This window comes from Roseicella sp. DB1501, assembly GCF_013112485.1.
GTDB lineage: Bacteria > Pseudomonadota > Alphaproteobacteria > Acetobacterales > Acetobacteraceae > Paracraurococcus.
In genome coordinates, this window is the sequence record NZ_JABFHG010000018.1 from 1 (window position 1) to 53,221 (window position 53,221).

Sequence of the window (53,221 nt, forward strand, 5' to 3'; positions counted from 1 at the left end):
TCGTGCCCTTCCGACCGTCATAAGAACCCGCTCCGAGCGGTTCCGCCACGTCAGCTTCGTCCGTCATGCCCGCTATCTCGGCAGGCAAGCCCGGGCATCTCAAGGCCACTGATGGCTGACGCTTACGGAGCGGACGCCGAGATCGCGATAGGTCGCTCGCTCGATGCGGCGCGAGGAGAAGATGCCGTTGGCGTAAGCGTAGACCAGCAGCGCCAGCATCAGGCGCGGGTGGTACTGCGCCTTACCGCCCGGGATCGGGCGAACGGCGAAGGCACCGAGCGGCACCCGATCCACCGCCGCCACCACAAAGTGCGCCACGTCATCCGCCGGCAGCCAGTCCTTCGCGTCAGGCGGCAGCAGGAAGGCCTGATCGCGGCTGAACGGTATGAACCCTGTCATGCCGAACAGATTTGCCAATCTCAGGCCCGTTGGGAATCCGACAGGCTGCTAGCCTGTTGTTTTCAGAGCATCTTCACGCGTTCGGATGGAAACACTCGAACGGGATCTGCTCTAGCCGTTGAGCTCCGCCGCCATGGCCCGGCCGACCGCGGCAAGGCTGGCATTGCGCCGCTCCATCGGGGCCTCGGTCCCGGTGAGGAAGGCGGCGAAGAGCACCGGCGGCCGCCCCGGCGGCCAGAAGATGCCGACATCGTTGGCGGTGCCCCGCTCGCCCGAGCCGGTCTTGTCGCCGAAGCGCCAGCCCGCCGGCAGGCCGGCCCGGATGCGGCTGTCCCCGGTGCGGCTGCCGAGCATCCAGCCGGTCAGCCGCCGGCGCCCGGCCCGCGAGAGCGCGTCGCGCAGCAGCAGCGCCCGCAGAGTCGCCAGCATCGCCATGGGCGAGGTGGTGTCGCGCGGATCGTCCGGCAGCGCCTCGTTGAGCTCCGGCTCGATCCGGTCGAGTCGCGTCACCTTATCGCCGAGGCCGCGGGCGAAGGCCGTCAGCCCCGCCGGGCCGCCGATCGCCTCCAGCAGCAGGTTGCCGGCGGTGTTGTCGCTGTAGCCGATGGCCGCGGCGCAGAGCGCCGCGAGCGTCATGCCCTCGCCGCCGGCCTGCGGCTCGGTCACCGGGGAATAGGGGGCCAGGGCCTCGCGGCCGAAGCGGATCAGCCGGTCCAGCCGCTCACGCCGGGCATCGACGCGGCTGAGCACGGCACCGGCCGCCAGCAGCTTGAAAGTGCTGCACATCGGGAAGCGCTCGGTCGCGCGATGCGACACGCCGCCGCCCGAGCTGGAATCGAGCATGGCGACGCCGAGCCGGCCGCCGCTCTCCCGCTCGATCCGCCGCATCGCCGCCGGCCAGGATTCGGGGCGCCGCGTCCTGGCCAGGACCGGCGAGGGGGCCAAGGCCAGGGAAAGGGGCAGCGCGGCCATCGCCAGCGCCGCGCCGGCCAGGGCGCGGCGGCCAGGCATCGGTCTTCCAGGGGGCATCCCCTTCGGCCCGGTCAGGACGCGGCCTCCGGCAGGGCCAGATGGGCGATGTCGCGGCGGCAGAAGCCCTCCGGCCAGTCGATCTCCGCCACCGCCGCATAGGCGGCATCCCGCGCCGCCCGCAGCGTCGCGCCGCTCGCCGCGATGCCGAGCACCCGGCCGCCATTCGCCACCACCGCGCCATCCGCCCGCCGCGCCGTGCCGGCATGGAAGACCTGCACCCCCGGCACCGCCGCGGCGCGCTCCAGGCCACGGATCTCCGTGCCCTTGGCATAGGCGCCGGGATAGCCCCGCGCCGCCATCACCACGACGAGGCTCGGCCGCGGGTCCCAGCGCAGGTCGAAATCCCGCAGCTCGCCGTCGCAGGCGGCGAGCTGCGCCGCCAGCAGGTCGCTGCGCAGCCGCAGCATCAGCGCCTGGCATTCCGGGTCGCCGAAGCGGACGTTGAACTCGATGAGCTTCGGCCCCGTCGCGGTCAGCATCAGCCCGGCGAAGAGCACGCCGCGGAAGGGCGTGCCGCGGCGCGCCATCTCGGCGAGGGTCGGGCGGACCACCTCGGCCATCACCCGGTCCTGCAGCGCCGCGGTGAAGACGGGCGGCGGCGAATAGGCGCCCATGCCGCCGGTGTTCGGCCCGGTATCGCCGTCGCCGACCCGCTTGTGGTCCTGCGCCGCGCCGAGGGGCAGCGCCGTCTCGCCGTCGCAGAGGGCGAAGAAGGAGACCTCCTGGCCGACCAGGCATTCCTCGATGACGACGCTCGCCCCGGCGGCGCCATGCACGCGGCCCTCCATGATGTCGGCGATGGCCGCCTCGGCCTCGGCCAGCGTCCCGGCCACCACCACGCCCTTGCCGGCGGCGAGGCCATCGGCCTTGACGACGATCGGGGCGCCCCGCTCGCGGAGGTAGCGGCGCGCCGCCGCCGGGTCCTCGAAGCGGGCCCAGGCGGCGGTCGGCACGCCCGCCGCATCGGCCACCGCCTTGGTGAAGCTCTTGCTGCCCTCGAGTTGCGCCGCCGCCGCCGAGGGGCCGAAGCAGCGCAGCCCGGCCGCGGCGCAGGCATCGGCGAGCCCCAGGGTGAGCGGCGCCTCCGGCCCGGCCACGACCAGGTCGACCGCCTGCGCCCGGGCGAAATCGACCAGGGCCGGCACCGCCTCGGCGCCGATCGGCACGCAGTCCGCGACCTCGGCGATGCCGGCGTTGCCCGGCGCGCACCAGAGCTTCGTCAGCAGCGGGGAGCCGGAGAGCGCCCAGCACAGCGCATGTTCCCGCCCGCCGCCGCCGACCACGAGGACCTTCATGCCGCCATGCCTCCTGCCGCCCGTCCGGCGGCCGTGCCGCCTGCGGAACCGGGTGGGGATCGCCGCCCCACGGGCTCCCCGCGGGCGGCCCCCTAGCATATCCTGCGGCGATGGACACGACCGCGCCCCGCGCCGGCGCCGCCAAGGCCGCGCCGAACATCCCGGAATTCGCCGTCTCGGAGATCGCCGGCGCCATCCGCCGCACCCTCGAGGACGCCTTCGGCCGGGTGCGCGTGCGCGGCGAGATCACCGAGCTCAAGCGCTATCCCTCCGGCCACATCTACCTCTCGCTGAAGGACGAGAACGCCAAGATCGAGTCGGTGATCTGGAAGACCTTCGTGCCGCGGCTGGCGATCAAGCCGGAGAACGGCGTCGAGGTCATCGCCACCGGCAAGATCGGCACCTATGCCGACCGCTCGAAATACCAGCTCGTCATCGACCGGCTCGAATATGCTGGCGAGGGCGCGCTGCTCGCCCGCATCGAGACGCTGCGGCTGCGCCTGCTCGGGGAAGGGCTCTTCGCACCGGAGCGCAAGCGGGCGCTGCCGGTGCTGCCGCGGGTGATCGGCGTCGTCACCTCCGAGCGCGGCGCTGTCATCCAGGACATCCGCACCACCATCGCCCGGCGCTTCCCGCGCCACCTCCTGCTCTGGCCGGTGCCGGTGCAGGGCCAGGGCGCGGCGGAGCAGATCGCCGCCGCCATCCGCGGCTTCGGCGCCATCCCGCCGGACGGGCCGGTGCCGCGCCCGGACGTGCTGATCGTCGCCCGCGGCGGCGGCAGCCTCGAGGACCTGATGGCCTTCAACGAGGAGATCGTCGTCCGCGCCGCCGCCGAGAGCCCGATCCCGCTGATCAGCGCGGTCGGGCACGAGACGGACACGACCTTGATCGACTTCGCCGCCGACCGCCGCGCCCCGACGCCGACGGCGGCCGCCGAGATGGCCATCCCGGCCCGCGCCGACCTGCTCGCCGACCTCGCCCAGACCGAGGCGCGGCTGCTGCAATCCGGCCGCGCCCTGCTCGACCGCGCCCGCCGCCGGCTGATGCTGGCTGAGCGCGGGTTGCCCGACCTGCCGAACCTGCTCGGCGCCCTGCGGCAGCGGCTGGAGGATCGCGGCGAGCGGCTGGCCGTCGCCCTGCCGGCGCTGGTCGAGCGCAAGCGCGGGGTGCTCGCCCGCATCGCGCCGCGCCTGCCGCATCCGCGCGAGGGCATCGCCGCCCGCCGCGCCGCGCTCGGCCTGCTCGGCCAGCGCGCCGAGGGTGCGATGCGGCGCCAGCTCGCCCGCGGCGCGGCGGCGCCGGCGCTCGCCCGCTTCTCGGCGACGCCGGTCGCGGCCCTGGCGCGGGAGAAGCGGGCCCGGCTGGAGGGGCTGGTGGCGCGGCTGGAGGGCGTCTCCTACCAGGCGGTGCTGGCGCGCGGCTTCGCCTTCGTCGCCGATGCCGAGGGCACACCGCTGGCCAGCGCCGCCGCGGTGCCGCCCGGGGAGCGGCTGGTGCTGACCTTCGCCGATGGCCAGGTGCGGGCGACCGCCGAGGGAGCGAAGGCAACGCGCCGCAAGCGCGAGGATGGCGAGCAGGATCAGGGAGCCTTGCTGTGAGGAAATGGGGCATGCGGATCGGCGCGGATAGCCAGCGGACCGGCCGGGGCCTCGCCGCCCCGCCCCTCGCCCGCCGCCGGCTGCTCGCCCTGCCGCTGCTGGCCGTCCTCCCCGCCGAGGGACTTACCCAGGGACTTACCCAGGGACTTACCCAGGGCGGCCTGGTCATTGGCCGCGTCGCCCCTGGCACGCGCCTCGCCCTGGATGGCCGGGCGCTGCGGGTCGGGCCCGGCGGCGAATACGCCTTCGGCCTCGGCCGCGACCATGGGCCGGAGGCGGTGCTGACGGTAACCCCACCCAGCGGCCGGCCGGAGGCGCAGCGCCTGGAGGTGGCGAAGCGCGACTGGCCGGTGCAGTCGATCACCGGTCTGCCGCCGAAGCAGGTCACGCCCGATGCCACGGCGCTGCGGCGCATCAAGCTGGAGCGCGAACGCCTCGCCACGGCGCGGGCGACGGACAGCGCGCTCACCGATTTCGCCGCCGGCTTCGTGCTGCCGACGCATGGCCGGGTCAGCGGCGTCTTCGGCAGCCAGCGCATCCTGAACGGCGAGCCGCGGCAGCCGCATTACGGCTTCGACATCGCGGCGCCGGCCGGCACGCCGATCGTCGCGGCCTGCGACGGCACGGTGACGCTCGCCGCCGAATTCTTCTTCTTCGGCCGGCTGATCGTGCTCGATCACGGGCATGGCGTGAACACGCTCTACGCCCATTGCTCGGCGATCGGGGTGCGGGAGGGGCAGCGCGTCGAGGCCGGGCAGCACATCGGCGCGGTCGGCGCGACCGGCCGGGTCACCGGGCCGCACCTGCATTTCGGCCTGTCCTGGTTCGCCACCTGGCTGGATGCGCAGCCGGTGCTGCCGTCGGTCACGGGCTAGATCCTTCCCCACAACACCGCTTCGCGGCGTTGTGGGGGCCCCGTGGAATCCCCACGAAGCCGCTGCGCGTCTTCGCGGGGGCCTCGTGATCGCCTCAGGCCTGAGTGGCGTCACAGCCTGCCGTGGCGAAGCCGCGGCAGGGCAACAGGTGGCGACGGGCGATGAAGGGCGTTTCCAGTGCCTGGGAGGGACATGATCATGCCGGAGGAATTCGCCCGCTATCCGAGCCTCGCCGGCCGCGGCGTGCTCGTCACCGGCGGGGCGAGCGGCATCGGCGCCAGCATCGTCGCGCATTTCGCGGCGCAGGGGGCGCGCACCGCCTTCCTCGATATCGACGAGGCGAATGGCCGGCAGGTGGCGGCGGAGACCGGCGCCTGCTTCCTGCCCTGCGACCTGCGCGACATCGCCGCGCTGCGGGCGGCGGTGGCCGAGGCCGCGCGGCAGGTCGGGCCGATCACCGTGCTGGTCAACAACGCCGCCCGCGATGACCGACATGGCTGGGAGACGGTGGAGCCCGACTACTGGGACGAGCGGCTGCAGACCAACCTGCGGCACGCCTTCTTCTGCAGCCAGGCGGTGGCGCCGATGATGCGCGAGGCGCGGCAGGGCTCCATCGTCTTCTTCGGCAGCGTCTCCTGGATGATGGGCCAGGGCGGCATGCCGGCCTACACCGCGGCCAAGGCCGCCTCGCACGGTCTGGCGCGCGGCTTGGCCCGCGATCTCGGCCCCTTCGGCATCCGCTGCAACATCCTGGTGCCGGGCTGGATCTTCACCGAGCGTCAGGAGCGGCTCTGGGCGACGCCCGAAGCGGTGGCGCGGCATCTCGAGCGGCAATGCCTGAAGGAGAAGCTGCGCGCGCCGGACATCGCCCGCATGGTGCTCTGGCTCGCCGCCGATGACAGCCGGATGGTCACGGGCCAGAGCTTCGTGGTGGATGGCGGCGCGACCTGACATCTCCCCACGCCGGCGCGGGCGCCGGCCTCAGCGCAGCGGCAGGGCGTAGAGCAGGCCGCCGCGGGTCCAGATCTCGTTCGGGCCGCGGACCAGGCCGACCGCCGTGTCCGGCCCCATGCTGCGGTCGTACATCTCGCCGTAATTCCCCATGGCCTTGATGACGTTGAAGGCCCAGGACCGGTCGAGGCGGATCGATTCGCCGAGCTCCGGCGTCACGCCGAGCAGGCGGCGGGTGTTCGGGTTGGTCGAGGTCTTCCGCATCTCCTCGACATTGGCCCGGGTGATGCCCTGCTCCTCCGCCTCGATCAGCGCATAGGTGTACCAGCGCACCACGTCGAGCCATTGCTGGTCGTCGCGGCGGATATAGGCGCCATAGGGCTCCTTGCTAAACCGCTCGGCCAGGATGATCCAGTCTTTCGGACTGGGCAGCGTCGCCCGCGCCCCGGCGAGCTGCGAGGCATCGGTGCCGAAGGCGTCGCAGCGCCCGGCCTGCAGCGCCGCCACCGCCTGGTCGGTCCGCTCGAAGACCAGCGGCTTGAAGGGCGTGTTGATGCTGCGGAAGTAGTCCGCCGTCACCTGCTCGTTGGTCGTGCCCTGGATCAGGCAGATGGTGGCGTCGCGCAGCTCGGCCGCCTTCTGCACGCCGGAGGCGCGGGGCACCATGAAGCCGTGGCCGTCATAGAAGTAGGTCACGGCATGGCGCAGGCCGAGCGTGGTGTCGCGCAGCATGGTCTGGGTGCTGGTGCGGAACAGCACGTCCAGCTCGCCAGTGCCGAGCGCGGTGAAGCGGGTGGAGGAGGAGACCGGCACCAGCCGCAGCTTCGCCGGGTCGTTGAAGATGGCGACGGCGAGGCCGCGGCAGAGATCGACGTCGAGCCCCTGCCAGACGCCCTTGCTGTCCGGCAGGGCGAAGCCGGCGATGCCGGTATGGATGCCGCAGATGAGCTGCCCGCGCGCCTTGATCGCCTCCAGCGTCTGCTGCGCGGAGGCGGCGCCGGCGGTGAACAGCGCGCAGGCGAGCGATGCCGCGGCGAGAAAACCACGTCCCAACATGAATTTCCGGATCCTCGTCGATGGTCGTGAGCACCGAGGATCCTTGCCCATCATCAGAGCTGTCAACGCCACCGCAGCCCGAAAAGCAGCCACCTGGCCACACCATGCACTGATATTGGGCAGAAACAGCCTATTCCGGAAGCGATCTCATGCCCAGTGCCGCGGCAGGCCGGATCGGATCAGGGCATGGCCAGGGCGAAGGCGCTGCGCAAGCCGGCATAGAGCGCCGAGGCATGGTCCAGCACGACGCCGGCGAGGACGCCGCCGAGCAGCACCGAGAACAGCGGCGCCCGCGCCGCGCGCAGCAGCCGGCACAGACCGCCGGTGGGAGATGGTGCCTCCGGCGGCCCCTCCGACGGCGCGGTGATCGCCGCGGCCTCGCCGGTCAGTTCCGGGGCCCAGGGCAGGAGACCCGCCGCGGGCAAGGTTGCCTCCGCCATCCGGGCGGCATCGCCTGGACCGGTCATTCGATGCGCGTCCCGGACAGCAGCGAAGGGTCGAGCGTCGCGGCGAATTCGGCCTCGTCCAGCATGTCGCGCGATAGCAGCGCCGCCTCGCCGGGGTCGCCGCAGCCGAAGAACTGCGTGATGGCGCCGAGCATCCGCGGCGCTTCCGGATGCGCCTGGGTGGCGGCGATCGCGGCGCCGGCCAGCAGCAGGATGGCGCCGGCGGCGGCGAGGGATGTCAGCAGGCGCATGGGGACGGCTCCAGCAGGCGGGCAAGGGCGGCATGCATGGCCTGGCGCTCCTGCTCGGTGGGCACGTAGAGACCGAAGAGCCGGGCCATGAAGATCCCATCGCCGGCCGCCATGATCGCATGGCCATGGCCCGGCGGCAGGCCATCCGCCGCCACGGCCTCGCGCATCCGCGCGACCACGGCGCGGATCGGGCCGAGCAGGGCGGGGTCGTGGTGGAAGGCGGCGAGGAAGACCGCGGCGGCGCGGTCGCAGCGTTCATGCACCCGCTCGGGCGTCAGCGCGAAGGCCCAGGCCATCATGGCCCGGGCGACGCGGCCCGGCCCGGCGGGCTGGCTGGCGACCGTCGCCTCGAAATCCTGCTGGATCCATTCCGCCACGCGGCCGAGCAGCCCGGTCAGCAAGGCCTCCTTGGAGGCGAAGTGATAGAGCAGCCCGCCCTTGGAGACGCCGGCGCCGCGCGCCGCCGCGTCGAGCGTCAGCCCGCTGACGCCGCGGGCGCGGACGATCGCCTCCGCGGCGTCGAGGATGCGGGTGCGGGAATCGGCGTTGGGGAGGCCATCGGGCATGGCGGGACACTATACCGGCCGGACGGTCTGTCAACCGTCCAGCCGGTACAGTCAGCAGGCCGCGGCTACCAGCGCGGGGCGTGGCGGTGCGGCGGCGGAGCGTAGCGGACGGGCGGCGGTGGCATCCGGTAGCGGTGATGCCAAGCGCGCTCATGCGCCCGGGCGGCCGCGATCCGGGCGCGATGCGCCTCGGCCGCCCGCCAGTCATGGCCCGGCCCGCCACTCCAGCCACCATGGGCGGAAGCGGCGCCGGCGAGCAGCGGCAGGGAAGCGAGGGCGGCGAGAAGGGCGGTACGGAACCGCATGCTGGTCTCCTCCAGGAGAGGTGGCGACAGCAGCGATCTTGGCCGGGCGGCAGGGCGGCGGAAGGGCGCGGATATGGCGGCCCGGGGCAATCCGGTGGCGAATTGCGGCAGGCGATGCCGCGACGCAAAGGCGTGCCGCGCCGCCCGGCGCACGGCAGGGCTCAGGAGCCGCGGCGCGGCCTGCCGGTATCCCAGACCATCTCCGGCTCGGCCTTCGCGGCGGCGGCGCTCGGCGTCCCCCCACCCGAGCGGTAGGCCGGCCGCAGCACATGCTGCCCATCGGGGCCGAGCAGCGTCGCCTCGCCCGGCAGGATGGACTGCACGAGATAGGCCTCGACCTGGTCGCCCGCCTGCACGACCAGCGGCTTGCCGCCGGCCCGCGTCTCGAAGATGGCGCTGGCACCGAAGCCGCCCACCAGCACGCCGGTCAGCCGCGGCAGGCCGGAGGCGGCGGGCGCCCCGGCCGCCACGGCATCGCCGGGCCGCCGATGCGGGTCGAAGAGCGGCCGCGCCAGGATCGTGGCGAGCCAGGCCTCGCTGCGGTCCTCGCCGGGTACGGCCTCGGCCGGCGGCGCCGGCAGCGCCAGCGGGGCAACGGGCGGCGGGGGCGGCGCCCGCTCCGCCAGGCCGAGCGCGAGCAGCGCCGTCAACGCGCCGGCGCCGGCCAGCCGCAGCGCCAGCGCCGCCAGGAAGGTCCGCGGCCGCATCACGGCTGGGTCCCCGGCCGCGGCGCCGGCTCGTCGCCGCCGCGGAAGGCGTAGAGGGTGAGGCTGGCATTCAGCAGCGCCTCCTCCGTGCCGGTGCGGAGCTGGGTCTGCCGCAGGTCGAGATCATCGACCGCCATGCGCGGCCGGGCCTGCCCGATCGCCTGCAACAGCTGCATCAGCACCGGCCAGGGCGCCGCGAGCGAGAGGCGCAGCCCGATCCGGCGATAGGCGCCGCTCGGCTGGGCGGGCAGCGTCTCGACGCTGAACAGGGTGGCGCCGGCCTCGCCGGCCATGCGCCGCACCGCCTGCTGCAGGCTGGCGCCGGCGACGGCATCCGTGCCGCCCTCGAGCAGCGCCGGCGCCGCCTCGCCGGAATCGGGCACCAGGGCGGCGCGCTCCTGCAACAGCGGCAGGCTGGCGGCCACGGCCTCCAGCCGGTGCTGCAGCGCGCGGCGCTGCCGCAGCGCATCCTCGGCCGCGGCATGGCGCGCGAGCAGCGGCGCAGCCCCGACCAGCCAGAGCATGAGCAGCGCCCCGCCGAGCAGGAGCACCGCCAGGGCGCTGCCGGCGCGGCCTTCCGGCAGGGCCAGGGTCATGGCGCCGTGCCGCATCTCAGGGCACCGCCTCGGCCTGGATGGCGAAGACATCCGGCCCGCCTTCGGCGGCGCGCGTCACCGGCGCCGCGAAGCTCGGGTTGCGGAAGGCGGGATTCACCGAGAGCGCGGCGATCAGCCGCGCCGCATCCGCCGATTGGCCACGCAGCGTCACCTGTCGCTCCTTCAGGGCGAGGTCGGTCAGGAAGGTGTCGTCCGGCAGCACCGCCGTCACCGCCGCGAGCAGCCCGAGGGCATCGCCGAAATCCGAATGCGCCAGGCGGGCGAGGTCGCCGCCGGCCGCCATCTCGTCCAGCCGCTGCCGCAGCGCATCGGCCGCCGCGGCCTGTGGCTGCAGGGCGGCGATCCGCGCCTCGACCTCGGCCGCCGCGCGGGACTGGCGGAGGAAGGGCGCGGCCAGGGCGGCGCAGGCGAGCGCGGCGCAGGCGAGCGTCGCCAGGCGCAGGGTGCGGCGCTGCCAGGGGGCGAGGCGGGCCCCGGCGAGGGCGATCCGGCGGCGCCCGCCCTCCGCCCCCTCGGCCTCGAGCAGGGCCGGCCGCGCGCCGGCCTCCCGCAGCCGCCCCAGAATGTCGGCGAGCAGGCCGCGCGGCACGAGCAGCAGGCGCAGCACCAGCCGCCCGCGCGCCGGATCGCGCCGGACCGTCTCCCAGGACCAGTGGACCTCCTCGGCGGCGAAGGGCGTGATGCGGTCGATCTCGAAGCGCAGCGCCGCCGCCGCGTCCCGCTCCGCCGAGAGCGGCAGGACCACCTCGCGCTCAAGCAGCAGCCCGGGCGGCAGGCGCAGCAGCAGCGGCGCGCGGCCGGCGCGGCGCACCGCCTCGCGCAGTGCCGGTCCCGCCGGCGCCGGCCCAAGGCTCCGCTCGATGCCGCGACGCCGCAGGGCAAGGCCGAGCGACCCCGTCCCGTCGAGGCTGGCGATCAGCCAGGGGCCGCTGGCCAGGCCGCCCGCCATCCCGGCCGGGACCAGCGCCCGGAGTTGCCGGCCCCACCAGGCGAGGAAGGGATCAAGCATGGCGACCTCGCCGGGATGCATGGCGGGGGCGATGCGGGCCTGGCCGGTCCCGGGAGGGGGTGCGAGCGGGCATGGGTCGGTGTCCGGTCCGCCGCCGCTACCAGCTCGTCACGTCGCGGTCCTCGCCGGCGCCGCCCGGCCGGTCGTCCGCGCCGAGGCTGAACAGGTCGTAGGCGCCGTGCTCGCCGGGCGCCCGGTAGCGCCAGACGCGACCCCAGGGATCCTGCAGCTGCTCGGCCTTGCGGATATAGGGGCCGTTCCAGCGGCTCTGCCCGGCCGGGGCCTGCACCAGGGCGGCCAGCCCGTCCTCGCGCGAGGGATAGCGGCCGGTATCGAGGCGGTAGAGGTCGATCGCCGTGGAGAGCGATTGCAGCTGCAGCCTGGCGCCGTCCTGCTTGGCGCCGCCGAGATAGCGCATCGCCTGCGGCGCGGCGACGGTGACGAGCACGCCGAGGATGACGAGCACCACCAGCAGCTCGATCAGGGTGAAGCCCGCGCTCGCGCCGGCGCGGCGGCCGACCGGGGCGTGCTCACGCCGCGATGAGGTCTCTGTGCGCCGGCGAATGATCATGGTGCTTCTGTCTCCAGCCGCCTGGGGAACATTTTGGTCCGGGCGTCGGCACGCAGATCCGTGAGGTTCTATTGTGGGAGAACCATCTCGTTTCTTGAGCCACACGTCTTGCTGGATACGTAACGAAAAACGCTTGGTGTTCCGCCTCACATCTCCTGAAGCGCAGAAATCCCCGCGGAAAGTTCAACCTGTTGCCGTGGGCTGCGGACGCTGCAACCCGTGCTGCCGCACGGCCTGGGCGGGACCGCCCATAGAGTGGCAACCAATTCGGCGCTCACTGGATGAGAAATATCGCCGTAATAGTCGTCATGGCTGCTAGCAGTGCCTGCCCGCCTTGTGTTTCAAAAAAGCATCATTTTGCCAGGCCCGCCGATGCCCTCCATCTCCCCTCGCAGCGCCCGCAGGCACCCGGCCGGAGCCGGGCCGCATCCCCGCCACCCGGTGCCGCCCGCGGCCGTTGAGGGGCGGGCGCGGTCCTGATGCGGCGCTGGCTTCTGCTCCTCCTCGTCGCCGGCTGCGCGCCCGCGCCCGGTCCTGCCATCGTCACCCAGAGGGACCGCCTGCCGCCCTCGCCCGCCGCGGCGCCGCGGCGCGACGGCGTCATCGGCACGCCTGAGGCGCCCGGCGCGCCGCAGCTCGCCTTCGGCGCGCCGGCAACGCCCGGCCAGCCTCCCCCACCGGCCGGGACGGAGACGGGCGACATCTCGCTCGACTTCGCCGATACCGATATCCGCGAGGTCACGGCGCAGATCCTCGGCGGCATCCTCCGCGTCAACTACACGATCGACCCGGCGGTGCGCGGCGCCGCCAGCTTCCGCACGGCGCGGCCCCTGACCCGCGCGCAACTCCTGCCGACGCTGCAGGCGCTGCTGGCGCAGAACGGCGCCACGCTGGTGCAGTCGGGCGCGCTCTACCGCGTCCTGCCGGCCGCCCAGGCCGCGGCGGCGAGCGGCGGCGAGGGGCTGGCCGGCAGCGTCGTCGTGCCGCTGCGCCACGCCTCGGCCGAGGAGCTGGCCAAGGTGCTGCAGCCCTATGCCGGCGACGGCAACCGGATCATCGCCGATCCCGGACGCAACGCGCTGCTGATCGGCGGCGACCCGCAGGCGCGCGACAGCCTGGTCGGCCTGGTCCGCAGCTTCGACATCGACATGCTCGCCGGCCAGTCCTACGCCCTGCTGCCGGTCGGCGCCGGCGAGGTGAAGGACCTCGCCACCGCGATGCAGGAGGCGCTGCGCGGCCCGGGCAGCGCGGCCGGCGGCGGGCTGGTGCGGGTGGTGCCGATGGCGCGCGCCAATGCCGTGCTCGTCGTCGCGCAGCAGCCGCGGCTGATCGAGGAGGCGCGCCGGATCTACGGCCTGGTCGACCGCGCCCGGCGGCAGCACACGCGCAGCTGGCGCGTCCACTACCTGCAGAACGGCACCGCCAGCGACGTCGCCTACCTGCTGCAGCAGGCCTTCACCCCGAACAGCGTGACGGCGCAGCCGACCCGGCTGCTGCGGGCGGGCGCCGGCAGCCTCGGCAATACCGGCGCCGGCTTCTCGCCGGCCAATGCGAATGCGGGCACGAATACCGGCCTCGGCTCCGCCGGCCGGGCGACGCAGGGCAGCCTCGGCGGCGCGGGCCTCTCCGGGGCGGGCAATCCCGGCGGCAACACGCTCGGCGGCGGCGGCATCGGCGGCCAGGCGGGCGGCGGCGGGCTCGGCGCCGGCGGCCTGACCCTGCCGCAGGGCCAGGCGGCGGCCGGCGCGGCCAGCAACCCGCTGCTCGGCCCGCTCGATTCCAGCGGCACGGAGACCGATCCTAACACGCTGCGCATCATCCCCGACACGCAGAACAACGCGCTGCTCTACTACGCGACGCCGCGCGAGGCCGACACGGTCGAGGCGATGCTGCGCAAGGTGGACATCCTGCCGCTGCAGGTGCGCATCGACGCCGTGATCGCCGAGGTCACGCTGAACGATTCGCTGCAATACGGCACGCAATTCTTCTTCCAGTCGGGCGGGCTGAACGGCGTGCTGAGCTCGGCGACGGCGGCCTTCAACCCGGCGCAGATCGCCTTCAACACCACCCTGCCCGGCTTCATCCTGAGCGGCAACAGGGCGACCGGCGTGCCCTTCGCCATCAGCGCGCTGCAGAACGTCACCACCGTCAACGTCCTCTCCTCGCCGCAGCTCATGGTGGTCGACAACCAGACCGCCCGCCTGCAGGTGGGCGACGTCGTGCCCTATCTCAGCCAGACCTCGCAGAGCACGCTCAGCGCCAATGCGCCGGTCATCAGCTCGATCAACTACCAGCAGACCGGCGTGATCATCGAGATCACGCCGCGGGTCAACAGCGGCGGGCTGGTGACGCTCGACATCGCGCAGAATGTCAGCGACGTCGCGCGCACCGTCACCACGCCGGGCATCAACTCGCCCACCTTCCAGGAGCGCAGCGTCGTCTCCCGCGTCGTGGTGCAGGACGGCCAGACGGTCGGCCTCGCAGGGCTGATCCGCGACAACGTCAACATCGCCAACCAGGGCATCCCCTGGCTGAAGGACGTGCCGGTGCTCGGCGCGCTCGCCGGGCAGCAGGACAACGGCCGGCAGCGGACCGAGCTGCTGATCATGGTCACCCCGCGGGTCATCCAGGACCAGCGCGGCGCGCGCGCCCTGACCGAGGATCTGCGGGAGCAGCTCATCAACGCCGCCGCGGTGCCGGACCGGCTCAACGCCCTGCCGCTCTCCGGCTCGCCCGATCCGGGAGAGAGGCTGCGGCAGCGGGTCCGGCAGCAGCTCGAGCGCTGACGGGAACCAGAATTCCGTTCCAAGGCTGATACTGATCTTCTATAAGTTATATTCCATTGCGGAACATCTCAGGGCAGCGCCGGCGGCGCTGCGGTCGAGGCGCCCAGGATGCCGGTCCCCTTCCTCGCCTGCATGGCCCTGACCGCCAGCTTCTACCACCTGCCGCCGCGCGTGCTGCCGGCGATCCAGGCGGTGGAGGGCGGCCGCGTCGGGCTGGCCCGGGGCAACCGCAACGGCACGGAAGATCTCGGCCTCATGCAGATCAACACGATCTGGATCGCGCCGATCACCCGCATCACCGGCCTGCCGGCCGCCGAGGTCAGGGCGCGCCTGCTGCACGATGCCTGCTTCAACATCGCCGCGGCGGGGATGGTGATGCGCAACTATCTCGACGAGACCGGCGGTGACCTGCTGCGCGCGGTCGGCAACTACCACTCGCACACGCCGACGCGCAATCTCGGCTACCAGGCCAAGGTGCTCGACGCGGCGCGGGTGATGTTTACCGTCCGGCCGGGGACGCGATGAGCGCCACCTTCCCCGCCGAGGCCGGGGCCGGCGATCCGCTGGCCGGCCTGCTGCTCGCCGCCGGGCATTGCGAGGCGCGGGCGCTGGACCGGGCGCGGCGCGTCGCCGAGGAGGCCGGGCAGCGGCTGGACACCACGCTGCTGCAGCTCGGCCTCGTCTCCGAGCGCGGCCTGGCCGAGGCCTATGCGGCGCTGCTCGGCCTGCCGCTCGCCGGGCCCGACCGCTACCCGGCCGCCGAGCCGGTCCTGCCGGAGCGCCTCTCGGCCCGCTTCCTCCGGCATGTCCGCGCCCTGCCGCTGGCCATCGAGGACGGGGTGCTGGTGCTGGCCCTCGCCGATCCGCTGGACCGCTTCACCCCGGCCTCGGTCGGGCTGGCCAGCGCCCATCCGGTGCGCGTCGAGGTCGCCGTCCCGATCGAGCTGGAGGCGGCGCTGAACCGCCTCTATCCGGAAGCGGCGGCGACGGAGGGCGCGCTCGCCGGCGAGGCGCCGCTGGAGGCGGATACCGAGCGGCTGAAGGACCTGGCGAGCGAGGCGCCGGTCATCCGCCTGGTCAACGCCATGCTCACCCGCGCCGTCGAGACCGGCGCCTCCGACATCCATATCGAGCCCTTCGAGGACCGGCTGCGCATCCGCACCCGGCATGACGGGATGCTGCAGGAGGCCGACAGCCCGCCGTCCGGCCTCGCCGCCGCCATCACCTCGCGCATCAAGATCATGGCGCGGCTCGACATTGGCGAGCGGCGCCTGCCGCAGGACGGCCGCATCAAGCTGGCGGTGCGCGGGCAGGAGGTGGATTTCCGCGTCTCCACCATCCCCTCCCTGCATGGCGAGATCGTGGTGCTGCGCATCCTCGACCGCGGCGCCGTCGCGCTCGACTTTCCCCGCCTCGGCCTCTCCCCCGATATCATCGCCCGCTTCCGCGCCGGGCTGGAGCTGCCGAACGGCATCGTCCTCGTCACCGGCCCGACCGGCAGCGGCAAGACGACCACGCTCTATACCGGCCTGACCGCGCTGAATGCCGTCAGCCGCAAGGTCGTCACCGTCGAGGACCCGATCGAGTACCAGCTTCCCGGCATCAACCAGATCCAGGTGCATGCGCAGATCGGCCTCGGCTTCGCCGCCCTGCTGCGCTCCATCCTGCGCCAGGACCCGGACGTGATCATGGTGGGCGAGATCCGCGACGGCGAGACGGCGCAGATCGCGGTGCAGGCGGCGCTGACCGGGCATCTCGTGCTCTCGACCCTGCACACCAACTCGGCCGCCGCGGCGGTGACGCGGCTGCGCGACATGGGGGTGGAGGACTACCTGCTCACCGCCGTGCTGCGCGGCGTGCTGGCGCAGCGCCTGGTGCGCCGCCTCTGCCAGGAGTGCAGCCGGCCGGTCGCGGCGCCGCCCGAGCTGGTGCGCCGCTTCGGGTTGGACCGCCGCTGCGAGGGCGCCGAGGTGGTGCTGCGCCAGCCCGTGGGCTGCCCCGCCTGCCGGCAGACCGGCTATCGCGGCCGCGCCGCCATCGCCGAATTCCTCGAGATGACGCCGGACATCGAGCGCCTGGTCTTCGCCCGGCAGGACCAGGCGGCGATCGAGCGGGCCGCCGCCGCGGGCGGGATGCAGAGCCTGCTGGAGGCCGGCATCGCCGCGGCGCTCGCCGGCGTGACGACCATCGAGGACGTGGTGCGCAGCGTACGGGCGGATGGCTGAGCCGTGCCGCGCTTCCGCTACCTTGCGATCGGGCCCGGTGGCGAGCGCCGCAGCGGGCTGATGGAGGCGGCGACGGCGGCCGAGGTCGCGCATCGCCTGCAGGGCGAGGGCTGCGCGCCGCTGCGGGCGGAGCCGGAGGGCACGGGCGGGATCGCGGCGCTGCTTCGCCTCGAGCTGCGCGGCCGGCGCGGGCTGCGGCGGACGGAGGTGGCCGACCTCATCCTCGAGCTCTCGACCATGCTCGGCGCCGGGCAGGATCTCGACCGCGCCCTGCGCCACGCGCAGGAGGAGGCGCCGAACGAGCGCGTCCGCCGCGTGGTCGGCGCGCTGCGCGAGGCGGTGCGGGACGGCAGCCCGCTCTCGGCCGCCCTCGCCCGGCAGCCGGAGAGCTTCGCGCCGCTGCATGTCGGCCTGGTGCGCGCCGGCGAGGCGGGCGGACAGCTCGCCCCCAGCCTCGCCCGGCTGGCCGAGCTGCTGGAGCGGCAGCGCAGCCTGGCGGCGACCGTCAGCTCCTCCCTGGTCTATCCGGCGCTGCTGCTGGCGGCCGCGACCCTCTCGGTCGGGCTGCTGCTGACCCAGGTGCTGCCGCAATTCGTCCCGCTCTTCGAGCAGAGCGGCGCCGCCCTGCCCGCCTCCACGCAATTCCTGATCGATGCCAGCGACGCCGCCTCCCGCCACGGCGCGACGGCGTTGCTCGCGCTCGGCGCCACGACGCTCGGCCTGCGCGCCCTGCTGCGGCGACCGGCGCCGCGGCGCCTCGCCGATGGCCTGCTGCTGCGCCTGCCGGTGCTCGGGCCGCTGCTGCGGGAGGTGCTGGCGGCGCGCTTCACCCGCGTGCTCGGCACGCTGCTGGTCAACGGCGTGGCGCTCATCCCGGCGCTCGGCGTGGTGCGCGACACGCTCGGCAACCGCGCCGCGGTCGAGGCGGTGGACCGGGCGGCCGCCAGCGCCCGCGGCGGCGGCGGCCTGACCGCGACGCTGGCCGAGGCCGGCATCTTCCCCTCGCGCGGCATCCAGCTGCTGCGGCTGGGCGAGGAGAATGCCCAGCTCGGCCCGATCGCCCTGCGCGCGGCCGAAATCCATGAGGAACGCACGCGGCTGGCCTTGCAGCGCCTGCTCGCCCTGCTGGTCCCCGGCATCACGGTGCTGATGGGCGCGCTGGTCGCCGGGATCGTCGTCTCGATGATGACCGCGATGCTCGGGCTGAACGACCTTGCCCGCTGACCGGCGCCGCTCAGGGCGGCCCGGCGAGGCTCACCCGGCCGGTGAGCGCATCGACCCGCAGCAGCCGCCGGCGCTCGCCCGCCTGCACGAGCACCGTGCCGCCGGCGGCGGCGCCGGTGCCGGCGAAGGCGAGCCGCGACCGGTCCGCGGCGAGGCCGGCCGGCAGGCGGCGCGGCGGCGCCCCGTCCAGGCTGTAGGATTCGGCGCCCAGCGTCACCGCGACGACACGGTTCTCCGCGATGGCGCGTGACCGGGCGAGTTGCAGCGCGCCCGCCAGCTCGCGCGCCGCCGCCTCGGCATCGAGGCGCGGGCTGCGCGCCGGGCCGAGCATCCCGACCACGGCCAGGCCGAGGCCGAGGATGGTCAGGCCGATGAGCATCTCGAGCAGCGTGAAGCCACCCATCCGCTGCCGTGCCGCCGGGGCTGCCATGCGCGGCCTAGCGCGACGGGTCCAGCACGAAGCCGTTGCGCAGCGCCCGCACCGTGAAGCTGCGCGGCTCGCAGCGGCCGAGCGGCGCATCGCCGAAGCGCGCCGTGTCGTAGAGCAGGATATCGGCGCAGACCGTGCAGCGCACCAGGCGCGGGTCCGGCAGCGGCGTCTCCAGGATCAGCCGTGGGTCGAGGCGCGTGTAATAGGGGTTGCCGCCGAGTTCGGCGGTCATCCGCTCGATCACGCCCGGCAGCTTGCAGATCGGCGTCGGCGCGCCGGCCCGTGCCGGGCCGCCCATTGGCATCGCCGCCGCCAGCATCGCCAGGAGCAAGGACGCCATGCGCGCCCCCACCCCGCGCCGCATCGGGGCCGCCGCCGGGACCCGGACCATCCGCATGCCCGCCTCTCCTTCCGCCGGGACGTCCGGCGCCGGGGCGGGAGGATAGCGCATTCATTGCGCCATCGGCAGGGAAACGCGATCAACAAGCCCTGTGCCGACAGCGCCGGGCCTGGCGGCCTGGCATCGCCGCGGCCATCCCGCCGGGGCGCCGGGCGGCGGGCGGCGATGCGAGGCTTCACGCTGCTCGAGGTGCTGATCGCCTTCGTCATCGCCGCCATCGCCCTCGGCGCCTTCGCCCAGGCCGGCACGACGAGCCTGCAAAGCTTGCAGGCCACCGCCCGGACCGAGGAGGCGCTCTCCCGAGCCCGCTCGCGCCTCGCCCTCGCCCTGCACGGCGCGCCGCTGCAGCCCGGCACGCAGGAGGGCGATGACGGCGGCGGCTTCCGCTGGCGGGTGCAGGTCCAGCCCGTCGCCAGCCTGCCGCCGCGCTCGCTCGGCGGGCGCGGGGCGCGGCGGCAGCTGCAGGTGCAGACGGTGCTCTATGCCGTCAGCGTCGAGCTCGCCTGGACCGACGGCGCGGCGGGCACGGGCGCGCGCCGGACGATGCGGCTGGAGACGCGGCAGGTCGCGTCCATGCTGCCGTGACCGCATCCCGCGCGGGCCGGGCGGCGGCGGGCGGCTTCACCCTGGTCGAGATCCTGGTGGCGCTGCTGGTCCTCGGCCTGCTCGTCGCCGGGCTCGGCCGCGGCCTTCGCTTCGGTCTGCAGGCCTGGGACCGGGCGACGGCGATCGCGGGAGAGGGTGATGCGCTCGATGCCCTCGACCGGGCGCTGCGCGGGCTCGTCGCCCAGGCGCATCCGGGCACGCCGGGGCAGCCGGCGCCCTTCCGCCTGCTGCCCGGCGGGCTCGGCTTCGTGACCCGCCTGCCGGACCAGCCGGAGCAGCCGGGGCAGCCGGTCGAGGCGCTGCTGCTCCTCGATGCGCGGCAGCGCCTGGTGCTGCGCACGCGCCCCTGGCGGCATGCCATCGCCCGGAACCCCGCGCCCTTCGCCGAGACCGAGCTCCTGCGCGGCGTGGCGGGGTTCGAGCTGGCCTTCTGGGAGGCCGGGCAGGGCTGGTCGGGACGCTGGGAGGCGCCGAACCTGCCGGCGCTGCTGCGCCTGCGGCTGCGCCTCGCCGCCGGCCACTGGCCGGACATCGTCGTGGCGCCGGGACTCGACCGGCCGTGAGCCGCGGCGCGCGCCAGGACGGCTTCGCCCTGCTGATCGTGCTCTGGGCGCTCGGCCTGCTCGCCCTGCTCGGGACGATGCTGGCGGCGACCGCGCGGCAGCAGAGCCAGCGCCTCGCCAACCTGCTCGACGGCGCCACCGTCGAAGCGGCGGCGGAGGCGGCGCTGCATCACGGCATCTTCGCCCTGCTCGACGTCTCGGACGGGCGCTGGCGGCCGGACGGGACGATGCATCGGCTTCGCCTCGGCGAGGTGGCGGCGGAGGTGCGGATCCGGGACGAGACGGGCAAGGTGAACCCGAATCTGGCGCCGCCCGAGCTGCTGCGGGGACTGCTGCGGCAGGTCGGGCTGGATGCCGGGCGGGCCGAGGCGCTGGCCGGGGCGATCCTCGACTGGCGCAGCGTGACGCACGGGCCGACCCCGCCGGAGGCGAAGGCCGCGCGCTACGCCGCCGCCGGGCGCGACTACGCGCCGCCCGGCCTGCCCTTCGAGAGCATCGACGAGCTCGGCGCGGTGCTCGGCATGACCCCGGCGCTGCTGGCGCGGCTGCGGCCGCATCTCTCGCTCTTCACCACCACCGATCCGGATGTGACGACCGACGACCCGGTGGTGCTGGCCGCGCTCGGCGCGCCGAAGCGCCTGCCGCCGAGGGTCACCGCGCTCGACACGCCGCGCGTGGCGGCGATCGAGGTGCGGCTGCGCGGCCCCGGGCGCACCGGCTTCGCCGAGCGGGCGGTGGTGCGGACCAACTATCTCGGCGAGGTTCGCCGCTTCGAGATCCTCGCGCGCGAGCGCCTGCCGCCGGGCTGAGGCCAACGGCATGAATGTTTTATTCATGCCGGGCGCCCGAATGGGCGCTGCCGCGAGTGCGGCGAAGGCCCAGGCAAGCCGGAGGTTCGCGCCCGGCGCCAAGGGACAATGAATGGGCGCCGTTGATGTGTCGACATCAACGGCGTTGCCATGAGGCCGTGACGCTCAGCTGCCGGGCGGCGGGATGGTGCGGTTGATCGCCTTGATCAGCGCCTCCGGCCGCATCAGCGCCGCCGCCATCGTCCAGCGGTCCAGGCTCTCGTCGCCGATCCGCAGCATGGCGGCGTGCTGGAAGATGTCGAGATCGAGCTTCGGGTCGATATCGGCGAAGCCGAGCCGGCGGCGCAGGATGTCGATCTCGGCCGGGTTGCCGGTCAGGAAGGACCAGCCGGGCCGGATCCCGAAGCGCTCGGCATAGGCGTCGAGCACCTCGGGCGTATCGAAATCCGGCTGCAGGGTGATCGAGTACATGAAGACGTCGCGCCCCAGCCGGTCGCCCAGCAGGTCCTGGATCAAGACCAGGTTCTGGGTGACGCTGTCGCAAACATCGGTACAGCCGACAAAGACGAAGTTGATGAGGACCCGCCTGCCCTGCATCAGGTCGGCATAGAAGCGCGCCTTCTCACCGCGATGGGTGGTGACCACGGCATTGGTGAAGTAGTCGGCGCCGCGGCTGCTCGGCGTCGCCGCCGCGGCCGGCCGCGACGGGACGAGCGGCGCCAGGGCCGCCGCCAAGCCCGCGGCGGCGAAACTTCTCCGGTTCATCGCTGATCTCCTGTCGGGGCCGGCCGCACCGCCGGCCCCTGTCCCCGGTTGCCGCCTCAGACGATGTCCCAGCGGAACATCATGCCGGAATCCTCGTGCATGACGTTGTGGCAGTGCGTGACGTAACGACCCTTCATGTCGCGGAAGCGCATGAAGATCTTCACCTCCTCGTTCCAGTTCAGCGGGACCACGTCCTTGCGGGCGTATTCGGGCGAGCTCGCGGAGGTGGCGACGCCGTTGCGCGAGAGGATCCGGTGCTCCTCGAAATGCATGTGCACCGGGTGCCGCCAGCCGCCGCTGCTGTTCTGGATGATCCAGACCTCCTCGCTCTCCTGGTCGATCCGCGCGGCGACCTGGTCCTCGTCGAACAGCTTGCCGTTCACCGCCCAGGCGCCGTTGGTACGGTCGAAGCGGAAGGTGCGAGTCTTGGCCTTGGCGGCGCGCTGCATCAGCTTGGCGAAGTCGGGGTCCGGCAGCTCGCGCAGCACCTGCGTGCCCTTGCTGAAGTCGAAGCTCGGGTCCGGGACGGTGCGGCTCTTGTCGATGTTGATCTGCATCAACGGCGTGCCGGGGCTCAGGATGTTGCCGTTGGGACCGCGGCCATCCGTCTGCTCGAGCCGGTTGACCAGGTAGAGTCGGTTGGTGTTGATCTTGCTGAAGTCGATGATGATGTCGGCCCGCTCGGCGACGGCGAGGCGCACGCTGGTCCGCTGCAACGCCTTCGGCAGCAGGTTGCCGTCGTTCGAGATCTGCCAGAAGGGTAGGTAGTTCTTGCCGTCGTAGAGCGCGTATTCGTACCAGCGCGCCGGGCCGTGGTTGTAAAGGCGGAACCGGTAGCGGCGGTTGCGGACGTTGAAATAGGGCTGGATGGCGCCGTTGACGCAGAACTTGTCGCCGAGGATCCCGTCCGAATTGAATAGGTCGTAGACCATCTGGCAGTTCTTGTCGAAGATGAAGTCGCCGAACATCAGCGGCACGTCGAACTCGCCGCTCGGCAGCCGCAGGCCGGTATTCTCGTCGCCCGTGTCACGGTCGTCGAAGAGCAGGTAGGGGCCGACCATGCCCTTGACGACGTTCTGCGCCGTGAAGTCGAGATGGTGGTCGTGGTACCAGAGCGAGCTCAGCGCCTCGGTCGGGTCGCCCCGGTTGTCGCCGCGGCTGGTGAAGCCGGCATAGACATTCGGGTAGTGCTGATCCTTGAAGCCCTTCGGATTGATCTCGTTCGGGTCGCTGCTGGAGTTGATGTAGTTGACCGGGTTGCCGTCGCTCTCGGAGGGCGTGTGGCCGTTGTGGAGATGGGTGGTGATCTCGGGGATGCCGAAGCCCTTGTAGCTTTTTTTCGAGGGCAGGTTGTTGTGGAACCGGATCAGGATCGGCTCGCCGTAATAGGCCATGTAGCAGGGCCCGGGATAGATGCCGTCGAAGCCCCAGAAATTGGTCGGCGAGTAGTCCGGGTGGAACTTGGCGCTGCTCGGCTTCATGAAGGTCTCATAGAACTTCACCGGCGCGAAGCGACCGCCATAGGTATAGCCGCCATGATCGTCCGTCGTGGCGGTGCAGAACTGGTGGTTGATCCGCCGGGTCGCGCCATTGATCGGCGTGGTGCCATCGGGCGGCCCCTCCTTCATCTCATAGGGGTTGTTGTTCTTGACGGTCTGCTTGATCGGGATGATCGGCAGGGGCGCCACCCAGGGACGCGTCGGCGGGCTGGCCGGCGCTCCGCTACCGGAGGATTGCGCCAGCGCGCGGGCGCTGAGGCCGAGCTTCAGCGCCAGCGTGCCGCTCGAGGTGAGCAGGCCGAGGCGCAGCATCTCGCGCTTGCTCAGCTTGGCATGGACGATCTCCTGGCGGTTCCGCTGCGAGATCTCGGCAAGCTTGTCCTGCCAATCGGGCATTCTTTGCATCCTTCCACAAGCAAGTTGCGGAGGCGCCGTGTCTTTCGGCGCCTCGTGGAAAACGCACTTCAGGGAGGCTCCAACAGCGCCCGGGACTGCGTTACGCCTGGAATCATTCACGCATGGGCGAGTCGTTTCTACGTTCTTCTGACAAGCGATACTGTTTTATATTTGGCTCATAGGAGTATTTCTTGTATCGTTTCGACACGTATCGCACAGGCAGCCGGATCGATTCATTAACATTCCGATCTGGTTCATCACAAATTTACGTAATGTTGCGACGGCGAATGCGTTCAGGCCGACGGGCGCAAGCCAGGGCTGCCAAGCCGGGCGAGACCGGCAGTGCCCAGGGTCAGAGGCCGGGGCAGCCAGGGTCTTCGGGAGACAGGGGCCGGATCAGCCGCCGGGACGCGCTTCCTTCGGCCAGCGACGATGCAGCCAGAGCCATTCCTCCGGCCGCTCGCGGATCCAGGCCGAGAGGCGATCGTTGATCGCCAGGGTCAACGCCCGGATCGCCGCCTGCCGGTCGGGCAGGTCCGGCAGCGCCAGGGGCGGATCGACGACGAGGCGGAAGCGGCAGGCGCCGAGCCGCTGGACGCGGCCGGGGATGACAGGGCAGCGGAAGCGCAGCGCGAGTTGCGCCGGCGCCGGCGCGGTCATGGCCAGATGGCCGAGCAGCGGCACGGCGATGCCGTCATTCAGCTTCTGGTCCACCAGCAGGCCGAGCACGCCGCCCTCGGCGAGGAACCTCATCGCCGCCCGCGCCCCCTGCGCGCCCTTCGGGAAGAGCGGCAGCGGATCGCCCGGCACGGCCCGCGCCCGCAGCCCGTTGATCAGCGCATCCACCGCCCGGTTGTCGGCGGCGCGATAGACGCTGCCCACGCGGATCCCGCGCCGCGCCAGGGCCGGCGGGATCACCTCCCAATTCGCCATATGGGCCGAGACCATGATGGCCGGCCCGCCCTGCTCGGCGAGCGGCGCCAGATGCTCGGCGCCGGTGAACTCCCAGCGCATCGCCGAGAGATGCGGCAGCTCGCCGACGGTGCGGCCGAGATTGCGCCACATGCCGCGCAGGATGCGGCGGCGCTCGGCCGCGTCGCGCTCCGGCAGGGCGAGGGCCAGGTTGCCGAGGGCGACGCGCGAGACCGGCAGAAGCGGCCCCAGCCAGCCCGCGACGGCGGCGCCGAGATCGGAGGAGCGCCGCGGCCCGAGCCAGCGGGCGAGACGGAACACCAGCCCCACCGCCACCCGCTCCAGCGCGTGCCGCAGCCCCTTCACGCCGCCGGGCCGGAGGGCCGGGGCGCCGCCCGGCCTTGTCGAATCCGCTGCCCCCATATCGCCGCCTGCCGCCGCGCCTCAGGCCGGCACCGGCACCCGCTGCGCCAGCGGGTCGAGCAGCGCCTCGATCGAGGCCGGCTCCTCCCATTCCAGCGCCACCGTCACCACCGTCACCCGGTTGCGATAGGCCGGCGGGATGCGCACGAAATCCTTGCGCGTCGTCACCGGGATGGCGCGCAGCCGCTCGGCCTCGGCGAGGATGTCGCGCAGCTCCGCCTCGTCATAGGGATAGTGGTCGGCGAAGGGCATCCGCCCGGCCAGCACCGCGCCGGCCTCCTGCAAGGTGGCAAAGAATTTGCGCGGGTTGGCGATGCCGCAGAAGGCATAGACCGGCTGTCCGGCGAGCAGCTCGGCCTCCGGCCCCGGCTTCAGCCGGGCCCGCAGCACCGGCATGCGCGGCGGCAGCCGCGCCAGGGCGCCGGTCTCGTCCTCGCCGATCAGCACCACGGCGCGGCAGCGCGCCGCCGCGGCCGCGGGCGGCTCGCGCAGCGGCCCGGCCGGGATGATGCGCCCGTTGCCGAAGCCGTAGGGCCCGTCGACGATGAGCAGCGAGAGGTCCTTCGCCAGCGTCGGGTTCTGCAGCCCGTCATCCATGACGATGCATTGCGCCCCGGCCGCCACCGCCGCCCGCGCCCCCTCGGCCCGGTCGGCCGAGATCCAGGCCGGCCGCTCGGCGGCGAGCAGCAGCGCCTCGTCGCCCACCGCCTGGCTGTCATGGCTCTGCGGATCGACCCGCACCGGCCCCTTCAGCCGGCCGCCATAGCCGCGCAGCAGGAAATGCAGGCCGACGCCGCGCCGGGCGAGACGCCGGCCGAGATCGAGCGCGACGGTGGTCTTGCCGGCCCCGCCCGCCGTGGCGTTGCCGCAGCAGAGCACCGGCACCGGCGCGGTCCAGGACGGCTGCCGCATCCGCCGCGCGGTCGCCGCGCCGTAAAGCGCCGCGACGGGCGAGAGCAGCAGGGGCAGCAGCCCATGGCCGTCTCTGGTCCAGAAATCGGGGGCGCGCATCGGGCCTCGATCAGCCTCCTCGTGTCGCCGGGCCAGCGGGACGCCATTGGGGCGCCGGCGCGGCCCCGGCCTCAACCCCGCTCCCGCCCAGCGGTCGCCGTGGGCTCGGCAAGATGGGGGAACGCGGCATTCACCTCCCTGGCTGCAGGCAGGAGCCCGAGCAGCAGCGCCGCGAGATGCCCCGGCAGGCCGGCTTCCGGGGCCAGGGCCGCGGCCGCCGCCTGGGCCATGGCCCGCCCCCGGGTCGGATCGGATAGCACGGCCCCGGCCGCGGCGGCCAGCGCCGCCGGGTTGGGCACGACCTGCGCCGCCCCGCCGGCGGCGAGCAACCGTCCCACCACCTCCTCGAAATTCCAGGTATGCGGGCCGAGCAGGATCGGGCAGCCGAGCCGCGCCGGTTCGCGCGGGTTCTGCCCGCCATGCGGCACCAGCGAGCCGCCGACGAGGCAGATCCGGGCAAGGCGGTAGAAGAGGCCGAGCTCGCCCAGCGTGTCGGCGACGTAGAAAGCGGTGTCCGGCCCGGGCAGCGCGCCGGCGCCGCGGCGCGCGACGGGCCGCTGCGCCGGCGCGGCCTCGAGCGCCGTGGCGATGGCGGCCCCGCGCTCCGGATGCCGCGGGACGATGATCGTCAGCAAGTCAGGATGCGCCGCGAGCAGGCGCTCATGCGCCGCCGCCATCAGCGCCTCCTCCCCCGGCTGGGTGCTGGCGGCGAGCAGGACCGGCCGATCGCCGATCGCCGCCCCGAGCGCGGCGAGCGCCGTCGGCTCGGCCGGCAGCGGCGGCGCCGCATCCTTCAGGTTGCCGAGGCAGAGCACCTCCGGCGCGCCGCAGGCGCGGAGCCGCGCCGCATCCGCCTCGGTCTGCGCCGTGACCAGCCGGAAGGCCCCGAGCAGCCGCCGCGCAAGGCCCGGCGCCAGGCGCCAGCGCCGCGCCGAGCGGGCGCTGAAGCGGGCATTGACCAAGGCGAGCGGCACTCCGCGCGCCGCGGCGGCCGTGATCAGGTTCGGCCAGAGCTCGGATTCCACCAGCACGCCGCAATCCGGCCGCCAGTCCGCGAGGAAGCGCGCCACCCAGCCCGGCACGTCGAGCGGCAGGAAGCGGTGCAGCAATCGTCCGCCCAGCGCATCCGGCAGGCGCTGTGCCAGCAACCCGGCGGCGGTGACGGTGCCGGTGGTGACCAGCAGGCGCAGATCGGGCGCGCGCTCCGCCAACGCCTCCAGCAGCGGCACGACGGAGAGGGTCTCGCCGACGCTCGCGGCATGCAGCCAGAGCAGCCGGCCGGGGGGCCGCGCCGCCCCCTCCCCTCGCCGCTCGCCGAGTCGGGCCGGCACCTCCTTGCCGCGGCGGGCGCGGCGCCGCAGGTGCAGGGCGAGCACCGGCGCGGCGAGGCGCGTGGCCAGCCGCCACAGGGCGAGGCCGGCCTCCGGCTGTCGGGCTTGGCTCATGCCGCCCCGCGGCGCGGCGGCCGGATCGCGGCGGCCTGCCCAGCGCGCGGGCCCCGGCACCGGCACCGCGCCCTCATGCCGGGACGGCCTGGCGCGCGGCGGGCGCGGCGGCCCAGGCATCGGCCTCGGCGCAGGCGGCCGAGAGCGCCGCCTCGATCGCCGGCAGGGCGGCGAGCGGATCGGCCCGGTCCACCGCCACGGCCGGATGCACCACCAGCACGCCACGGGCGAAGGGCAGCGGCAGGACCATGCGGTCCCAGCTCGGCAGGATGCGCACGCGGGTGGTGCGGGCGGCGCAGGGCAGCACCGGCAGGCCGGAGACGGCGGCGAGCTGCGCCACGCCGGGCGCCGCCACTCGCCGCGGCCCGCGCGGCCCGTCCGGCGTGATCACCACCAGGTCGCGCCGCGCCAGCACCCGCAGCAGCACGCGCAGGCCCGTCGCGCCGCCGCGGCGGGTCGAGGCATGCACCATCTCGAGGTCGAAGCGCCGCACCACCTCGCCGATGAAGCGGCCGTCGCGGTGCCGGGAGACGAGGACATGCGCCCGCTGGCCCGCGAGCTCCGGCACCGAGGCCCGGGCCCGCTGCCAGAGCATGGGCATCATCGGCAGCCGCTCGTGCCAGAAGGCGGCGATGACGGTGCGGGGCGCCCCGGCGGCGTCGCGGAAGGCCGCGCGCAGCGCCGCATCCCCCACCAGGGTCCAGCGCGTGGTGCGGTAGACGCAGGCGAGATAGAGGCCGAGCGCCCTGGCGAAGAGGGCCTGGGCGGCGGCGGAGCGGATCAGCCGCCGGAACATGGATGCGCACACATGACGGGTGCCGGCGGGTAGCATGGTCCGGGGCGCGGGAACAGCGGCGGCGCGCCGGCCCCTCCTCCCCCGGCCCCTGGGTTCTCCCGTGTGCCCTCCCTCGGGGCAGGCGCGCATGGCCGCGGCGCCGGCCGGGCCGCACGACAACGCGCCGGGCCGAGGCCCGGGCGGGGCCGCCGCGCCATGGCTCCGGTCAGGCGCCCGCCCGGCGCGTCCTCACCAGCGCACGCGCAGGCCCCCGATGATCAGGCGGCGCAGGCCGAAGTAGCAGGCGGTGGCGGAGGAGCAGCTGGCGACGTATTCGCGGTCGCCGAGGTTCTGCATGTTCACCGTCAACTCCAGCCTGGTGGGCAGGTCGAGGCGGGCGCCGATGTCGTAGCGGATCGCGGCGTCGAAGAGGGTGACGTCGTTCACCTTGAAGGTGTTGACGTCGTTGCCGTAGCTCGAGCCGACATAGCGGACGCCGCCGCCGAGCTCGAGGCCGCGCAGCAGGCCCTCGGTGAAGCGGTAATTGGCCCAGCCGCTGGCGACGTGGTTCGGCACCTGCGGCACCCGGTTGCCCGAGACGTTCGCGGTGCTCGACTTGGTGATCTCGGCATCGATGTAGGTGTAGGTGCCGATGAGGTCGAGGTTGTCGTTGAGGCTGGCCCGCCCCTCGAACTCGATGCCGCGCGAGCGGATCTCGCCGGTCGGCTGGCTGAAGGTGGTGTAGATGGGGTCGGGCGTCAGCACGTTCTGCTGCGTGATCTGGTAGCCGGCGAGCTGGATGAAGCTGTTGATCCCGGGCGGCTGGTACTTCACGCCGACCTCGAACTGCTCGCCTGTGGTCGGCGCGAAGGGCGTGGCGCCGCGCTGCGGGGCGGAGGTGCCGGAGTTCGGCAGGAAGGAGGTGGAGTAGCTGGCATAGGGCGCGATGCCGTTGTCGAACAGGTAGAGCAGCCCGGCGCGCCAGGTCACCTCGTCATCCACCTGCGACTGCTGCCCCGCATTGGCGCCGCTCACCAGATGGGTGGTGGTGCCCTGCGTCGCATGGTCGTAGCGAAGCCCGACATTGAACCGCCAGCGGCCATAGGCGATCTGGTCCTGGGCGTAGAGGCCGAGCTGGTCGAGCTCCTGGTTCGTCTTGTCGGCGAGCGAGCTGTAGATGGGCGGGATGGTGCGGTAGTAGACCGGCGCGAAGATGTTGAGGCTCGGTATGCCGGCCGAGACGGTGGTGATCCGCCCGCGCGCCGAGGTGCGCTGCCAGTCGAGGCCGAACAGCGCCGTGTGCTGCAACGCCCCGGTGGTGAAGGTGGCCTGCGCCTGATTGTCCAGCGCGAAGGAGTTCGCGTGGTCCTTCGAGAAGGTGGCGCGGCGCGCGCCGGTGCGGCCATCCGCCCCGATGGCGCCGACCGAGAGGACGTTGAACTCGGAATCGACGTAGGAGTAGCGGAAGTTCTGCCGCACGGTCCAGACGTTGTCGACCCGGTGCTCGAACTGGTAGCCGATCGCCGCCTGGGTGCGCTCGTACTTGTTGTAGTTGGGATCGCCGCCGAAGAAATTGGACCGCAGCCGCCCATAGGGGCTGGGCAGCACCGTGCCGACGGCCGGGACGAAATTGTAGAAGCCGCCGTAGGGATCGTACTGGTAGGAGGAGAGGAAGGTGATGGAGGTGTTGTCGGTCGGCCGCCAGGTCAGGGCGGGCGCGATGGCGATGCGCTTCTCGTCGCTGAAGTCGAACTGCGTGTTGGCGGTGCGGCCGATGCCGGTCAGCCGGTAGAGGAATTTGCCGTCCTCGGTGAGCGGCCCGCCGAAATCGAAGGCCGCCTGGGCGAGGCCGTAGGAGCCGGCCTCGAGCCGCACCTCGTTCACCGGCGTCGCCGTCGGGCGGCGGCTGACGAGGTTCACGATGCCGCCGGCGCCGGTCTGGCCATAGAGCACCGAGGCCGGGCCGCGCAGCACCTCGATGCGCTCGAGCAGCCAGGGATCGGTGTTCGGCACGCCGTAATAGAGGCCGCGGCCCTGGCGCAACCCGTCGAGGAAGTTGACATAGGCGGCGCCGGTGCCCTGGCCGCCGAAGCCGCGTACGAAGACGCTGTCATAGCGCGCGCTCGGCCGAACCTCAGGCAGCACGCCCGCGGTGTAGCGCAGCGCCTGCGAGACGCTGAGCGCCCCCTGGTCGTCGATCTGGTCGCGGGTGACGACGCCGAGCGATTGCGGCGCCTCGATCAGCGGCGTATCGGTCTTGGAGCCGGTGGTGGTGACCGGGGCGACATAGCCGGAGACCGGCTGCCAGGAGCGCCAGGCGGTCGCCTGGACGTCCATCTGCGGCAGCTCGATGGCCGAGCCGGACGCGGCCGCCGGATCGGAGGCGGAGGCTTCGGCGGCCGGGGGCGCATTGCCCGTGGCCTGGGCCAGGGCGGGCCCCGCGGCCAGGGTCGAAAGGATGGCAACTCCCAGGGGACGGAACCTGGTCCGGATGCCGTCCCGCGCCGCAACTCGCCTCAACGCTCCAACTCCTTGGCCTGTCCAATCGGTGGCAACTTGCTAATGCGACGCAATCTCATTGTGAAGGGAGGTTGGCGGCCTGTGACGTTGCCTAGCCGCGATCATGTGGCCCCGGCACCACAGCCGGCAGGCGGGCCGGAGCCTTCGCCGCGCATCGGCGTTCGACGGGCAGGCATGCGAGAGGAGGCGGCCCATGGCCGAGCCACCGAAGGGAGCCGAGGAGCGGATGAACACCGCGGATCCGGCCTCCAAGACCACCGCGGACAAGGTGCAGCAGGGCGGCACCACCCGGAACCCTGAAGCGAAGGTGCCTTCGGACCTCTATCCCGATCCGCCGGGTGTCACGGATCGGACGCGTGGCGGTCCTGATGATTAATGCGGCCCGGAGGATGGACCAGCTCCTGTGACGCAAGGGCTTGTGCCGCAGCGCGGCACGAACACGGGGAGCGCGCGGGCGGGACCTGCCCTTGTTGGTGACGGATTGCTGCAACTCCGGTCGCGGGCCTGGCCGGACAGCGGTCTCGTTGCGATATAGGATATTTTGAACGCCGCGGATGTCGGCGCAGGCTGCCGAGCGACGCCAAATCAACATAGTAATGTTAAAAAAATAATCTGAATGGCTGGCAATCCGCGCCGCGCCCACGGTCTCGGACGCGATGACCAACATGCTCATGCGAAGCTTTGCCGCGCTCTACGTCACGGCGGCCGCTCTGGCCTTGATCATGGGGTAGGGGCGGGCGGATCACCGGGGCAGAACGGGCGATCCGGATGGTGCTGCCAGAGAGGATTGAACTCTCGACCTCTCCCTTACCAAGAATCTGCCCCCGTTCCAACGCTTTGAAATCGTTGGATGTTGCCTTGGTGGAAAACACCATTGTTCCCACGATGTTCACCGTTTCCTCTCTGCAGAGAGAGGAATGGAAGGGGGGAGCACTCCCTATTTTTGCTGCGGCGTAAGTCCATGAGTTGTCCAGCGTAGCTGGCGTATGACGCTGGCTGGAGGTGCATCATGGTGAGCAAGGCCAACGATCAGCGGAACAGCGGACCGGCCCAGCCAGGCCCGTCAGAGACCGAGCGGCAGATCGCCGATATGTTCCACACCGTTACTATTGGCTTGCGAACGATCTGGGACCTGCCTTCGGAGTTCTGGCCGAAAGACGCCCCGTCCCCGAAAGAGCGGCAAAGGAAATGGGGCCTGGACCAGAAGGCGGCTCTCGACAAGAAAATGCGTGAGGAGGAGGCGGCTATAGAGGATGCATTTCGCCGTTTGGCAAGGCACTGCGGCGGCCATGACTTTTATGCCGAATGGCTGGCACGGGTGACGCCGGATCATGAGCGCGGCCGGTGATTGCTTCGCCATTCGATTTGATTTAGAACTAAAAGATGTCCCGACTTAAAATCCAGAAAAGCAGCCGATCCAAGCTGCGCGCCAAAACGCCGCCGGACATGATCCGCGAGGTGCTGGATCATCTCGATTACCGGGAGAGCTATCCCGCTGAGCGCAAGCAGGACATTCGCTTCGCCGCCGCCGATTATCTCCTGGAAGCCTATCTCCGCCTCATGTCCGAAGCCCCGGAAGTGCCGCGCCGGAACATGGGCTTGCACATGGCCGAAGGAAAGATCCTTGGCCTTTCAATGGCCAGGGCATCGTGCCAGTTAGCGCGCCGGAACCGACACAGGCCGACCGCGAATACTGGACCAGGCATTTTCCCGGAGCGGATTACACGGTTCGGACCAGCGATCGGCTGAAGCCATGAAGCGTCTCGTTCTCGCCTTGCTCCTGCTATCCACGCCGGCCCATGCTTTTCCGGCGCGGGTGGTTTCGTGTCACGACGGGGACACCTGCAAGGCTATTACCGCGTCCGGTGACCGCATCACGCTGCGCCTGCACGTGGCGGACACCCCTGAAACCCCGCCATGCTTCGATCCGCAGCCCTACAGCGCCCAGGCCACCGCGTTCACCCGCCGCATGATCGTCGGCAAAGTGGTCGACGTGCGGCCAGTCGGGCGCAGCTGGAAGCGATCGGTGGCTGACATCACCGTCCAGGGTCAGGACGTATCGAAGGCCCTCATCAAGGCCGGACTGGCATGGGCGGACATCCGGCACACCAACGACCCGGCCTACCTGGCAGCCCAAATCGACGCGCAGCACGACGAGCGGGGGCTCTGGGGCGATCCAGCGGTCTCCCCATGGGACTGGCGGCTGACGCATAACCTGTGCCGGCGCGGTTCAGCGCCGCGTTGACACGCCCAGGGTCGTCGCCTTCCCACCGCACTTCATGCATCGCAGCCGGTCGATCACCTCGTAAAGCCTGGTCTGCGCCGCGAGCTGATGCTGCAGGGCGAGCGCGCCGATATGCAGCGCGGCGCTTCGGTTACAGGCCTTGCATCGAACGTGCAGCCACTCGTTCTGGCGGTGCCAGAGCTGATCGACGGGTTTCGGCGAGCCGTCCAGGTGGCGGGACATGCGCGAACAAATGTGGAACACAAGCGGGGGTTTCCGCTAGGCTCGCCGCATGAGCGATCCTTCGAGTCCCCATGCCGTGACCACCTCTGCCGACATCGGACCCTGGGGCGGTCCGACGCGCCGGTACCGCGACGTGCCGATCGAGGCCAACGAGAAGGAGACGGTGTTCGGCTTTCATCTCCATGGCCATCCCATGGAGCGCGGCAGCTTCGGTTCGGTGGATGCCCTTATCCGGATCATCGACGCCTGGCTCGACACACGCACGTTGCCGGCGCCTTACCGGATGCCAGAGGGGTAAGCGGGGAAGTGCACCGCTAAAAATCTTGATTGCAACTCTGCATCGTACCCGCTGAAATCGTACCGGCCATCAGGCGGGAGGACATCAATGAGCGCCGGAACGAACTGGCTCCAGAATAGCGCTCTTCAAAGCCTGAATACGCTCTATGACACCGCTATAGGCTCTGCCAAAGGGATGCAGGCCACCGCCGAGGAACTTGCGGATCAGTATCGCCGAAAGCATGTCAGTGTCGACGATGCCGTTGCGTCGCTGATCCGCTGGCAAGCAGCAAAGACCGGTGCCACGGGGTTTGCCACAGGCCTTCCTGGTCTCATTGCCATGCCAGTCACCTTACCGGCCGATATGACGAGTCTTTGGTACGTGCAGCTCCGCATGGTGGCAGCTATCGCGTCCCTCTATGGGCATGATCCGAGGGACGAAGTCGTCCGCACCATTGCCTTTTATAGCCTTCTCGGCGGCGGCGCGATCGGGGCGGTAAGCAAGACTGGCGTCACAATCGGCAATAAAACAGCGATGGCGGCTTTGACTAGACTTCCGGGCCATGTCCTACTCCGGGTTAACCGACTCATCGGATATCGCTTGGTAACAAAATTCGGAACGAAAGGCGTTATTAACTTGGTGAAGCTCGTCCCGATCGCAGGTGGGGTTATTGGCGGCACCATCAACGCCGTCGGGACGAACGCCACGGGGAAAGCAGCGATCCTGCTACTTCGACAGGCTTAAAGCAGAACGCTCCTTACCCCCCTCCCCGCTTTAAGCCCCAACCCCGAATTGAGTTTTGACCCGGCGCAGAACCGCCGCATTGAACCGATGCGCTCCTTTTTTGCGCCGTGCAGCATTTCCCGCTTTGTTGAACCGCTTCGTGAAGCTATTCTGCTCCGAAGCTGTTTAAGCGGAAGTGCTGACAGACCACTACAGCGCTGCGCGCTGTTTTAAGGAAGTGAAAAATGCCGGACAAGCTGGCGGAGGTTTTCGAGATCGTCACGGAGATGCGGAAAGAGCAAAAGGCTCTAATCAGCATCATGCGCGACATGATCCATCCATCCCTCCTCTCGATCAAAGAGGGGCTGAACACGATGAACGAAAACCTTAACCGCGAGCCGGATAACGCCATTCAGGACTGGATCGCTTCGGTGGATGACCGCATCGACAGCGTGAAACGCCTCCTCGACACCCTACCCAAGGACACCGCGAACGAGGTCATGGTAGTGACCGGCCTTGGCCCCTAGTGTTGACGTTCCGCGACATCGCAGCCGGGGCGTTGTCAGCGGCAGTTGCGCTTACCGATCATCTGTTTGAACAGACGCTCGACGACAAACATCAAGCCTTGGGTGCCTACTACGCGGGCCAGCCGGAGGGACCGGGGGGAAGTTCGGTCGCCCGCGCCCGCCTCGACATGGACCCTGCCCTTGCCGATGTGCTGGGCCTCACCCCCGGTCAGGTTGTCAGCCACAAGCAACTCACGGCGATCCTCTCCGGTCGAAGGACGGACGGCAAAGACCTGCCCGGATCATCACGCAAGGTCAGGCGATACAAGCAAGAGGGGAAGGAGGACCGGATCAAGCTGGCGGGGATGGATCTGTGCTTCTCCGCGCCGAAGTCGTTCAGCCTAGCATGGGCCTTCGCCGAGACGGAGGCCGAGCGCGCATCCCTGATGCAGTGCCATCTCGACGCCAGGGACGCCGTGCTCCGGCACATCGAGCGCGAAATCGGGCATGGCCGCGTCGGCGCCAATGGGCAGATGACCACGGAGCCGGCGAAGCTGGCCTGGATCAGCATCGAGCATTTCACCGCCAGGCCGACAGCCACCATCACCCGGCCCGACCCGGTCACGGGCGTCATGGGGACCGAGCTTTACACCGTGCGGCAGGCCGGCGACCCGAACGTCCACAGCCACAACATCATCCCGAATGTCATGGTGACCGATAGCGGCAAGGTCGTGTCGATCAACCAGGGCTTGCTGGCGCCCAACATCCATCTCTACGGCGCGATTTATCAGGCCCTGCTGGCCGACAATCTCCGCGCCATGGGGGTGCGGGTCGATCTCTGCGACGAAAAGCGTTACGCCGTCCTGCCCGCCATCCCGAAGGAAATCTGCGCCGAATTCTCCAAGCGGACCCGCGATGCCGAAGGCGCGGCGCGGGAGGAAGCCGGGCGGCGCGGCCTCGACTGGGACGCGATGTCGCAGGACGACCGGGTCAAGTTCCTCAAGGGCGGCGCCAAGGCGTCGAGAAAGGCCAAGACCGACGACCTCGCCGATTTCCAGTCCTGGCAGGAGCAAGCCGCCGGCTTGGGCTGGGCCCATGAAACGGTGATCGAGGGTCCACAGGCCAGCCTGGACGACGACACCAGGCGCGAAGCGGTGCGGCAGACCGCCCTCCCCCTGCTGTCGTCCATCCTCGATCGCAAAGCGGTTCTGAGCGGCAGCGAGGTCACGCTGCAGGTCGTGCGCGGCGCCATCAAATGGGGCCTCAAGGCGCTGGAGGAGTTGAAAACGGTATCGAAGATGCTCGTCCAGCACGGCATCGAGCAGGACGGCGCCCAGACCGATCTGGTCTGGACCGAGCAGGACGGCAGGGTGAAGGTCACCACCGCGCTCCATATCGGCCAGGAGCTGGAGGTCATCGACCGGACCCGCGCCCGCGCTGCTGACCTGTCCCGCGCGCTCACCGTGGCGGAGATCGATCAATGCACGGACGGGCTCGATTTCACGACCCCTGAAGGCATGGCACAGCGCGAGGTCATGAACGCGATCGGCACCGGGGGAGAGTTCGCGGTCGCCATCGGTTCGGCTGGCGCGGGGAAAAGCGCACTGATGTCGGTCCTCACTTCCGCATGGAGACGGCGGAAGATGAAGGTCATCGGCACCGCCCTGTCATGGAAGATCGCGCGCCGGATGGAGATGGACGAGACCTACGCCCTCGATCCCCTCATCAATCGGCTTGAGAAAGGCAAGATCGCCATCGACCGAAACGCCGTGATCGTGATCGACGAGTTAAGCCAGATCGGGACAGTCCATCTACTCAAGCTCTTGAGGCTCCAGCAACGCTACGGCTTCAAGATCGCGGCGATAGGGGACCACCTTCAAGCTCAAAGCATAGCGGCAGGTAGTGTGATTGACCTGCTGCAACGCGCGATGCCAGAAGCCATCCCCCAGCTGCTAATCAACATTCGCCAGAAGACCGAGCGGGAGAAGAAAATCGCCGGTCTCTTTCGTGACGGAAAGGCGGGAGACGCGATCAAGCTCAAACGCGAGGACGGCACTGCCGAACTTGTCGAAGGCGACAGGGCGGAAGCCATCGCCCGCATTGCCCAACTCGCCATGACCATGCCGGACGCTACGCTTTCCACCCCGACGAATGCCGATGCGATGGATATCGGTCGGGCGATCCGCAAACTCAAACAGGAAACCGGGGAAATATCATATCAAGAAACGCTCATAAAGGCGACCGACAATCAGGAATCCGAGCATGAGCTATCCATAGCCCAAGGGGATTGTGTGAGGTTGTTCGCCGTCACCCGTTCCTCGAAAGGCGCTGTGTTAGGGGTGAATGGGTCGGTCCTGACCGTGACGAAGGTTCACAAGACCGGGCTGGATCTAACGACCCATAAAGGCAAGACAGGCTTTGTATCGTGGGATGCGCTGAAATACGGCGGGGAACGGGTCAAGCTTGCATATGGCACGGTTTTAACAGTCGAGTCTTCCCAAGGACTGACGTCCGACAACCATATTAGCTGCTTTCCTAGCGGGACATCAAACGTCAATCAGTTTCGCGCCTATGTTTCAGCGAGCCGCCACCGCTTGGCGTCATGGATTATTGTATCGAAAGGGGCCGAGATGCTCGATATTTCAAACCGTCTCCCCTTGGGAATTAACGACCCTATCGATGACGACGCCATATGGGACCATGTTGCGTCTAATCTTTCACGCAGACCAAAGAAAGAAAATGCCGTCGATCTGTTGGAGCAGTTTGCGGAGCTAAAATCTGGCTTTGCGCAAAGTTTCCAAGCGACTTCAAGAATATTTGAGAACGAAAAGTCTGCATCGCAAGCGAGGATCATCAAAGCCAACTGCCAGTATAGCCACAAAGCGGGTTTTAGAGCTCATGACGTTTGTAATAAGAACGAAAATTCTTTACAATATGGCATCAAAACGGGTCGAATGACGTCTCACCGCCAAACGACCCTGAACATCTAACGCTGTCATGGAGCGCTGGTGCCTGAGACTACATTACACGATTTGCCTGCAACTAAGGAAGATGCCTTAAAGCTAGGTCTGACCAAATACTTTACTGGCATTCCGTGCAGGCAAGGTCATATTGCAGCTCGCTATTCAAAGGATCACGGGTGCGTTGAATGCAATAGTGATTATTATAGAAAGAAACAAGGCGGTCTGCCGACCCGAAATCCTCCTAAGTTCCCAAGCGTCGTTATGCATTCCGGCCCCCTTGTGTCTCGGCAGGAGGCAGAGAAAAACAACTTACCTCTGTTCTTTACAGGCCAGCCCTGCGCACAGGGGCATATATGCCAAAGGTCTACCAAAACCAACCGTTGTAAAGTATGCCAGACAACGGCGAATAAAAACCACCACCAGTCCGCCGAAGCAAAAGCTAAACGCAAACGTGTCTACGCCGAAAAGCGCGAGCAGTATAACGCTGCGGCTAAGAGATACAGGGATAATAACAAAGAAAAATACCTAGCTATGGTTCGGAGGGTGAGAGATAGAAATCGGCCCACATACAGAGCCATAGCGAAACGCTGGCGAGAAAAAAACAAAGAAGCATACCAAGCCCGGCAAGCGAACAGGCGTAAGCGAGAACGCGCTGCTGGCGGATCATATACAGCGAAGCAAATTGCCAATCTGCGTCATAAGCAGGGAAACAAATGCATTTACTGCAAAACAAAGTTTTTTGCGGGATATCACATTGATCACATCATGCCATTAATTCTTGGCGGATCAAATGATATTAGCAATATCCAGCTACTATGCAGAGATTGCAATTTGCGCAAAGGTGCAAAAAACCCGGTAGCATACGCACAAGAACGCGGCCTTTTACTTTAAGGCACCCCGCCGCGTCACCAAGCAGCGGGACACCGGCCTCAAGATGGCTCGTGCTTCCTGTGGCGCGCCTGCTCACGCCGCGCGATATTCTCGACCGTCCGTCTCACTTCGGCATGGCTGAGCGGCGGCACGCAGCGCGCATCGTTGAAGGCGAGGCAGAGGTTGAGAACCAGCTCGCGCTCCAGCCAGGGCTGACGCAACAGCTTCCCGGCGATACGTGCGATGGTCGAATTGCGCTCGCCGTTCGGCACCGTCATGAGCGGTGCGTTCCAGTCGATCCGGATCCTCGGCGCGCTGATGCGCTCGATCAGCCAATCCGGCGCAGGCGCAATTTCCGGCGCGCTGTCGACGGACCATGCGTAGGAGCGACCGGAGGGATGAATCGATGGCGGAGCGCAGACATAGCCGCCGTCACCGCGCACATCGAGGCCAGGGACGAATTTAACTCGGTTCCCGATCCCGGCGCGGTAGCGGAAAAAGAGGTGACGGCCCCCGCCGCCCGTGATGGCTTCAACAGTGGATGGCAAAGACCCATAGCTGGCTTCGAGATCGTGAAGCGATGCCTCACCGGCATCGCCATCGACATCGACAACGAAAATACCGGAAGGCAGACCAGTCGGGATGCCGATATTGGCATCAGGCCAGCGCTGCCACCACGCGAGGACAGTGCCTGGATCGCGTGACGCTTCATAGAATCCGCGTTCCGTCAGGGGCACCTTGCCGCGCGGCGCCAGCGGAAAAACCGGGATGCTACGGCGGGCAAAGGCGAGGGCGTGTTTCAGCATGTCAACACCCGCACCAGTGCCGGACTAACCTTCCGCCACGCCGGTCCCGCGTTCAGCCATGCCTCCTCATCGTCGATCACCACGACATCGCCCACGCCAGTCGCGCGGTGCAGTCCCGGTTCCGGCTTGAACATCGGTGTCGGGTGATTCTCCCAACCGGCTTCCGTTGTCCGGTCCACTGTCAGGTGCAGGCAGTCGCCCAGATCGAGGAGAGACAGATCGTTGATCGTCAGTGTTGCTACCGGCTTCATCAGACCAAACAGGTTGAAGGACGGGCGCATGGCATGGAGAATCGTCAGGCGCATAGCACCGGCCCCGCAGGCAGACGTTCGTCCACCCAGAAGTCGCGGATCGGCTCATCTATGCGGTCGCCGGGGCCGCCCCTATTGTTTATCATGCCCTCGGCGCCACCATCACTGCGCGCGGACGGCGATAATACTCCTCATACGCCAGACCCAAGATCCCAAGCATGACGTGGCAATGCATCGGCATGTGACCGCTTTCCGCAACATCGATAATCGCTTGCTGGATTCTGCCGAACCAGCACGTCGTCAGCGTGTCCCGGTGTTTTGAAAAAAACGACATCCCGAGCGGATAGTCAGTAGATCCATCATCGGTAATGGCTTGTTTAACCACCGAAGACGTCACGTTCACCAAGTCGACAAAAATCTCGCGGCATTCCTCAATTAAGATCGCCTCATCATCTTCTGTCTGCGACCTCATTCCATCAGGATCGCGCTCCCGCATTCCCTGCCACTCGGCTCTGGCGTTCTCAGCAAACCTCTGCCCGAGGGCCTTCGCTAGGCGCCGTTCCGCCTGACGCATTTCCGCACTGGAATCGTGGTTGAATTCGTTTGCGATGGTCGTCATCGTTTTACCTTTCAGGTTTCACCGTCATCAAATTCACCATCGTCAGACGGCGCGGCTGCCACCGGCCTGAGCAGGCCGAGCGCAGTGGCGTTGAGGGTCTGGTGTAGCCGCTGGTGGATTTCGCATTTCACGGCTGCGGCCCCTTCATGCGCCGAGAGATGACATCGAACGGAATCTCCACCCAGCCGACGCGGGCGCAGGCAAAGGCGCGCTTTGCGTCGACCACGACGATATCGCCGACGCTGGTGGAGCGTTGCGGTCCAGGTGCGGGGATCAGAAAGTCGGGATGGTGCGCGGGATCGTTCCATGCTTCGTCGACGTGGTTGGTGAGCCTGAAAGCATGGGACAGCGCGGTCTCGACAGGCGTCGCATCGGCCAGATGAAGGTCGGCCACCTTCTCGATCGGCGCCTCGCTTTTTTCCAGGCCGAATGTCGGGTGGGTGTCGTGATAAACGGAGACCTTCATAGCTTCGGCCCCGCCGGCAACCGGTCATCGATCCAGAAATCGATGACGCCATCGATCCGCTCGCCATCGTCCGGCGTGTCGGCGTAGTGGGCGAAGTAGGGATCCTTGAACTCGGCCGGGTACTCGCTGCCGTCGGCGGTCTGGACGACGATGTTGCGCTGGAAGCGACGCAGCTCCTGCTTTGCGCGATCCAGCACGGACGCATTGAACGCCTCGCACGTCTGCATGTGATTTCCTTTCTTGTTTTTGGCCTCGTAGGGCGATCATCTTGGTACGCAGTGGTTGGACAAATCGTGGTCAGGCTTCAGCGGCCATAGATGCGTCCTTCGGAGGCGCAATCGACCCGCCCCGTCACCGTGTCGACATTCGAGTTGGCATGCACCAGGCGCAGCGTCGGGACCCCGGATCGCCGCGCTGGCGGCGGGTCGTCGAGGACGGCCATGCCATCGACGCACATGACGTAAATCATTGGCCTGAACTCGATGTTGCTCACACCATCGACACGGCGATCGAGATCGTACTGCATGTCCACTGCAGGCGGCTTTCCATGGATGCGGATGCGCGCGCTCATTGATTGCGCTCCCACCAGCTGAAGAGGGTTACGCCGGCGCCGCCCATGCTGATCGAGGCGCTGGTCAGCAATGCCTGCGCCGGGAACTGGTCGAAGCACCAGACGAGGCCGAGGCCTGATCCGATCACCAGTAATGCAGAAACCCAAACCACGGCTTCCGGAATAGTCTGATATGGCACTCCGTTTTCAGCCTGACTGGAAACGCTTGTGTTGTCTTTCATTCTTTTCTCCCTGAAATAAGCTCGCATTATCATTTACACATAAAATGTGATAGTGTACATACGCTTTATAAGCAATAATCTTGCTTATTCCCTTTATCTTAAAATGTGATAGCTTACCGACAGCATGAATGCGTTAGAGCAATACCGAGTTGATGAGGGCTTAAACTATTCTGAGCTTGCCGCCCGCCTCAAAACATCGCCACAGAATGTTCAGCGTTGGTGCAACGGCATCGAGCCGCGTCCCGCTGACCGGGAGATGATCGAGAAGCGCACCAAGGGTCGGGTGAAGAAGGGCGCGGTGTTGATCTATCAAGGCAAGCCTGATTGACCGTTGTCCGGCGGGTACGGATAGCGGTGAGGCAGGCGCCTCAAGGCCGACAGGCCCAACAACAAAGAGGAGAGACGACCATGGCTGCACAGCCAAAAGCGAAAACGACGAAACCCGCCACAAAAAACCAGACCAAAAGCAAGACGCCTGTTGCAAGCAAGGCTGCTGCTGCAAAGGCGAAGGCTCCTGCGAAGAAGGCCGCGGCGAAGCCGGTGAAGACGGCCGCGAAAAAGGCGCTGGCGAAGGCGAAGAAGAAGGCCTGATTTCCCAGTGGCCCTGCTCAGCCGGGGCCACAAGGAAGGCAGGTGCCTTCGGCCTTCAGGCCCAATAAAAAGAGGAGAAGAGAATGATCACGGATCAGGAGCGCGACGTCGCACTTTTGAACAGCCCAGCCGAGCGCGTCACTAAAGAGCGCATCGGTGCCATCATTATCGAGACAAAATTCATCCAGCCCGAGGGCACCTTGCTGACCTTGTGCATCCTGACACTGCGGAACGGCTTTACCGTGACAGGCGAATCTGCCTGCGCGGCACCCGAAAACTTCAACAAGGAGCTTGGCGAGAAGATCGCCTATGACAACGCCTTCAATCAGATATGGAAGCTTGAGGGCTACCTTTTGAAAGAGGCTATCTATTTGACAGGAACAAAAGCGCAGGCGGCGGTTTGAACATGGCTATGAAAAACCGTCGCAACAACCGACAGAAGATGGCAGGTCCTGCGGAAGAATATTATCTTCATCCGCGCAAAGGGTTTAAGCGCAAGCGCCCGAGTGAGCGAGCGCAGGATCGAATGGCAGCCGCGAAAATCGACTGGTTCAAGCGCAAGGCTCTTTAATTGGCTTGCCAGATGACGGTTCCCGCCGTCATCGAGTAAACCAAGGAGAACTTATGCAAGCACGACCACTCACCGGCACCGTCAAATGGTTCAATCACACCAAGGGGTACGGCTTCATCGAACCTGACGCCGGCGGCAAGGACGTCTTCGTCCACATAACAGCCGTCGAAAAATCCCGCTTGCCAACTCTCAATGAGGGCCAGCGTGTCCAGTTCGAGGAGGAGATCAGGAACGGCAAGAACGCGGCCTCGAACCTGCAGCTGGTGTGATGCCCCTCTTCCCTCCAGGCCAATACGGCGTGCTGTACGCTGACCCGCCCTGGCGCTTCGAACTGCGATCCGATCGGGGGGAAGACAAGTCGCCGCAAGCCCACTACGGCTGCATGGACCTCCAGGCCCTCAAGGCGATGCGGGACCAGGTCGTCTGGGCGACGGCGCCCGATGCGGTCTGCATCATGTGGGCGACCTTCCCGATGTTGCCCCAGGCAATCGATCTCATGGCCTGCTGGGGCTTCAGCTACTGCACCGGCGGCCCATGGAACAAGCTGACCAGTACGGGCGTGGAAGCCTTCGGCACTGGCTACGTCCTGCGGTCGGCGTCCGAGCTGTTCCTGATCGGCACACATGGCAGCCCGAAGATTAAGAACCGCAGCACTAGGAACGTGCTTTTCACTGGCGACCTTCCCGATGACCTTCGCCATCTAGGCGTCTCCGCCAGCACGATCCGGCGCGAGCATAGCCGGAAGCCGGATGAGATGATCCCCCTGATCGAGGGCTTGTTCGAGGGGCCATACCTTGAGCTGTTCGCAAGGCAGCAGCGGCCAGGATGGGCGGTCTGGGGCAATGAGGTCGACAAATTCAGCGACGCGGCATGACCTTCCAGATCACCATCACCTACCGCGAACCCAACCCCGACGGCTCGCCACGCACCGACACGGTGACCTGCAGCACCAAGGTCGAGCTCGAGGCACGGTATGCGGCGCTGTGTAAGCGGGCGGGCGTGGTCAGTGTGAAGGTGGGGTATGGGGACGCTGGCTGACTAACTGCTAAGTGGCGGGAGGTCCTTGGCATAAGTGATGGACAATCAGTTGATTGATGGCCGCACAATCGGTACACCGCTATTAGGATGCCGCATCTATCCAGTTTCTGCTCAATCCAGCCACTCGACGCATCTGATTAATTTCCTTATGTCGCCTGCCATGGCAAGTCGAACACAACCACACCACATCTAACGGCTTCATATAATTTTCATGATGGGCTTGCACGCCTTGGCTATGGGTCAATCCGCACCGCTCACAATCACAAGGAACAAGCATTCCATATTTCATGGCTTGCCATACAATAAAATGGCAAGCGTTTTTCACGCGATTTCGACCAACCCATTCTTTTTTATGCTGACGATTAGCTTGACGCTTAACCGCATTCTTTCGTCGTTGATCCTTAACCCGCCGTCGCGCGCCTTGACGGTGTGGCAAATCGGCCCTGATCCTATCATAAGCTCGTATCTCATCAATATTTTCAAGCCTATGCTTTGCCACTCTCTTTTTTGTACATTCCTTGCAGATGTTCAGGTACCCATCTGCCATCTTATTGTGCTTATAATATTCCGACAGAGCCTTAGTTAAACGACACCGGGCACAACATTTCATATTATCTCCTTCTGCAAGGAGATAATATTACCATTGCGATGTCAGACTGTACAGTTAGAACGGATTAGAAGGGGATTATATCCTCGTCGATAAACACGCCCCACTCCGCTCCCGGATTGCTTGGCGCCGCAGCCTTCACATCAGGCTCGACCGCTGCCGGCGTATAATCCTCCTTGAGGATGCGGAGATGCTCGCCTTCCTTCCGCACGAGAATCCGGCTGGGCTGCGGGTAGGGCATGTTGAGAGCCTCATCGACAGTGTCCGGGGGAAGCCGCGGCATCCGTCCCTTGTGCCATTCGACGGCCTTCTGGCGGGCGAAGCCGCCATGCTCGAAGCAGAGCCACCGGCTGATCATCTTGCCGTTCAGGGTGTGGTACGAGATTTTCAAGCTCGGCGGCCTGCCCGCTTTCTCATGCCGCATCTGCGTCATGCCGATCACGTCGAGCCATTCCGGGGCGATCTGCGTGCTCAGGATCGGGTTGCTGTAAGACTGGGCCGCGATCCTGATCTCCGGCGGCGGGAAGTCCCGCCCGCAATCCGGGCAGGATCTCGCTCCGGCATGACAGACGGCGTGGCAGTGGTCGCAGACCCGGACAGGCGCCTCGCCGCCGCCCTTGCCAGGCCTGCGGGGCTTGATCTGGTCGATGGGACCGAACCTGCCGGCGTTGTTGGCGTGATCGAGGTAGAGGCAGTTTTCCTTCCCAGGAAACGTCCTGCTGCCACGTCCCAGCATCTGGACGTAGAGCCCGGCGCTGGCGGTCGGACGCAAGCCCGCGATCAGGTCGATGCGCGGAACGTTGGTGCCTGTCGTCATGATGTCCCGGTTGGCGACAGCGCGCAGCTTGCCGTCCTTGAACGCGCGCAGGATCTGGTCGCGCTCCGCCGGCGGCGTTTCCCCCGTCACCACGGCGCACTCGATCCCATGAGCGCGAATGGCTTCTGCGACCTTATGGCTGTGGTCCACCCCGGCGCAGAAGCAAAGCCAGGTACCGCGATTGGCGCCATACTGCACGATCTCGGCGACGGCGGTTCTGGTGACCTCGTCGACATTGACAGCCGCCTCCAGCTCGCCGGCGATGAACTCCCCTCCTCGCTTATGGACACCGGACACGTCCAGCCTGGTTTCCATGTGCTTGGGGATCACCTCGCACAGGTACTTTTCCCGGATGGCGTCCAGGATGCCGTACTCGTAGGCGATATCCTCGAACAGGCGATCGTCGCCCTCGACGAGGCTGCCGGAATCAAGGCGGTAGGGCGTGGCCGACAGTCCGATGACCCGCATATGCGGATTGATCGTGCGCAGGTCGGCGATAAAGCGATCCCACATGGTCTGCGCATTCCGGCTTACGGTATGCGCCTCGTCGATGAGCAGGACATCGCAGCGCTGGATGTCGAATGCCTTGTTGTAGACGGACTGGATGCCGACAAACAGGATGCTGGCATCGAGGTCGCGCCTGTTCAGCCCGGCGCTGTAAACGCCGGCGGGGGCGCCAGGCCATAAGTTGATGAGCTCGAGATAGTCCTGCGACACCAGGTCGCGGCTGTGCGTGGCGATGACGATCCGTGTCTCCGGCCAGGCCTGCAGGGACCGCATGCAGAAATCGGCGATAACATAGGATTTGCCGCAGCCGGTCGGGATCACGACGAGCAGGTTGTTGTCGCCGGCGTAGAGCCGCGTCATCACGGCTTCATTCGCCGCTTTCTGGTACGGCCTAGGCTCCATGGCAGGAGCCTCTGAAGCGGCACATGCGACATAGATAGAAGTCCGCCTTCCCGATTTTCTCGGGCGGCTCCTTCGCGCTGGCGATGCGGCGGGCTTTCTGAACCAGCGCTTCGGCGAGGATTGGATCGCACTCGGTGCGGCAGCTGTCGACGTCGCGCCCGCCCGGCGTACAGACCGTGAGATAGTGTCGCGTCAAACTGAAATAGCGCATGTAGATCTGGGCCTGCGCATGCCAAACCACATCGAAGTTCCTGAGCGCCAGCTTTTCGCCGAACGTCGCCTTCGCTTTTTGGAATTCCTTAAATTTGCGTTCGTTGACTGCTTTGTTTTCCCAAATCGACGGCGTGACCGGCTGCTGTACTAAACCGCGCACGACACCGTCTATGTGCCCCTTGAAATCACCGTCCTCGAAGCCCCACTGCGTTCCGTCATCCTTGTGCGTCCAGAGTTCGACGCCGGGCACCAGGCGCAGGCGGGACGCAATCAGCTCCTCGGAGCGGTGACCGTCCTCGATGGCGAACAGGCCGGTCGACGGGATGGGTTCGGCCGGATAGCCATGAAAGCCGTACCAGATCTTGCGGGCGCAGGGATCGCCGATCGAGCTGGCGCCGATATAGCGGCGCGCGGGTTCCGCAGCGGCGCGTTCCTCGCAGGCGCGTCGCATGGCTTCAAGCGTCGGATCGAAATACTCAGGCAATGCGACCATGGCGAACGGACAGGAAAGGAGCGGCCCGAAGGCCGCTCCCCCACACCCCTACTTCCGTGCCGCTGCCCAGGGAGCAGCGCTCGTAGCCGCGGCAGCCCCGGACGCAGGCGCTGCCGCAGAGGGCGTGTTCGACAAGGCCCTGTACTTCTTGATGCGGTTGCCGGGTCCGTAGTCACCCTTGGCCGGCGTGACGGTGACATCGATCAGCATGCGGCGATCATGCAGGTCTTCCGACCGGCTGACCGTCGTCCGGCCGACCGCACGGGTGATCTCGCCCAGCGTCTCGAATGCGATCTTGCGGGCGTCCTCGCTGGCATTGTTGAGGTTGAGCCGCTCGAAGATCTTGCGGCCTGTGTATTCGCCGTCGACGATCTCGACCGTCAGCACGACCTGCGAGCCGGTCGGGTCCTTTGAGTTGGGACCGTTCTGCTTTTCCTCGCTGGCCGTAATCATGGCCGTGTAGGTGGCAGGCGGGACGGGGGTGTAATCCGAGCGTTCCGGGATGTCGTTGGCGTTAATAGGCGATGCGAATTGAACCATATTCTTGCGTCCTTCAATGTTAGATGTTTGATTTAGGTATTATCCACTTTTTCAAGCGAATTCGGTTGCCCCTGATTGAAATAGGGGATCGCTCCGGCTATGACGCCCCAGAACGACCCCTCGTAATCGAAAGGTATTTCGGCGGGCAGAGCGAAACGTGACTTAGCGCGGAACGCGGGGCGCTCCTGGGTGTAGAGCAGGCGCTCCCCAGACCCGACCGCCCGCTTCCGGTCCTTGTTGAACCCGCCGGTGCTGTCCTTGGTCACCGCCACGTAGTAATTGGCGTACAGGACGATGTCGGCATATTCCAGCAGCAGTCCGGCCGCGCTGACATTCTTGCCTTCCTGCAGCTTGATGCCGACACGGTCGTAGGCTTCAGTTTCGGGGTTCTCGTATCGTTTGACCTGAGCATGCGCGATCTGAATGATCGTCATCTCTTTCTGGTCGTTCAGGTAATCCAGCGCGGTCAGGTATTCGCGCCAGAGATCGAGCGCCATGCTGTAGCCCTTGCCGTACCCGCCGCCGGCTTTCTCGATGGTGTTGACGGCGTTTTCCTTGCAGACCTGGGCCCAGATCAGCGGTTCCAGCCAGTCGACTGAATCGACGACAAGCGTATGCCGGTCATGATCCTGCGTCGCCAGCTCGCCCAGATAAGCCATGACCTCCTGAAAGGTCTTGGCCAGGGGGAACTTCTGCACCCCGGCCTGGCCGGTCAGGCCCTTCTCGGTCTGAATGAAGATGGGCCGGTCGGCCATGGCGCCGAAGCGCGTCTTGCCGACACCCTCGGGACCATAAATCAGGATCCGTGGCGGCAGGGGTTTTTCGATCTCAAGCGAAAGGGCCATGTTATTCGCCTCCCTTCCGCTTGATCACCAGATTTGCCCTGCCAGGCGTCACGGTGCGGGCAGGCTCGAATTGCTGACAGATCGCCACCGGCCATGCCTTGTATTTTGATTCCGGCACGCCGTACTCGACGGTCATATACTCAGCTGGATCAGCGCCATTCGCGCGGATATCGGCATGGATCGCAGCCAGCTTGTCCTGATCCCATTCCACTTTCTTCGGGACAGTGACCGACAACGTCAGGTCATCTTCCGTCAGATTGACCGCGCCGAAAGCGTCGCCCTTGGTTTTGTATAGATCGGCGATGTCCGATTCGTAGCGGCCAAGAATTTCGGCTTCGATGGCTTTTTCTTCGTTCGCCAGTTGAGCCTTCTCGACCTTGATGGCGTCGAGGCGGTCGGCCAGAGCAGACAGGGAATTAACTTCCCTCGGTTTTAATACAGCTTCCATATGTGCGTCCTTAAAGTTTGTATTGAATATGCCGAGGCTATAATTCATTATGTTGCGTGTCAATAACAAAAGCGGTACAAATTCACACCATGTCAAAAATTCAAATGTGCTTTCTTCATATACCGATTGCGAAGGCAGAAATGGCGCGGATCGATCGTGCAAAAGCCAGAAGCCCGCTCAGGAGCAAGGCCGAATTCGTCCGCCTTTTGATCGATAAGGCTCTCAAGGAATATGAGGTCCCTGATGCCAAACCCTGACGTCGAGCCGCATCAGCGAGAGGCCATGATCTTTGCCGGGGCTATGGTCGGTGAATATCTGGAATCGATCGGGCAAACTGATTTGGCGAAGCTTGATGCCGAACAGTGGCAAACCTTTCTTGAGGTCGTCTGCCTGAATTACTATGTCAAGGTGAATATATTAGCGCCATGCCCGTTTTAGGTTGGCGTGAATTCGACGGCAGAGAGAACCCTAAAGCCGTAAGTCCGGCCCTGCGCAGCCTTTTGGTTTACGAAATACGCCACATGACGAAGATCTGGAACCCGGCTTCAGCCGTAAAGGAACTCGGTTGGGCCTGACCGGTCCAGAAGGAAGGCCATAATCGCTACCTTTGCGGCCGCACCGGCGGCTCCCGTGTGTCCGCCAGGTGGCAGATCGCGGCCCTCAGCCCAGCCAGCCTAGCCCTCAATCACCCTGTATATCTTCGTCTTGCCATCCCGATTGATGTCGATCCGGCCGATCTCGTGCAGCGTCGATTCGACGGTATCGAGATCCCTCGGCTTCATGCGCAGGCGATGGTTCATCTGGCTGCGGGTCATGCTGCCGGCGCTGACCAGGATCTGCATGAACTGAGAGCAGGTCTTCTCGAAGTCGCTGTCGTACATGTTCTCGGTGGCGAACTTCATCATGAAGCGGATGCTCGCGCCGACCATCGACTTCCCGGTCTCGATGTCGGCGCCGGTCAGAACCGGCCGCTTGTGATCGCGGGCAATCGAGAAGATCATGGCGACCTTCAGCACGTTTTCCCGGTAACGGACCCAGAGCGCCCCCATGCCGCTCGCCTGGTGCGTTTTGATCATCTCGTCCTGGACGCGGTAGAGCTGGTTGACCTCCTCCGCCATGTCGCCGAGTAGGACGGTGACCTTCTCGGGCACGATGATGTCCGGCCCCCTGGCGAAGGACCCCTCCGGCGCGAACTGCGCCCAGCGGGTGACCAGGTGCTCCGGCGGGTCGACGCTGTTGGCCTCGAAGTTCGGTTCCGGAAAATCGGTGGCGGACTTCAGGACGACGAAGCGATTGAGCTCGCCCGACGCGATCGCCGACTTCCGCATCGCCTCGGCGTAGCTGCCCATCGTCGTGGTGCCGTAGATGCAGAGGTTGGGCTCGATCAGCGTCATGCGGTCGTCCGGCTTCCCGGCGAGCAGGCCGCCGATATATTCGGAGTCCGAGCTCGAATAGAGCTTGGTGAAGATGGACGATATCTCGCGCTGATACCCAGGCGCCTTGGGATCGAACAGCGCGCGCATGAACAGCCCGATCTCGTCGATGTTGGCGAGGATGGAGGGCTTCTGCTTGAGCTCCATCATCAGGCCGGGGCCCGACCGGACCTCGTCCGGCCCGGAGAACTGGCCAAGCCCCGCCATCGTCATCAGCTTCTTGACCCGCTTGCGGCTGTTGTCCTTGCCCTGGCCTGATTCGGCGATGCCGACCATGTAGATGTTGGTGCGGGTGCCGAGCTTCTGCAGGGCATAGCGGCGGCCGAAGACCGCCCCCAGCGCGGCGACGATGTTCATCGTCGTCAGCTCGGGCTGCACCTTGAAGGCCGTGCTGTTGATCCATTGCAGGGTGTCGCCGATCAGGCCGGAGATCGCCGGGGCGGCATTCACCTCGGGCAGGGGCGCCGGCGCCTGCACTGCCCGTCCGCGGCCCAGCGTCGCCGCGAATTCCCGGAAATCGATGCCATCGATGTTGGAGAGGTCGAGCGGTTGGCTCGGTTGGTCCGCCGGCTTCCAGCCCCAGCTTTGCGCCATATGGACCAGGGAGCCGAAGGAGATGCCGGCGCCGACGCGGAAGGATTGCCAGCGCCTGGCCGTCTCGCCCTGCTGGTATTTGGTCCCGCCGCGCGACCAGTTGTCCCAGATCGAAAGGGGCCAGCCCGCGTCGTTCAGCGCCATGCCGACCGCGAGCCAGTCGTCGTGCGAACAGTCCGGCGGGATGCATTCCAGCATGGTCAGGACATCGTTGACGGACCAGTCCGCATCGGGCGCCTCGACATTGCACGCGCTCAGATGGTCCTGCGGCGGCCGGACGGGCTCCGCCATAACGATATCCATGAGCCAGGCCGGGGCGTGGCTTATGGGCGCGTGCATGGCCTCCCAGCGGTAGGGCGTGCCGCTGGCGTGGATCGATGGCGGCGCGACGATGTAGCCGCCGTCCCCCCTGGTATCGAGGTTGCGGCCGATCTTGGAGGCCCGGGACCGGACCCGCCCTGTCGCCGGCATGCGGAACAGGAGGTGTTTCCCCTTCCCCGTGATGCTGGTCAGGGTCGCCGGCAGCTTGCCGTGCTGCCGTTCCAATCCGGCGAGGGACGCCATCCCGTCATCGCCATCGACGTCCAGCACCCAGAAGCCGGACGCCGCGCCGGTGGCGATGCCGAGGTTCAGGTTGGTCCGGGTGCGCCACAGCGCCAGGATCGACGCCGCATCCTTGCGGGCGTCATGGAGCCCGTGTTCGCAGGCCGGCACCTTCGAGCGCGGCTCGACCGGGAAGACCGCCCACCCTCGTTGCCCATACTCAATCGCTATTCGCTCGGTAGACATTCCGGAATGAAAAACCCTTTGGCGCGCGCTCCCATCCGGGTTGAGCGGACGGAAACGCGCACCAAAGGGTTTGGTGTGAAAAACAGAATCAGATGCTCAACCCATCCGCTGGAACGGGATTGTGCTGAAACAAGGAAACCATGGAAAGAGGGAAAAATCGGGTTAAAGGGAAACGCAACATTATTCGCTTATTCCGTCAAATTGGGGTTTACCATAAAGAAAACCACACAAACCACGAGCAAACCGCAGAGTTTTCTGTGGTTTGCTTTTCGGTGTTTATTTTCCATAGAGCGGCTCTATCTTATTGATATTTAAGATATATATTGATATGATATAAGGTGTAAGACTGGGTCAGAATCTAAATCCGCACAATCCGCATATGACTTACCCTGAATTTAGACTTATGGGAAAGGGTCTATATGGGCCTGGGTGTGTATAGGAAGCTGCGGTTTTGCGTTTTTCTCGTTTTTTGGCAGATTTCCGCGGGGTTGTAGCCACATAGCGGGCCCGATTTTGGTCTGCGGATTGCGGTTTGCCTTTTTTCCTTGATGCCTTGGTTCTTTTAAAATACATTTACCGCGTATTTTAGTTTACCTGGTGCCTTTGTGTTTGAAGTTCGATACGACATACCTCCTCCAGTTCCCCGGATCGCTTTTGCCTCGGGTTACATCGATTTCCTTGTTTCCCTGGGACCCGGAGCCAGTTTTGAAATCGAGCCCCGTCTCCGCTCGAAGGCGATCAGCAATGCCAAGAAGGCCGGGCTGCAGGTGCGCACCCGCAAACAACCCAACGGCATGGTCCGGGTCTGGCGGCTGGCATGACCCTTTTCCTCGGCAGAGATCCCGCTGCTGTCGACAACCCCTGGCACGAATGGCAGCTGCAGGCTTTCTGTATTCAAGAAGCCCGCCGCGCCGGCTACCTGGTCCATGGCGATCAGAACGGCGCGCACAAATCCAGCACCTCGGCCTCGATGGCCAAGGCGACGGGCATGCAGCCGGGCTGGCCCGATCTCTGCTTCGCCGTGCCCGTCTGCCCGATCTGGATCGAGCTGAAGACCGCTGACGGCCGGCTCTCCACCGCCCAGCGCGACGTCCACGCCCACATGGCCGCCATGGGCTATCCCGTGCACACCGTCTATGCCGATTGCCCGGCCTCGGCCTGGTCCCAGGTCAGCGCCCTGCTGCCTGATCCGACAGTTTTTAGAGCCATGCGCGCGCGGGACGAGGCATGACCCGTCACGTTCTGGAAAACCTGAACGGCCGACGCTTCCGCTGCCGCGCCATCATCGAGCGCTTCGGGACCAAGAACGCCTTCCGTGGCCCGCCGCTGACAACGCTGCTGCTACGTGACGTCACTGACCCCATGACCGGCGCTGTCCTGACCGAGCATCTCTGGTTCACCGCCGGCAATTGGTCGGAAGGCCTGCAGCCAGGCGACGCCATCGAGTTCGAAGCGCGGGTGACGGAATATTTGAAGGGATACCGCGGTCGGCGCGATGACGTTTGGGGTGCGCCTGTGCGCGTCGACTATCGCCTAGAGCGGCCAACTCAGGTGAGGAAGATCGCCGAGCCAGACCTGTCAGCGGGTGCGCTGTTCGAGGTGCCCGCATGATCCTCATCCGCCGCATCGACGACTTCCTGCTCGACCGCGTTTTCCAGCCGATCGTGGACCACTTTCCAGATGCAGGGCCTGCGGGGGTGGCGCGGTTCTTTCTGACGGGTGCAGCGATGATCGGTATCGCGTCCGACCTGCAAAGGAAGATGTTCCTTTTGCAAATGTAGTCACATTTATGCATGTATAAGCATATGAAGCTTTCAGTTTGGGCGAGACAACAAGGAATATCGTACACGACGGCTTGGCGCTGGTTTCGAGATGGCAAAATGCCGTGCCACGCCTATCAGACCTCGTCAGGGACGATTATTGTTGTTCCAACTGGCCCAGAAAGCGTGCCAATTGCTAAAACGTAAGGCGCACGTCTACCGTCTGTGTCCAACCGCTGAACAAGCGCGAACTCTGACGCAATGGATTGGCTGCACGCGGCTTGCCTACAACCTGGCGCTTGAGCAGCGAAAGACATTTTTTCGACCTGGCCGCTCTTTCAACATTGCAAGTCAAAGCCGAGACAT

The 53,221-nt window shown here is 67.4% G+C and carries 64 protein-coding genes and 1 pseudogene (1 of these 65 cut by a window edge); 30 read left to right on the top strand and 35 right to left on the bottom strand.

What is annotated here, in order from left to right; translation table 11 throughout:
- Window positions 1-114 precede the first annotated feature (114 nt).
- The 3 genes and pseudogenes from HJG45_RS25250 to purD all read right to left on the bottom strand — a co-directional run.
- A pseudogene (locus HJG45_RS25250) lies at window positions 115-399 on the bottom strand (transposase); the annotation flags it as partial.
- 111 nt (window positions 400-510) lie between these two features.
- Window positions 511-1,410, bottom strand: a complete 900-nt coding sequence (gene bla / locus HJG45_RS25255; RefSeq protein WP_171616287.1) for a class A beta-lactamase — start codon at window positions 1,408-1,410, stop codon at window positions 511-513.
- Window positions 1,411-1,442: 32 nt separating this feature from the next.
- On the bottom strand, window positions 1,443-2,726 hold the full coding sequence (gene purD, locus HJG45_RS25260) for a phosphoribosylamine--glycine ligase (RefSeq protein WP_171616289.1): 1,284 nt from the start codon (window positions 2,724-2,726) through the stop codon (window positions 1,443-1,445).
- 110 nt (window positions 2,727-2,836) lie between these two features.
- On the opposite strand from purD, the gene xseA reads away from it, so the two are divergent.
- The 3 genes from xseA (at window position 2,837) to HJG45_RS25275 (ending at window position 6,150) form a co-directional block, all read left to right on the top strand.
- Window positions 2,837-4,324, top strand: coding sequence for an exodeoxyribonuclease VII large subunit (gene xseA / locus HJG45_RS25265; protein WP_171616291.1), 1,488 nt, complete (start codon window positions 2,837-2,839; stop codon window positions 4,322-4,324).
- Between the two features lie 11 nt (window positions 4,325-4,335).
- A complete protein-coding gene (locus HJG45_RS25270) occupies window positions 4,336-5,199 on the top strand; it encodes a M23 family metallopeptidase (RefSeq protein WP_171616293.1) in 864 nt (287 codons plus the stop codon).
- 198 nt (window positions 5,200-5,397) lie between these two features.
- A complete protein-coding gene (locus tag HJG45_RS25275) occupies window positions 5,398-6,150 on the top strand; it encodes an SDR family NAD(P)-dependent oxidoreductase (protein ID WP_171616295.1) in 753 nt (250 codons plus the stop codon).
- A 30-nt stretch (window positions 6,151-6,180) separates the two neighbouring features.
- Here the strand turns inward: HJG45_RS25275 and HJG45_RS25280 are convergent, their stop codons facing one another.
- From HJG45_RS25280 to gspG, 9 genes are all read right to left on the bottom strand, one after another.
- A complete protein-coding gene (locus tag HJG45_RS25280; RefSeq protein ID WP_171616297.1) occupies window positions 6,181-7,206 on the bottom strand; it encodes an amino acid ABC transporter substrate-binding protein in 1,026 nt (341 codons plus the stop codon).
- Between the two features lie 179 nt (window positions 7,207-7,385).
- Complete coding sequence (locus HJG45_RS25285) at window positions 7,386-7,631, bottom strand: hypothetical protein (protein WP_171616299.1); 246 nt, start codon at window positions 7,629-7,631, stop codon at window positions 7,386-7,388.
- Between the two features lie 38 nt (window positions 7,632-7,669).
- The gene (locus tag HJG45_RS25290; RefSeq protein WP_171616301.1) at window positions 7,670-7,903 is read right to left on the bottom strand and encodes a hypothetical protein; all 234 of its coding nucleotides are present in this window, start codon (window positions 7,901-7,903) and stop codon (window positions 7,670-7,672) included.
- A complete protein-coding gene (locus HJG45_RS25295) occupies window positions 7,891-8,469 on the bottom strand; it encodes a TetR/AcrR family transcriptional regulator (RefSeq protein ID WP_171616303.1) in 579 nt (192 codons plus the stop codon). Before HJG45_RS25295 ends, HJG45_RS25290 begins: the two co-directional genes overlap by 13 nt.
- A 65-nt stretch (window positions 8,470-8,534) precedes the next feature.
- Window positions 8,535-8,774, bottom strand: coding sequence for a hypothetical protein (locus HJG45_RS25300; protein WP_171616305.1), 240 nt, complete (start codon window positions 8,772-8,774; stop codon window positions 8,535-8,537).
- Window positions 8,775-8,935: 161 nt separating this feature from the next.
- Window positions 8,936-9,481 carry a hypothetical protein gene (locus tag HJG45_RS25305; protein ID WP_171616307.1) on the bottom strand — a complete coding sequence of 182 codons (546 nt, stop codon included), beginning with the start codon at window positions 9,479-9,481 and terminating at the stop codon, window positions 8,936-8,938.
- On the bottom strand, window positions 9,481-10,092 hold the full coding sequence (gene gspM, locus HJG45_RS25310; protein ID WP_171616309.1) for a type II secretion system protein GspM: 612 nt from the start codon (window positions 10,090-10,092) through the stop codon (window positions 9,481-9,483). Before gspM ends, HJG45_RS25305 begins: the two co-directional genes overlap by 1 nt.
- Window position 10,093: 1 nt before the next feature.
- Window positions 10,094-11,107, bottom strand: coding sequence for a PilN domain-containing protein (locus HJG45_RS25315; protein ID WP_171616311.1), 1,014 nt, complete (start codon window positions 11,105-11,107; stop codon window positions 10,094-10,096).
- A gap of 97 nt (window positions 11,108-11,204) precedes the next feature.
- Window positions 11,205-11,678 carry a type II secretion system major pseudopilin GspG gene (gene gspG / locus HJG45_RS25320; protein WP_171616313.1) on the bottom strand — a complete coding sequence of 158 codons (474 nt, stop codon included), beginning with the start codon at window positions 11,676-11,678 and terminating at the stop codon, window positions 11,205-11,207.
- A gap of 479 nt (window positions 11,679-12,157) precedes the next feature.
- Here gspG and gspD point away from each other — a divergent pair, with 479 nt between their 5' ends.
- From gspD to HJG45_RS25340, 4 genes are all read left to right on the top strand, one after another.
- Window positions 12,158-14,464, top strand: coding sequence for a type II secretion system secretin GspD (gene gspD / locus HJG45_RS25325; protein ID WP_171616315.1), 2,307 nt, complete (start codon window positions 12,158-12,160; stop codon window positions 14,462-14,464).
- Window positions 14,465-14,572: 108 nt separating this feature from the next.
- Entirely contained in the window at window positions 14,573-14,989 is a 417-nt protein-coding gene (locus tag HJG45_RS25330; protein WP_171616317.1) for a lytic transglycosylase domain-containing protein, read from the top strand.
- A complete protein-coding gene (locus HJG45_RS25335) occupies window positions 14,986-16,689 on the top strand; it encodes a GspE/PulE family protein (protein WP_171616319.1) in 1,704 nt (567 codons plus the stop codon). Before HJG45_RS25330 ends, HJG45_RS25335 begins: the two co-directional genes overlap by 4 nt.
- Before the next feature lie 3 nt (window positions 16,690-16,692).
- Window positions 16,693-17,913 carry a type II secretion system F family protein gene (locus tag HJG45_RS25340; RefSeq protein WP_171616321.1) on the top strand — a complete coding sequence of 407 codons (1,221 nt, stop codon included), beginning with the start codon at window positions 16,693-16,695 and terminating at the stop codon, window positions 17,911-17,913.
- Between the two features lie 10 nt (window positions 17,914-17,923).
- On the opposite strand, the gene HJG45_RS25345 is transcribed toward HJG45_RS25340, so the two are convergent.
- Together HJG45_RS25345 and HJG45_RS25350 are read right to left on the bottom strand one after the other, a co-directional pair.
- Window positions 17,924-18,343, bottom strand: a complete 420-nt coding sequence (locus HJG45_RS25345) for a Tfp pilus assembly protein FimT/FimU (protein WP_171616323.1) — start codon at window positions 18,341-18,343, stop codon at window positions 17,924-17,926.
- 7 nt (window positions 18,344-18,350) lie between these two features.
- The gene (locus tag HJG45_RS25350; RefSeq protein ID WP_171616325.1) at window positions 18,351-18,683 is read right to left on the bottom strand and encodes a hypothetical protein; all 333 of its coding nucleotides are present in this window, start codon (window positions 18,681-18,683) and stop codon (window positions 18,351-18,353) included.
- Between the two features lie 225 nt (window positions 18,684-18,908).
- Between HJG45_RS25350 and HJG45_RS25355 the strand changes: the two genes are divergently transcribed.
- Genes HJG45_RS25355 through HJG45_RS25365 form a run of 3 tightly spaced genes read left to right on the top strand, consistent with a single transcriptional unit; the run spans window position 18,909 to window position 20,721 of the window.
- On the top strand, window positions 18,909-19,328 hold the full coding sequence (locus HJG45_RS25355; RefSeq protein ID WP_171616327.1) for a prepilin-type N-terminal cleavage/methylation domain-containing protein: 420 nt from the start codon (window positions 18,909-18,911) through the stop codon (window positions 19,326-19,328).
- Window positions 19,325-19,912, top strand: a complete 588-nt coding sequence (locus HJG45_RS25360) for a prepilin-type N-terminal cleavage/methylation domain-containing protein (protein ID WP_171616329.1) — start codon at window positions 19,325-19,327, stop codon at window positions 19,910-19,912. The genes HJG45_RS25355 and HJG45_RS25360 overlap by 4 nt, the downstream gene beginning before the upstream one ends.
- Window positions 19,909-20,721, top strand: coding sequence for a type II secretion system protein GspK (locus HJG45_RS25365; RefSeq protein WP_171616331.1), 813 nt, complete (start codon window positions 19,909-19,911; stop codon window positions 20,719-20,721). Before HJG45_RS25360 ends, HJG45_RS25365 begins: the two co-directional genes overlap by 4 nt.
- A gap of 165 nt (window positions 20,722-20,886) precedes the next feature.
- Here HJG45_RS25365 and HJG45_RS25370 read toward each other — a convergent pair whose 3' ends face one another.
- The 7 genes from HJG45_RS25370 to HJG45_RS25400 form a co-directional block, all read right to left on the bottom strand.
- Window positions 20,887-21,486 carry an SCO family protein gene (locus HJG45_RS25370; protein WP_171616333.1) on the bottom strand — a complete coding sequence of 200 codons (600 nt, stop codon included), beginning with the start codon at window positions 21,484-21,486 and terminating at the stop codon, window positions 20,887-20,889.
- Between the two features lie 56 nt (window positions 21,487-21,542).
- Window positions 21,543-23,381 carry a multicopper oxidase family protein gene (locus HJG45_RS25375; RefSeq protein WP_171616335.1) on the bottom strand — a complete coding sequence of 613 codons (1,839 nt, stop codon included), beginning with the start codon at window positions 23,379-23,381 and terminating at the stop codon, window positions 21,543-21,545.
- A gap of 396 nt (window positions 23,382-23,777) precedes the next feature.
- A complete protein-coding gene (locus HJG45_RS25380; RefSeq protein WP_171616337.1) occupies window positions 23,778-24,716 on the bottom strand; it encodes a lysophospholipid acyltransferase family protein in 939 nt (312 codons plus the stop codon).
- A gap of 21 nt (window positions 24,717-24,737) precedes the next feature.
- Window positions 24,738-25,727 carry a tetraacyldisaccharide 4'-kinase gene (gene lpxK, locus HJG45_RS25385; RefSeq protein ID WP_171616339.1) on the bottom strand — a complete coding sequence of 330 codons (990 nt, stop codon included), beginning with the start codon at window positions 25,725-25,727 and terminating at the stop codon, window positions 24,738-24,740.
- Between the two features lie 71 nt (window positions 25,728-25,798).
- Window positions 25,799-27,172 (bottom strand): 3-deoxy-D-manno-octulosonic acid transferase, encoded by a 1,374-nt coding sequence (locus HJG45_RS25390; protein WP_171616341.1) that lies wholly within the window; start codon window positions 27,170-27,172, stop codon window positions 25,799-25,801.
- 73 nt (window positions 27,173-27,245) lie between these two features.
- Entirely contained in the window at window positions 27,246-27,968 is a 723-nt protein-coding gene (locus HJG45_RS25395) for a lysophospholipid acyltransferase family protein (RefSeq protein WP_171616343.1), read from the bottom strand.
- A gap of 228 nt (window positions 27,969-28,196) precedes the next feature.
- Entirely contained in the window at window positions 28,197-30,284 is a 2,088-nt protein-coding gene (locus tag HJG45_RS25400) for a TonB-dependent siderophore receptor (RefSeq protein WP_254452785.1), read from the bottom strand.
- A 376-nt stretch (window positions 30,285-30,660) separates the two neighbouring features.
- Between HJG45_RS25400 and HJG45_RS25405 the strand changes: the two genes are divergently transcribed.
- From HJG45_RS25405 to HJG45_RS25420, 4 genes are all read left to right on the top strand, one after another.
- On the top strand, window positions 30,661-30,843 hold the full coding sequence (locus HJG45_RS25405) for a hypothetical protein (RefSeq protein ID WP_171616345.1): 183 nt from the start codon (window positions 30,661-30,663) through the stop codon (window positions 30,841-30,843).
- Between the two features lie 633 nt (window positions 30,844-31,476).
- The gene (locus tag HJG45_RS25410; protein ID WP_171616347.1) at window positions 31,477-31,815 is read left to right on the top strand and encodes a hypothetical protein; all 339 of its coding nucleotides are present in this window, start codon (window positions 31,477-31,479) and stop codon (window positions 31,813-31,815) included.
- A 35-nt stretch (window positions 31,816-31,850) separates the two neighbouring features.
- Window positions 31,851-32,216, top strand: a complete 366-nt coding sequence (locus HJG45_RS25415) for a hypothetical protein (RefSeq protein WP_171616349.1) — start codon at window positions 31,851-31,853, stop codon at window positions 32,214-32,216.
- Between the two features lie 4 nt (window positions 32,217-32,220).
- Entirely contained in the window at window positions 32,221-32,712 is a 492-nt protein-coding gene (locus HJG45_RS25420) for a thermonuclease family protein (protein WP_171616352.1), read from the top strand.
- Here the strand turns inward: HJG45_RS25420 and HJG45_RS25425 are convergent.
- The gene (locus HJG45_RS25425) at window positions 32,698-32,934 is read right to left on the bottom strand and encodes a hypothetical protein (RefSeq protein WP_171616353.1); all 237 of its coding nucleotides are present in this window, start codon (window positions 32,932-32,934) and stop codon (window positions 32,698-32,700) included. The two genes, HJG45_RS25420 and HJG45_RS25425, sit on opposite strands and share 15 nt — an antisense overlap.
- A 49-nt stretch (window positions 32,935-32,983) precedes the next feature.
- Between HJG45_RS25425 and HJG45_RS25430 the strand changes: the two genes are divergently transcribed.
- From HJG45_RS25430 to HJG45_RS29555, 5 genes are all read left to right on the top strand, one after another.
- Entirely contained in the window at window positions 32,984-33,232 is a 249-nt protein-coding gene (locus HJG45_RS25430) for a hypothetical protein (RefSeq protein WP_171616355.1), read from the top strand.
- Window positions 33,233-33,319: 87 nt separating this feature from the next.
- A complete protein-coding gene (locus tag HJG45_RS25435) occupies window positions 33,320-33,955 on the top strand; it encodes an EcsC family protein (protein WP_171616357.1) in 636 nt (211 codons plus the stop codon).
- Between the two features lie 224 nt (window positions 33,956-34,179).
- Window positions 34,180-34,461, top strand: a complete 282-nt coding sequence (locus tag HJG45_RS25440; protein ID WP_171616359.1) for a hypothetical protein — start codon at window positions 34,180-34,182, stop codon at window positions 34,459-34,461.
- A 2-nt stretch (window positions 34,462-34,463) separates the two neighbouring features.
- Window positions 34,464-37,430: a MobF family relaxase gene (mobF, locus tag HJG45_RS25445; RefSeq protein WP_171616361.1), complete on the top strand. Its 2,967-nt coding sequence runs from the start codon at window positions 34,464-34,466 to the stop codon at window positions 37,428-37,430.
- Window positions 37,431-37,448: 18 nt separating this feature from the next.
- Window positions 37,449-38,294, top strand: a complete 846-nt coding sequence (locus HJG45_RS29555) for an HNH endonuclease (RefSeq protein ID WP_217363040.1) — start codon at window positions 37,449-37,451, stop codon at window positions 38,292-38,294.
- Between the two features lie 38 nt (window positions 38,295-38,332).
- Here the strand turns inward: HJG45_RS29555 and HJG45_RS25455 are convergent, their stop codons facing one another.
- The 7 genes from HJG45_RS25455 to HJG45_RS25485 all read right to left on the bottom strand — a co-directional run bounded on the left by HJG45_RS25455 (window position 38,333) and on the right by HJG45_RS25485 (window position 41,207).
- On the bottom strand, window positions 38,333-39,079 hold the full coding sequence (locus tag HJG45_RS25455) for a bifunctional DNA primase/polymerase (protein ID WP_171616363.1): 747 nt from the start codon (window positions 39,077-39,079) through the stop codon (window positions 38,333-38,335).
- A complete protein-coding gene (locus HJG45_RS25460; RefSeq protein ID WP_171616365.1) occupies window positions 39,073-39,384 on the bottom strand; it encodes a hypothetical protein in 312 nt (103 codons plus the stop codon). Before HJG45_RS25460 ends, HJG45_RS25455 begins: the two co-directional genes overlap by 7 nt.
- Before the next feature lie 88 nt (window positions 39,385-39,472).
- Entirely contained in the window at window positions 39,473-39,949 is a 477-nt protein-coding gene (locus tag HJG45_RS25465) for a hypothetical protein (protein ID WP_171616366.1), read from the bottom strand.
- Window positions 39,950-40,076: 127 nt separating this feature from the next.
- Window positions 40,077-40,415 carry a hypothetical protein gene (locus tag HJG45_RS25470; RefSeq protein WP_171616368.1) on the bottom strand — a complete coding sequence of 113 codons (339 nt, stop codon included), beginning with the start codon at window positions 40,413-40,415 and terminating at the stop codon, window positions 40,077-40,079.
- Window positions 40,412-40,642: a hypothetical protein gene (locus HJG45_RS25475; RefSeq protein ID WP_171616370.1), complete on the bottom strand. Its 231-nt coding sequence runs from the start codon at window positions 40,640-40,642 to the stop codon at window positions 40,412-40,414. Before HJG45_RS25475 ends, HJG45_RS25470 begins: the two co-directional genes overlap by 4 nt.
- Window positions 40,643-40,719: 77 nt before the next feature.
- Window positions 40,720-40,986, bottom strand: a complete 267-nt coding sequence (locus HJG45_RS25480; RefSeq protein WP_171616372.1) for a hypothetical protein — start codon at window positions 40,984-40,986, stop codon at window positions 40,720-40,722.
- Entirely contained in the window at window positions 40,983-41,207 is a 225-nt protein-coding gene (locus HJG45_RS25485; protein ID WP_171616374.1) for a hypothetical protein, read from the bottom strand. The genes HJG45_RS25480 and HJG45_RS25485 overlap by 4 nt, the downstream gene beginning before the upstream one ends.
- Window positions 41,208-41,331: 124 nt before the next feature.
- Between HJG45_RS25485 and HJG45_RS25490 the strand changes: the two genes are divergently transcribed.
- The 6 genes from HJG45_RS25490 to HJG45_RS25515 all read left to right on the top strand — a co-directional run bounded on the left by HJG45_RS25490 (window position 41,332) and on the right by HJG45_RS25515 (window position 43,407).
- On the top strand, window positions 41,332-41,535 hold the full coding sequence (locus tag HJG45_RS25490) for a helix-turn-helix transcriptional regulator (RefSeq protein ID WP_171616376.1): 204 nt from the start codon (window positions 41,332-41,334) through the stop codon (window positions 41,533-41,535).
- A gap of 80 nt (window positions 41,536-41,615) precedes the next feature.
- On the top strand, window positions 41,616-41,798 hold the full coding sequence (locus HJG45_RS25495) for a hypothetical protein (protein WP_171616285.1): 183 nt from the start codon (window positions 41,616-41,618) through the stop codon (window positions 41,796-41,798).
- A gap of 83 nt (window positions 41,799-41,881) precedes the next feature.
- The gene (locus HJG45_RS25500) at window positions 41,882-42,202 is read left to right on the top strand and encodes a Gp49 family protein (RefSeq protein ID WP_171616378.1); all 321 of its coding nucleotides are present in this window, start codon (window positions 41,882-41,884) and stop codon (window positions 42,200-42,202) included.
- 220 nt (window positions 42,203-42,422) lie between these two features.
- Complete coding sequence (locus HJG45_RS25505) at window positions 42,423-42,638, top strand: cold-shock protein (protein WP_171616380.1); 216 nt, start codon at window positions 42,423-42,425, stop codon at window positions 42,636-42,638.
- The gene (locus HJG45_RS25510) at window positions 42,638-43,243 is read left to right on the top strand and encodes an MT-A70 family methyltransferase (RefSeq protein WP_171616382.1); all 606 of its coding nucleotides are present in this window, start codon (window positions 42,638-42,640) and stop codon (window positions 43,241-43,243) included. Before HJG45_RS25505 ends, HJG45_RS25510 begins: the two co-directional genes overlap by 1 nt.
- Entirely contained in the window at window positions 43,240-43,407 is a 168-nt protein-coding gene (locus HJG45_RS25515; RefSeq protein ID WP_171616384.1) for a hypothetical protein, read from the top strand. Before HJG45_RS25510 ends, HJG45_RS25515 begins: the two co-directional genes overlap by 4 nt.
- A gap of 674 nt (window positions 43,408-44,081) precedes the next feature.
- Here HJG45_RS25515 and HJG45_RS25520 read toward each other — a convergent pair.
- Genes HJG45_RS25520 through HJG45_RS25540 form a run of 5 tightly spaced genes read right to left on the bottom strand, consistent with a single transcriptional unit; the run spans window position 44,082 to window position 48,279 of the window.
- Entirely contained in the window at window positions 44,082-45,740 is a 1,659-nt protein-coding gene (locus HJG45_RS25520; RefSeq protein WP_302479813.1) for a DEAD/DEAH box helicase, read from the bottom strand.
- Entirely contained in the window at window positions 45,730-46,446 is a 717-nt protein-coding gene (locus HJG45_RS25525) for a hypothetical protein (protein ID WP_171616388.1), read from the bottom strand. Before HJG45_RS25525 ends, HJG45_RS25520 begins: the two co-directional genes overlap by 11 nt.
- Before the next feature lie 48 nt (window positions 46,447-46,494).
- Window positions 46,495-46,986, bottom strand: a complete 492-nt coding sequence (locus HJG45_RS25530) for a DUF669 domain-containing protein (protein WP_171616390.1) — start codon at window positions 46,984-46,986, stop codon at window positions 46,495-46,497.
- Between the two features lie 32 nt (window positions 46,987-47,018).
- Window positions 47,019-47,831 carry an ATP-binding protein gene (locus HJG45_RS25535; protein WP_171616392.1) on the bottom strand — a complete coding sequence of 271 codons (813 nt, stop codon included), beginning with the start codon at window positions 47,829-47,831 and terminating at the stop codon, window positions 47,019-47,021.
- Window position 47,832: 1 nt separating this feature from the next.
- Entirely contained in the window at window positions 47,833-48,279 is a 447-nt protein-coding gene (locus tag HJG45_RS25540; protein WP_171616394.1) for a hypothetical protein, read from the bottom strand.
- Between the two features lie 243 nt (window positions 48,280-48,522).
- On the opposite strand from HJG45_RS25540, the gene HJG45_RS25545 reads away from it, so the two are divergent.
- Window positions 48,523-48,717: a DUF6511 domain-containing protein gene (locus tag HJG45_RS25545; protein WP_171616396.1), complete on the top strand. Its 195-nt coding sequence runs from the start codon at window positions 48,523-48,525 to the stop codon at window positions 48,715-48,717.
- Window positions 48,718-48,953: 236 nt separating this feature from the next.
- Here the strand turns inward: HJG45_RS25545 and HJG45_RS25550 are convergent, their stop codons facing one another.
- Complete coding sequence (locus HJG45_RS25550) at window positions 48,954-51,095, bottom strand: bifunctional DNA primase/polymerase (RefSeq protein WP_171616398.1); 2,142 nt, start codon at window positions 51,093-51,095, stop codon at window positions 48,954-48,956.
- A gap of 817 nt (window positions 51,096-51,912) precedes the next feature.
- On the opposite strand from HJG45_RS25550, the gene HJG45_RS25555 reads away from it, so the two are divergent.
- From HJG45_RS25555 to HJG45_RS25570, 4 genes are all read left to right on the top strand, one after another.
- Entirely contained in the window at window positions 51,913-52,326 is a 414-nt protein-coding gene (locus HJG45_RS25555; protein ID WP_171616400.1) for a VRR-NUC domain-containing protein, read from the top strand.
- Complete coding sequence (locus tag HJG45_RS25560; RefSeq protein WP_171616402.1) at window positions 52,323-52,706, top strand: hypothetical protein; 384 nt, start codon at window positions 52,323-52,325, stop codon at window positions 52,704-52,706. The genes HJG45_RS25555 and HJG45_RS25560 overlap by 4 nt, the downstream gene beginning before the upstream one ends.
- Window positions 52,703-52,876 carry a hypothetical protein gene (locus HJG45_RS25565; protein WP_171616404.1) on the top strand — a complete coding sequence of 58 codons (174 nt, stop codon included), beginning with the start codon at window positions 52,703-52,705 and terminating at the stop codon, window positions 52,874-52,876. The genes HJG45_RS25560 and HJG45_RS25565 overlap by 4 nt, the downstream gene beginning before the upstream one ends.
- A 142-nt stretch (window positions 52,877-53,018) precedes the next feature.
- A protein-coding gene (locus tag HJG45_RS25570; protein ID WP_171616406.1) for an RNA-guided endonuclease TnpB family protein crosses the window boundary here: on the top strand, window positions 53,019-53,221 show its beginning. The gene runs 1,030 nt beyond the window's last position; only the first 203 of its 1,233 coding nucleotides appear in the window; its start codon is at window positions 53,019-53,021; its stop codon lies beyond the right edge, outside the window.

Bases quoted from the DNA above. Each gene is read 5' to 3' on its own strand.
- HJG45_RS25295 (WP_171616303.1), bottom strand. From the start codon at position 8,469: ATGCCCGATGGCCTCCCCAACGCCGATTCCCGCACCCGCATCCTCGAC.
- HJG45_RS25350 (WP_171616325.1), bottom strand. From the start codon at position 18,683: ATGGCGTCCTTGCTCCTGGCGATGCTGGCGGCGGCGATGCCAATGGGC.
- HJG45_RS25315 (WP_171616311.1), bottom strand. From the start codon at position 11,107: ATGCTTGATCCCTTCCTCGCCTGGTGGGGCCGGCAACTCCGGGCGCTG.
- HJG45_RS25500 (WP_171616378.1), top strand. From the start codon at position 41,882: ATGATCACGGATCAGGAGCGCGACGTCGCACTTTTGAACAGCCCAGCC.
- HJG45_RS25400 (WP_254452785.1), bottom strand. From the start codon at position 30,284: ATGGACGTCCAGGCGACCGCCTGGCGCTCCTGGCAGCCGGTCTCCGGC.
- gspM (WP_171616309.1), bottom strand. From the start codon at position 10,092: ATGCGGCACGGCGCCATGACCCTGGCCCTGCCGGAAGGCCGCGCCGGC.
- HJG45_RS25390 (WP_171616341.1), bottom strand. From the start codon at position 27,172: ATGAGCCAAGCCCGACAGCCGGAGGCCGGCCTCGCCCTGTGGCGGCTG.
- HJG45_RS25440 (WP_171616359.1), top strand. From the start codon at position 34,180: ATGCCGGACAAGCTGGCGGAGGTTTTCGAGATCGTCACGGAGATGCGG.
- HJG45_RS25490 (WP_171616376.1), top strand. From the start codon at position 41,332: ATGAATGCGTTAGAGCAATACCGAGTTGATGAGGGCTTAAACTATTCT.
- HJG45_RS25370 (WP_171616333.1), bottom strand. From the start codon at position 21,486: ATGAACCGGAGAAGTTTCGCCGCCGCGGGCTTGGCGGCGGCCCTGGCG.
- purD (WP_171616289.1), bottom strand. From the start codon at position 2,726: ATGAAGGTCCTCGTGGTCGGCGGCGGCGGGCGGGAACATGCGCTGTGC.
- HJG45_RS25495 (WP_171616285.1), top strand. From the start codon at position 41,616: ATGGCTGCACAGCCAAAAGCGAAAACGACGAAACCCGCCACAAAAAAC.
- HJG45_RS25330 (WP_171616317.1), top strand. From the start codon at position 14,573: ATGCCGGTCCCCTTCCTCGCCTGCATGGCCCTGACCGCCAGCTTCTAC.
- HJG45_RS25415 (WP_171616349.1), top strand. From the start codon at position 31,851: ATGTCCCGACTTAAAATCCAGAAAAGCAGCCGATCCAAGCTGCGCGCC.
- HJG45_RS25505 (WP_171616380.1), top strand. From the start codon at position 42,423: ATGCAAGCACGACCACTCACCGGCACCGTCAAATGGTTCAATCACACC.
- HJG45_RS25290 (WP_171616301.1), bottom strand. From the start codon at position 7,903: ATGCGCCTGCTGACATCCCTCGCCGCCGCCGGCGCCATCCTGCTGCTG.
- HJG45_RS25305 (WP_171616307.1), bottom strand. From the start codon at position 9,481: ATGCGGCCGCGGACCTTCCTGGCGGCGCTGGCGCTGCGGCTGGCCGGC.
- HJG45_RS25465 (WP_171616366.1), bottom strand. From the start codon at position 39,949: ATGACGACCATCGCAAACGAATTCAACCACGATTCCAGTGCGGAAATG.
- HJG45_RS25345 (WP_171616323.1), bottom strand. From the start codon at position 18,343: ATGGCAGCCCCGGCGGCACGGCAGCGGATGGGTGGCTTCACGCTGCTC.
- HJG45_RS25530 (WP_171616390.1), bottom strand. From the start codon at position 46,986: ATGGTTCAATTCGCATCGCCTATTAACGCCAACGACATCCCGGAACGC.
- HJG45_RS25485 (WP_171616374.1), bottom strand. From the start codon at position 41,207: ATGAAAGACAACACAAGCGTTTCCAGTCAGGCTGAAAACGGAGTGCCA.
- HJG45_RS25560 (WP_171616402.1), top strand. From the start codon at position 52,323: ATGACCCGTCACGTTCTGGAAAACCTGAACGGCCGACGCTTCCGCTGC.
- HJG45_RS25430 (WP_171616355.1), top strand. From the start codon at position 32,984: ATGAGCGATCCTTCGAGTCCCCATGCCGTGACCACCTCTGCCGACATC.
- HJG45_RS25540 (WP_171616394.1), bottom strand. From the start codon at position 48,279: ATGGAAGCTGTATTAAAACCGAGGGAAGTTAATTCCCTGTCTGCTCTG.
- HJG45_RS25470 (WP_171616368.1), bottom strand. From the start codon at position 40,415: ATGAAGGTCTCCGTTTATCACGACACCCACCCGACATTCGGCCTGGAA.
- HJG45_RS25270 (WP_171616293.1), top strand. From the start codon at position 4,336: ATGCGGATCGGCGCGGATAGCCAGCGGACCGGCCGGGGCCTCGCCGCC.
- HJG45_RS25425 (WP_171616353.1), bottom strand. From the start codon at position 32,934: ATGTCCCGCCACCTGGACGGCTCGCCGAAACCCGTCGATCAGCTCTGG.
- HJG45_RS25510 (WP_171616382.1), top strand. From the start codon at position 42,638: ATGCCCCTCTTCCCTCCAGGCCAATACGGCGTGCTGTACGCTGACCCG.
- HJG45_RS25300 (WP_171616305.1), bottom strand. From the start codon at position 8,774: ATGCGGTTCCGTACCGCCCTTCTCGCCGCCCTCGCTTCCCTGCCGCTG.
- HJG45_RS25565 (WP_171616404.1), top strand. From the start codon at position 52,703: ATGATCCTCATCCGCCGCATCGACGACTTCCTGCTCGACCGCGTTTTC.
- gspD (WP_171616315.1), top strand. From the start codon at position 12,158: ATGCGGCGCTGGCTTCTGCTCCTCCTCGTCGCCGGCTGCGCGCCCGCG.
- HJG45_RS25545 (WP_171616396.1), top strand. From the start codon at position 48,523: ATGCCAAACCCTGACGTCGAGCCGCATCAGCGAGAGGCCATGATCTTT.
- HJG45_RS25460 (WP_171616365.1), bottom strand. From the start codon at position 39,384: ATGCGCCTGACGATTCTCCATGCCATGCGCCCGTCCTTCAACCTGTTT.
- HJG45_RS25475 (WP_171616370.1), bottom strand. From the start codon at position 40,642: ATGCAGACGTGCGAGGCGTTCAATGCGTCCGTGCTGGATCGCGCAAAG.
- HJG45_RS25480 (WP_171616372.1), bottom strand. From the start codon at position 40,986: ATGAGCGCGCGCATCCGCATCCATGGAAAGCCGCCTGCAGTGGACATG.
- lpxK (WP_171616339.1), bottom strand. From the start codon at position 25,727: ATGCGCGCCCCCGATTTCTGGACCAGAGACGGCCATGGGCTGCTGCCC.
- HJG45_RS25405 (WP_171616345.1), top strand. From the start codon at position 30,661: ATGGCCGAGCCACCGAAGGGAGCCGAGGAGCGGATGAACACCGCGGAT.
- HJG45_RS25550 (WP_171616398.1), bottom strand. From the start codon at position 51,095: ATGTCTACCGAGCGAATAGCGATTGAGTATGGGCAACGAGGGTGGGCG.
- HJG45_RS25355 (WP_171616327.1), top strand. From the start codon at position 18,909: ATGCGAGGCTTCACGCTGCTCGAGGTGCTGATCGCCTTCGTCATCGCC.
- HJG45_RS25455 (WP_171616363.1), bottom strand. From the start codon at position 39,079: ATGCTGAAACACGCCCTCGCCTTTGCCCGCCGTAGCATCCCGGTTTTT.
- HJG45_RS25515 (WP_171616384.1), top strand. From the start codon at position 43,240: ATGACCTTCCAGATCACCATCACCTACCGCGAACCCAACCCCGACGGC.
- xseA (WP_171616291.1), top strand. From the start codon at position 2,837: ATGGACACGACCGCGCCCCGCGCCGGCGCCGCCAAGGCCGCGCCGAAC.
- bla (WP_171616287.1), bottom strand. From the start codon at position 1,410: ATGCCTGGCCGCCGCGCCCTGGCCGGCGCGGCGCTGGCGATGGCCGCG.
- HJG45_RS25380 (WP_171616337.1), bottom strand. From the start codon at position 24,716: ATGGGGGCAGCGGATTCGACAAGGCCGGGCGGCGCCCCGGCCCTCCGG.
- HJG45_RS25280 (WP_171616297.1), bottom strand. From the start codon at position 7,206: ATGTTGGGACGTGGTTTTCTCGCCGCGGCATCGCTCGCCTGCGCGCTG.
- HJG45_RS25525 (WP_171616388.1), bottom strand. From the start codon at position 46,446: ATGGTCGCATTGCCTGAGTATTTCGATCCGACGCTTGAAGCCATGCGA.
- HJG45_RS25335 (WP_171616319.1), top strand. From the start codon at position 14,986: ATGAGCGCCACCTTCCCCGCCGAGGCCGGGGCCGGCGATCCGCTGGCC.
- HJG45_RS25435 (WP_171616357.1), top strand. From the start codon at position 33,320: ATGAGCGCCGGAACGAACTGGCTCCAGAATAGCGCTCTTCAAAGCCTG.
- HJG45_RS25420 (WP_171616352.1), top strand. From the start codon at position 32,221: ATGAAGCGTCTCGTTCTCGCCTTGCTCCTGCTATCCACGCCGGCCCAT.
- gspG (WP_171616313.1), bottom strand. From the start codon at position 11,678: ATGATCATTCGCCGGCGCACAGAGACCTCATCGCGGCGTGAGCACGCC.
- HJG45_RS25275 (WP_171616295.1), top strand. From the start codon at position 5,398: ATGCCGGAGGAATTCGCCCGCTATCCGAGCCTCGCCGGCCGCGGCGTG.
- HJG45_RS25410 (WP_171616347.1), top strand. From the start codon at position 31,477: ATGGTGAGCAAGGCCAACGATCAGCGGAACAGCGGACCGGCCCAGCCA.
- HJG45_RS25520 (WP_302479813.1), bottom strand. From the start codon at position 45,740: ATGGAGCCTAGGCCGTACCAGAAAGCGGCGAATGAAGCCGTGATGACG.
- HJG45_RS25535 (WP_171616392.1), bottom strand. From the start codon at position 47,831: ATGGCCCTTTCGCTTGAGATCGAAAAACCCCTGCCGCCACGGATCCTG.
- HJG45_RS25375 (WP_171616335.1), bottom strand. From the start codon at position 23,381: ATGCCCGATTGGCAGGACAAGCTTGCCGAGATCTCGCAGCGGAACCGC.
- HJG45_RS25555 (WP_171616400.1), top strand. From the start codon at position 51,913: ATGACCCTTTTCCTCGGCAGAGATCCCGCTGCTGTCGACAACCCCTGG.
- HJG45_RS25395 (WP_171616343.1), bottom strand. From the start codon at position 27,968: ATGTTCCGGCGGCTGATCCGCTCCGCCGCCGCCCAGGCCCTCTTCGCC.